This is a genomic window from Pseudomonas sp. GW821-FHT09E04 (genome assembly GCF_059416185.1).
Genome location: NZ_JBWKOR010000007.1, coordinates 169,860 through 226,109 on the forward strand (window position 1 = coordinate 169,860; position 56,250 = coordinate 226,109).

Below are 56,250 nucleotides of genomic sequence, written 5' to 3' on the forward strand. Positions count from 1 at the left end.
CCTCGAGGTACGCGGTGCTCGACCACAACGTCACCGGCGCCTGGATCGAGCCTTCACTGGACAGCCGCAAATAGACGGTCTGTTGCTGGTCCGGCCGGAACGTGAGGTTGAACAGGTAGTTGTTCTGCCGGATCTCGCGACTGGCGAACGGCAGCGCGTCCCCGGTCTGGCGCACCAGGCGATAGTCACCGGCGGCATCGGGCAGATACAGGTCGAGGTGATCGAGCGGCGGGTAGGCCAGCTCCAGCAGCCAGGTACGCTGCGCCGCCGGATTGCTCGGGCGGTAATGCAGGTCGATTTTCAGCCAGAACGCCGAACGCGAGTAACCGGCATTGAGCGTGGCTTTATCGTGGGCCTTGAATTGTCCGGCAGCGGCTTGCGCGCGGACGTCGGCAATGCTCGCCTGACCGCTCGGGTCTTCGAACACTTGCAGGGATCGACCCAGCGGGAGGCTCTGGGTGAACTCGTCGAATTCGACGGCGTTTGCCAGGAGGGGCAAACAGAACAGCAACATCAACAAATAGCGCATTGAAGCCCCAGCGTGGCTTGTCCGGTTGTGTCAGGAAGCCCCCCATTCCCTTTGAGATGACGTAAAACCGGTATTACCTGTTATTGGTTTGGATCCACTCTAGCATAGCCGTTGATGGCCATTGAGCACCATGGAAATTTTTCCGACAAAGGCTCTAGAACGGGCGTTTCAGAGCAAAACACCGAGCTAGAGCTGTTGACTCGGTCAGATTGTGAGAACCCGTGTGGATCCGGATACCGAGGTTATCGGCCGAACGCTGTGCCACAACACCCGAAAAACAGGTTTGGTGGTAAGCTCGCGCACCATGAATATCTACAGCTCCCGCCCCGTTGTCCTCTGTCTCTCCGGCCACGACCCCAGTGGTGGCGCCGGCTTGCAGGCAGATATCGAAGCCCTGCTCGCTCAGGGTTGCCATGCGGCTCCGGCCGTCACCGCCCTGACCGTGCAAGACACCGTCAACGTCACTGACTTTCGCGTCCTCGACCGTGAGTGGGTACTGGCCCAGGCCAATGCCGTGCTCAACGATTCCGAAGTCGCGGCAGTGAAACTGGGCATGCTCGGTTCCCTGGAAATGGTCGACACCGTTGTCGAACTGCTTCAGGCGCACCCGCACTTGCCAGTGGTCTGCGACCCGGTGCTGCGCGCCGGCGGCGGCGGACGCCTGGGCAAGGACGAAGTCGGCTACGCCATGCGCGAACGCCTGCTGCCGCTGTCGATCATCGCCACTCCCAACCTTCCCGAAGCCCGGATCCTCGCCGAACTGCCAGAAGGCACCGCGGACGAGTGCGCTGAAAAACTCCTGCCGTTCATCAAGAACCTGCTGATCACCGGCGGTCACGGCGACGAAACCGAAATCCACAATCGCCTGTACAGCCGCGACGGCCTGCGCGAAACCTTCAAGTGCCAGCGCCTGCCCGGCAGCTACCACGGCTCCGGCTGCACACTGGCCAGTACCCTCGCCGGTCGACTGGCACTGGGCGAAAACCTTGCCAGCGCCGTGCGTACCGCGCTGGATTACACTTGGCGCACCCTGCGCGATGCCGAACAACTGGGCAAAGGCCAGTTCGTGCCGCGTCGTCTGCCGCTGGATTTCTGCTCGTAACGTCGTGAGGTCTGCCTGATGAAACTACGTGGCCTGTACGCCATTACCGACGGTCCGTTGCTGGCCGGCAAGTTCCTGCCGTACGTGGAGGCGGCGCTGGAAGGCGGCGTCACCCTCCTGCAATACCGCGACAAGAGCAGCGACGAAGCCCGGCGCTTGCGTGAGGCCGAAGCCCTGCGCGATCTGTGCGAACGCTACAAGACCCAGTTGATCATCAACGATGACGCCGAACTGGCCGCACGCCTGAACGTCGGCGTGCACCTGGGCCAGACCGACGGTCCGTTGTCACCGACCCGCGCCCTGCTCGGTTCGAAAGCGATCATCGGTTCGACCTGCCACGCGCAGCTTGAACTGGCCGAACAGGCCGCCAAAGAAGGCGCGAGTTACGTCGCCTTCGGTCGCTTCTTCAATTCCAGCACCAAACCCGGTGCACCGAGTTGCAGCCTCGATCTGCTCGACGAGGCCAAACGCACCCTGCACCTGCCGATCTGCGCGATTGGCGGCATCACCCTCGACAACGCCGCGCCGCTGGTGGCCCACGGTGTCGATCTGCTGGCCGTGGTCCATGGCCTGTTCGGCGCTGACAGCACCGCCGAAGTGACCCGCCGCGCCCGTGCATTCAACGAATTGTTCAAATCCTGATTTTTGAGAGCCCGATCATGTCTCGTTCCGAAACCCTGTTTGCCAACGCCCAGAAACACATTCCCGGTGGCGTGAACTCGCCGGTTCGCGCGTTCAAGAGCGTCGGCGGCACGCCGCTGTTCTTCAAGCACGCCGAAGGCGCCTACGTCACCGACGAAGACGACAAGCGTTATGTGGATTACGTCGGCTCCTGGGGCCCGATGATCCTCGGCCACAGCCACCCGGACGTGCTGGACGCCGTGCGTAACCAACTGCAGCACGGCCTGTCCTACGGCGCGCCGACCGCGATGGAAACCGAGATGGCCGACCTGGTCTGCTCGCTGGTGCCGTCGATGGAGATGGTGCGCATGGTCAGCTCCGGCACCGAAGCGACCATGAGCGCGATCCGTCTGGCCCGTGGTTTCACCGGCCGCGACAGCATCATCAAGTTCGAAGGCTGCTATCACGGTCACTCCGACAGCCTGCTGGTCAAGGCCGGTTCCGGCGCACTGACCCAAGGCGTACCAAGCTCGGCCGGCGTACCGGCCGCGTTCGCCAAACACACCCTGACCCTGCCGTTCAACGACATCGACGCCGTTGAAAAAATGCTCGCCGAAGTCGGCCAGGACGTCGCGTGCATCATCGTCGAGCCAGTGGCCGGCAACATGAACTGCGTGCCGCCGGCGCCGGGTTTTCTCGAAGGCCTGCGCAGCCTGTGCGACAAGCACGGCGTGGTGCTGATTTTCGACGAAGTGATGACCGGTTTCCGCGTGGCCCTCGGCGGCGCCCAGGCTTACTACGGTGTGACCCCGGACCTGACCACCTTCGGCAAGATCATCGGTGGCGGCATGCCGGTCGGCTGCTTCGGCGGCAAGCGTTCGATCATGGAGCGCATCGCGCCGCTGGGCCCGGTCTATCAGGCGGGCACCTTGTCGGGTAACCCGCTGGCGATGGCCGCCGGCCTGACCACCCTGCGCCTGATCAGCCGTCCAGGCTTCCACGCCGAACTGACCGATTACACCACTCGCCTGCTCGACGGCCTGCAACAGCGCGCTGACGCGGCGGGCATTCCGTTCGTGACCACTCAGGCTGGCGGCATGTTCGGTCTGTACTTCAGCGGCGCTGACGACATTGTTACTTTCGAAGACGTGATGGCCAGCGATGCAGCGCTGTTCGGTCGATTCTTCCACCTGATGCTGGAAGGTGGCGTGTACCTGGCACCGAGCGCGTTCGAAGCTGGTTTCACCTCGATCGCCCATGGCGAAGCCGAGCTGAAACTGACCCTCGACGCTGCCGAGCGCGCGTTCGCCAAACTGAAGTAATGGCTTGATCGCTGACGTTGGCCATTGCCAGCGTCAGCTTTCACCTACATTCCCGCGCTTTCTCCGACGCTTCTGCCAAAAATATCCCGCAAACCGGGTGATATATTCCCCACACAGCAGAAAATCGAGTAAAGACTTTGTAAGGTTGGCCCTGCTTATTTCATAATGCGCGCTTATTGGATCCCTCGATGGGTCCGCGCGCCCTTCAGAGGTAAGTCGATTCTCATGAACCGCACCGGCCGCACCCTTGCCTTGGGCTGCCTGTTGCTCCTTCAGCCACTGCTCGCACATGCACAAGCAGGCGGCAACTCGTTGTTGATCCCGGCGATGGGTCGTTGCACCCTCAATACTCAGCCGCAAGATGTCACGCAGGCCCTCGCCGCCTGCCAAAAGGCATCGGATGAGGGGGATGCGCAAGCGCAATACGAGTTGGGTGAGTTCTACTACGACGGCAAGAATGCGCCGCGCGACCTCAATCAAGCCCTGAGCTATTTCGAAAAGGCCTCGCTGCAAGGCCACGCCCAGGCGCAATTCAAGCTCGGCACCATGTTCTTCCACGGTGAAGGCGTGCAGGCCAACAACATTCAGGCGTACATCGTGCTGAAGATGGCCGCGGTCAACGGCGCAGAAGATGCCCTGGACACCGCCGACGAAGTCGCCGAGAAAATGCCCCGCGAAGACCTGGAAACCGCCACCCAGGTGCTCGGGCAAATTTTCCGTAAATACCTGATGGAACTGCAGAGCGCTGACGGCCGTACGCCGTTCTCGCCGCTTCCGTAGTCCCTTCTCCCGCCCCGCCTACTTCTCGGGCATCGGCACCGGAAACGGCATCACATTGCCGACCGCACCGCGAGCTTCGCTGATTTTCGGCGTACCGAGACGTTCCACTTCGTCGATGCGCACGATCGAATGCATCGGCACAAAGCTGCGCACCACGCCTTCGAACTGTGCCTTGAGCTTCTCTTCACTCGGATCAACGACGACCTGGGTGCGCTCGCCAAAGACGAACTCTTCCACTTCCAGGAAGCCCCACAGATCACTTTGATAGATCTGCTTGGCGTACATTTCGAACACCTGGCCCTGGTTGAGGAATATCACCTTGTAGATTGGAGCTTCGCGTTTGGTCATGGCGGGCGGACAACACATCGGGGTAAAAATGAGGGCGCGAACTATAGCATAGCCACTGGACGCGCAACGGTAGGAACCTGGGGACATGTTCCCTATAATGCGCGGTTCTTTGAATCACGTGACGACCCTATTCCATGGCCAAGAAGCTTTACATCGAAACCCACGGTTGCCAGATGAACGAGTACGACAGCTCGCGCATGGTCGATCTGCTGGGCGAACACCAGGCCCTGGAAGTCACGGCGCGGGCGGAAGACGCCGACGTGATTCTGCTCAACACCTGCTCGATCCGCGAACGCGCCCAGGACCGGGTGTACTCCCAGCTCGGTCGCTGGCGCGAACTGAAACTGGCCAACCCGGACATGGTGATCGCCGTCGGCGGTTGCGTGGCCAGCCAGGAAGGCGCGGCGATCCGGGATCGCGCCCCGTACGTCGACGTGGTCTTCGGCCCGCAGACCCTGCACCGTCTGCCGGAAATGATCGACGCCGCGCGCATCAGCAAGCTGCCGCAAGTGGACGTCTCGTTCCCGGAAATCGAAAAGTTCGACCACCTGCCCGAGCCGCGCATCGACGGCCCGAGCGCCTACGTGTCGGTGATGGAAGGCTGCAGCAAGTACTGCACGTTCTGCGTGGTGCCTTACACCCGCGGCGAAGAAGTCAGCCGGCCATTCGACGACGTGATCGCCGAAATCATTCACCTGGCCGAAAACGGCGTGCGTGAAGTGACCTTGCTGGGGCAGAACGTCAACGGTTATCGTGGCGCGACCCACGACGGGCGCCTGGCGGATCTGGCGGAACTGATCCGTGTTGTCGCCGCTGTCGACGGCATCGACCGCATCCGCTACACCACCTCGCACCCGCTGGAATTCTCCGACAGCCTGATCCAGGCCCACGCCGACGTGCCGGAACTGGTCAAGCATCTGCACTTGCCGGTGCAGTCCGGTTCGGACCGGATCCTGGCCGCGATGAAGCGCAACCACACGGCGCTGGAGTACAAATCCAAGCTGCGCAAACTGCGCGCTGCCGTACCGGGCATCTGCATCAGCTCGGACTTCATCGTCGGCTTCCCGGGGGAAACCGAGAAAGATTTCGAACAGACCATGAAGCTGATTGCCGACGTCGGTTTCGACTTTTCCTACTCCTTCGTCTACAGCCAGCGCCCGGGCACCCCGGCTGCCGACCTGGCCGACGACACCCCGGAAGAGCTGAAGAAAGAACGCCTGAACGCCTTGCAGCACCGTTTGAACCAGCAAGGTTTCGAGATCAGCCGACAAATGGTCGGTTCGATCCAGCGGATTCTGGTGACCGACTATTCGAAGAAAGACCCGGGCGAGCTGCAAGGGCGCACCGAGAATAATCGTATCGTCAACTTCCGCTGCGATAATCCGACCCTGATCGGCCAGTTCGCCGACGTGCACATCGATGCGGCACAACCGCACTCGCTGCGCGGCTCGCTGATCCAGTAACACCGCAAGGAGACCCCGCCAGACGGCTGAATCGGTGCCAGGCTTTTTAAGAGCTTTCGCACCCAGGCCACTGGCGTTATCCTTGATTTCATCCTAATTGCCCCAGGGCGGCTAAATACGACCTTGAACGCACCCATAGAACCTCATCGTTTTATCCTCGAGCCTTTTGAGGCTCGCCGCTTCGCCAATCTGTGCGGGCAGTTCGACGAGCACCTGCGCCTGATCGAACAGCGCCTGGCCATCGAGATCCGCAACCGCGGCAATCAGTTCGAGCTGATCGGCGAACCCAAGCTCACCACTTCTGCGGAAAACCTGATTCGCCGCCTGTACCGGGAAACCAAGGGTTCAGAGCTGTCGCCGGATACGGTTCACCTGTTCCTCCAGGAATCGTCCGTCGTCGAGCTGGACAACCACGCCCCCGCCGAAGCCTCCGTCGCCCTGCGCACCAAGAAAGGCATGATTCGCCCTCGCGGCTTGAATCAGCTGCGCTATGTGAAGGAAATCCTCGGCAACGACATCAACTTCGGCATCGGCCCGGCCGGTACCGGCAAGACCTACCTGGCCGTGGCCTGCGCCGTGGATGCCCTGGAACGCGAGCAGATCCGCCGCATTCTGCTGGTGCGTCCGGCGGTCGAAGCGGGTGAAAAACTCGGCTTCCTGCCCGGCGACCTGTCGCAAAAGATCGACCCGTACCTGCGCCCGCTCTACGACGCGCTCTACGAGATGCTCGGCTTTGAATACGTGGCCAAGCTGATCGAGCGTCAGGTGATCGAAGTCGCGCCGCTGGCCTACATGCGCGGTCGCACGCTGAATAACAGCTTCATCATTCTCGATGAGAGCCAGAACACCACGGTCGAGCAGATGAAGATGTTCCTGACCCGGATCGGTTTCGGTTCCACGGCGGTGATCACCGGTGACATCACCCAGGTCGACCTGCCGCGCGGCACCAAATCCGGACTTCATCACGTCATCGAAGTCCTGAAAGATGTGCCAGGTATCAGCTTCACCCACTTCCAGCCCAAGGACGTCGTGCGCCATCCGTTGGTGCAACGCATTGTCGAAGCCTACGAGCGCTTCGAAAATCGCGTGGCCGATGAAACACCGAAGGACAATCGCCACGATGCTTGAGCTTGACCTGCAAATCGCGACCGAAGCGTCTGCGCCGACCGAAGCCGAATTCCGCCAATGGTGTGAACTGGCCCTGCGCCAGCGCACCGCCGATTCGGAAATGACCATTCGTCTGGTCGACGAAGAAGAAGGCCGCGAACTGAATCACACCTGGCGCCACAAGGATTACGCGACCAACGTCCTGTCCTTTCCCGCCGAAGTGCCCGACGAGTTTCTCGACATTCCATTGCTGGGCGATCTGGTGATCTGCGTGGCCGTGGTTGAGCGTGAAGCCGCCGAACAGGGCAAGGCACTCAACGCCCACTGGGCACATCTGGTCATTCACGGCTGCTTGCATCTGCTTGGTTACGACCATATAGATGACGAGGAAGCCGAGGAAATGGAAGCACTGGAACGCGAGTTGCTTGCCGAACTGGGTTATCCCGATCCGTACGCGGACGACGAAACCGAAACATCCCCTATCGTTACAACAAAGGATTCAGAGTAATCGCTATGAGCGAAGATCGATCGAGCAACGGGCAGAAGTCCTGGCTGGGTAAACTGACCCAGGCTTTTGCCCACGAGCCGAAGAACCGCCAGGAGCTGCTGGAGCTGCTGCGCGATGCACATCAGAACAAACTGCTGGACAGCGAAGCGCTGGCCATCGTCGAAGGCGCCATTCAGGTGGCTGACCTGCAAGTACGCGACATCATGGTGCCGCGCTCGCAGATGATCAGCATCAAGGCGACCCAGACACCCCGCGAATTCCTCCCTGCCGTGGTCGACTCGGCCCACTCGCGCTACCCGGTCATCGGCGAAAGCCATGACGACGTGATGGGCGTGCTGCTGGCCAAGGATCTGCTGCCGCTGATCCTCAAAGAGAACGGCGACAGCTTCAACATCAAGGATCTGCTGCGCCCGGCCACGTTCGTGCCGGAGTCCAAGCGTCTGAACGTGTTGCTGCGTGAATTCCGCGCCAATCACAACCACATGGCCATCGTGATCGACGAATACGGCGGTGTGGCGGGTCTGGTGACCATCGAAGACGTGCTTGAGCAAATCGTCGGCGACATCGAAGACGAGCACGACGTCGAAGAAGACAGCTACATCAAGCCGCTGCCCAGCGGTGATTTCCTGATCAAGGCCCTGACGCCGATCGAGAACTTCAACGAGTTCTTCGACAGCGAATTCTCCGACGACGAGTTCGACACCGTCGGCGGGCTGGTGATGAGCGCGTTCGGGCACTTGCCAAAACGCAATGAAATCACTGAAATCGGCGCCTATCGTTTCCGCATCCTGAACGCCGACAGCCGTCGGATTCATTTGCTGCGACTCACGCCAATCGCCCGGTAAATTTAAGGACTGAAATGCGCTGGACAACCCGCCCCGGCTGGCCCGGTAACCTGCTGGCCGTGGCGGCCGGTGCAATCACCACCTTCGCTCTGGCACCGTTCGATCTCTGGCCGCTGGCCTTGCTGGCGGTCGGCCTGTTCTACGCAGGCCTGCGCGAGCTGAGCCCGCGCCAGGCACTGGGCCGTGGCTGGTGCTTCGGTTTCGGCCTGTTCGGCGCCGGCACCAGCTGGATCTATTACAGCATCCACCACTTCGGCGGCGCTTCGGTGCTGCTGGCCGGGTTCCTGATGCTGATTTTCACGGCGGCCATTGCCTGGTTCTTCGCCCTGCCTGCCTGGCTCTGGGCGCGCTGGCTGCGTCGCAACGAGGCGCCGCTGGCCGATGCCCTGGCCTTCGCTGCGCTGTGGGTTGGCCAGGAAGCGTTCCGTGGCTGGTTCCTTACCGGTTTCCCGTGGTTGTACTCCGGTTACAGTCAGCTCGACGGCCCGCTGGCCGGGCTCGCGCCAGTGGGTGGCATGTGGCTGGTGTCGTTCGTCTTGGCGCTGACCGCCGCCCTGATCTACAACGCACCACGCCTGCTGCAGACCGGTCGCAAGGGCTTTATCGCCGCGGGCCTGGTATTGCTGGTCGGGCCGTGGGTGGCCGGCATCGCGCTGAAGGGCCATGCCTGGACCAGCCCGGCTGGCGCACCACTGAGTGTTGCTGCGATTCAGGGCAACGTCGCGCAAAGCATGAAATGGGACCCGGCCGAGCTCAACGCACAACTGGCGCTGTACCGCGACCTGAGCTTCCGTTCGAAACCCGTGGACCTGCTGATCTGGCCGGAAACCGCCGTCCCGGTACTCAAGGAGTCCGCCGAGGGCTACCTGAACATGATGGGCAACTTCGCCGCCGAGCGTAAATCGGCGCTGATCACCGGTGTGCCGATCCGCCAGACAGTGCGTCACGAGAAGCGCTTCTTCAACGGCATCACCGTGGTCGGCGAAGGCGACGGCACCTATCTGAAACAAAAACTGGTGCCGTTCGGCGAATACGTACCGCTGCAGGACATCCTGCGCGGGCTGATCGCGTTCTTCGACTTGCCGATGTCCGATTTTGCCCGTGGCCCTGCCGATCAGGCGCTGTTGCAGGCCAAGGGTTATCAGATTGCACCGTTCATCTGCTACGAAGTGGTGTACCCGGAATTCGCCGCCAGTCTGGCGGCACGCAGCGACCTGCTGCTGACCATCAGCAACGACACCTGGTTCGGCACCTCGATCGGCCCGCTGCAACACTTGCAGATGGCGCAGATGCGCGCCCTTGAAGCCGGGCGCTGGATGATTCGTGCCACCAACAATGGCGTGACCGGCTTGATCAACCCGTTCGGGCAGATCACCGAGCGCATTCCGCAGTTCGAACAAGGCGTGCTCTACGGCGAAGTCGTGCCGATGCATAACCTGACGCCTTACCTGCAATGGCGTTCGTGGCCGTTGATCATCCTGTGCGTGGTGCTGTTTGGCTGGGCGCTGATGACCAACCGTATGTCCAAGACCCTCTGAAAACCCGCTCACTCCCGCGTTCTGCGCGGGAGTGATCAGTCGGCGCTGTCTTCCCCTCGGTAAAACAACGAATAGCCGATCTGCCCCACCGCCTCGTTCAACAACTGCCCGCTTTGCCAGATCGACTTGAACTCCGGCATCCAGCCGCCAAACGGCCGGGCATTGTCAGTGCCGAGGAAACCGACCGGCGCCGGCACCACTTCGAATCCGGCCTGTTGATAACTCCATACCGCACGCGGCATGTGCCAGGCCTGGGTCACCAGCACGACACGCTTGACGCCCTCCGGCAACAGCATCTTGGCGCTGAAGGCGGCGTTCTCCCACGTGGTGCGGCTCTCCCCCTCCTGCCAACGCACCGTCACACCGAAATCATCGCGAAGCGAATCGGCCATCAGTCTGGCTTCGCTCGGCGGCGTACCGTAATGCAGGCCACCACTGGTCAGAATCGGCAACCCTGATGCCTTGGCCAACCGCGCCGCATAACGCTGCCGTTCGAGCCCGATACCGGTCGGCTGATCCTCGCCCCAGGCCAGATCACCGCGCTCGCGACCGGAGCCCAGCACCACGATGGCATCGGCGCGTTGTGCAAGGCTTGTCCAGTCTTCCCGGGCCAGCGGCGGCTCGCGCTCCAGGGCCTTGGCCCCCCATTGCACGACCACCGGCAGACTCATCAGCAGGAAACCGCCAAAACCCAGGGCAAAGCACAGCGCGGCCAGTCGCGGCCGCGAGCGACGCAGCCACCAGGCGACGAGCAACAGCAGCAAGAGAAGGCCGGGCGGCAATAGAAGTTGTTTAATGAAATAACGAAAAGGCATCGAGCATCTCCAGAGATGCCCGAAGCCTAAGTGGGTTAGTACAGCGCGACAACCAGTAGGGTCGGATCTGCTGAAAAAGATCCGCTTTTTGACCTGCCATGCGTTTACTTGGCCTGCAGAGTCCGAACCTTGACGGTGTCTCTGCCGGGCGCCTTGTCCTTGAGCCAGATGACTTTGGCCGAACGGGGTGCATCGAGTTGCTTCACTGCCTGTGACAGATATCCGTGGGTTTCACGCTCACTGCGATCCAGATAGGCCTTGACCAGTTCGAACTCGGCGGGGCTCAAGCCACGCAATTCCAGCTCCAGGGGGCGCTCGTCGCGCAGCCGGACAGCGGTTTTTGCAGCGTCCAGGGCCGTCCCCAGGCGATCGATCAACCGCTCGTACAACTCGGGTTTGGTAACGTTTTTTTGCTGTGACTCCACCATCCCTCACCTCATTGAAGATAAGACTCACTCCCCAGTTAGAGCTTAGCTTCGCTGCACAAACCGGCTGCACGCCGCGACCAACGGCCCTCGCCGCGATTTTGCCCGGTCAAACGGCTGCAATCAGGGTTTCCCTAGGCCAAGCGCGGTCATGTATGCTACGGCGCTTCCTGTAACTCCACTTCCAGCCCGTCCGGCCCGCTCCGGATGTCGCATTGAAGAGGATTAGGCCACCCCTATCCAGTACAAAAGTAGCCATGCACGAACAATATCAGCCCCGTGAAATCGAAGCCGCCGCCCAGTCGTTCTGGGACGAGCAAAAGTCCTTTGAAGTCAGTGAACAGCCAGGCAAGGAGACTTACTACTGCCTGTCGATGTTCCCTTACCCCAGCGGCAAGCTACACATGGGGCACGTGCGCAACTACACCATCGGCGACGTGATCTCCCGCTATCAGCGCATGCTCGGCAAGAACGTTCTGCAACCGATGGGTTGGGACGCCTTCGGCATGCCGGCAGAAAACGCCGCGATGAAGAACAACGTGGCCCCGGCCAAGTGGACCTACGAAAACATCGCCTACATGAAATCCCAGCTGCGCAGCCTGGGCCTGGCGGTGGACTGGTCGCGCGAAGTCACCACCTGCAAGCCTGATTACTACCGTTGGGAACAGTGGCTGTTCACTCGCCTGTTCGAAAAAGGCGTGATCTACCGCAAGAACGGTACCGTGAACTGGGACCCGATCGACCAGACCGTTCTGGCCAACGAACAGGTGATCGACGGTCGCGGCTGGCGCTCCGGCGCGCTGATCGAAAAGCGCGAAATCCCGATGTACTACTTCAAGATCACCGCCTACGCGGATGAGCTGCTGGAGAGTCTCGACGAACTGACCGGCTGGCCGGAACAAGTCAAGACCATGCAGCGCAACTGGATCGGCAAGTCGCGCGGGATGGAAGTGCAGTTCCCGTACAACGTCGACTCGATCGGCGAAAGCGGCACCCTGAAAGTCTTCACCACCCGTCCGGACACCCTGATGGGCGCAACCTATGTTGCCGTGGCTGCCGAGCACCACCTGGCGGCCCTTGCCGCGAAGAACAACCCTGAGCTGCAAGCGTTCATCGCTGAATGCAAGGGCGGCAGCGTCGCCGAAGCCGACGTCGCCACTCAAGAGAAGAAAGGCCTGCCGACCGGCCTGTTCGTCGAGCACCCGCTGACCGGTGAAAAACTGCCGGTCTGGGTCGCCAACTACGTGCTGATGCACTACGGCGATGGCGCGGTCATGGCTGTGCCGGCTCACGATGAGCGCGATTTCGAGTTCGCCCACAAGTACAACCTGCCGGTCAAATCCGTGGTTCGTACCAGTTCCGGTGAAACCAACCCGGCGCCGTGGCAGGACGCCTATGGCGAGCACGGCACGCTGATCAACTCCGGCGAGTTCGACGGCCTGGACTTCGCCGGCGCGTTCGACGCCATGGAAGTCGCCCTGATCAAGAAAGAGCTGGGCGCCTCGCGCACCCAGTTCCGCCTGCGCGACTGGGGCATCAGCCGCCAGCGCTACTGGGGTTGCCCGATCCCGATCATCCACTGCGATGCCTGCGGTGACGTGCCGGTGCCGGAAGACCAGTTGCCGGTCGTACTGCCGGAAGACGTGGTGCCGGACGGCGCCGGTTCGCCGCTGGCGCGCATGCCCGAGTTCTACGAGTGCACCTGCCCGAAATGCGGCCAGCCTGCCAAGCGTGAAACCGACACCATGGACACCTTCGTCGAGTCGTCCTGGTACTACGCCCGTTACGCCTCGCCGCACTTCGAAGGCGGCCTGGTGGAAAAATCTGCTGCCGACCACTGGTTGCCGGTGGATCAGTACATCGGCGGTATCGAACACGCCATTCTTCACCTGCTCTACGCGCGCTTCTTCCACAAGCTGATGCGCGACGAAGGCCTGGTGAGCTCCAACGAGCCGTTCAAGAACCTGCTGACCCAGGGCATGGTGGTCGCCGAGACTTACTATCGTCGTGAAGCCAACGGTGCCTACACCTGGTTCAACCCGGCGGACGTGGAACTCGAGCGCGACAGCAAGGCCAAGGTCATCAGCGCCAAGCTGATCGCGGACGGCCTGCCGGTGGAAATCGGCGGCACCGAGAAAATGGCCAAGTCGAAGAACAACGGCGTCGACCCACAGTCGATGATCGATCAGTTCGGCGCAGACACCTGCCGTCTGTTCATGATGTTCGCTTCGCCACCTGACATGAGCGCTGAGTGGTCCGACTCCGGCGTGGAAGGCTCGCACCGCTTCCTCAAGCGCGTCTGGCGTCTGGCTCAGGCCCACGTGACTCAGGGCCTGCCGGGCAAACTGGACGTGACCGGCCTGAATGACGAACAGAAAGTCATCCGCCGTTCGATCCACCAGGCGATCAAGCAGGCCAGCCATGACGTCGGCCAGAACCACAAATTCAACACCGCCATCGCTCAGGTGATGACGCTGATGAACGTGCTGGAAAAAGCCGCCCAGGCCACCGAACAGGATCGCGCACTGGTTCAGGAAGGCCTGGAAGCCGTGACGCTGCTGCTGGCGCCAATCACGCCGCACATCAGCCATGAACTGTGGAACCGACTGGGCCACGCCGAACCGGTAATCGACGCCGGCTGGCCGGTGCTGGACGAAAGCGCACTGGTGCAGGACAGCCTGACGCTGGTCATCCAGGTCAACGGCAAGCTGCGCGGCCAGATCGAAATGCCGGCCGCCGCAACCCGTGAGGAAGTCGAAGCCGCCGCCCGTGCCAACGAAAACGTGCTGCGCTTCGTCGACGGCCTGACTATTCGCAAAGTGATCGTAGTGCCCGGGAAACTGGTCAATATCGTCGCCAGCTAATTGGATCGGGCGCCGGGTTTGCCTGGCGCCCTGTAAAACCTTTCGGGCCGCAAGGTCGGCCCACATGGTTTCAAGGGGAGCAACACAATGATCAAACGCAATCTGCTGGTGATGGGCCTCGCGGTCCTGTTGAGCGCCTGCGGTTTCCAGCTGCGCGGCACCGGCACCACCGAACTGGCGATCAAGGAACTCGACCTGAGCGCCCGCAACGCCTACGGCGAAACCGTGACGCAACTGCGTCAGCTGCTGGAGGCCAGCGGCGTCAAGATCGTCTCCGGTGCGCCGTACAAGCTGTACCTGGCCGACGAGCAGGAGAACCAGCGCATCCTCAGCTACGCTGGCGCCGGCCGTACTGGCGAGTATCAGGTAAACACTGTGCTCAGCTACGACATCCGTGGCGACAAGAACCTGCTGCTCAAAAGCGACAAGCTTGAAGTGCAGAGAGTGTTCATCCACGACGGCAACAACCTGGTGGGTTCCGACCAGGAAGCCAACGATGCCCGTAACGAGACACGCCGCGAGCTGGTACAGCGCATGATGCTGCGCCTGCAACAGCTGACTCCGGCTCAGCTGGAAGCTCTGCAACAAGCCGCCAACGACCGGGCCAAGGCAGAAGCCGACGCCCTGGAAGCGGCGCAGAAGGCTGAAGCGGAAACCCCGCGTCAGTCGCCGCTCGAACTGCCGCAGCAGTAAGACGTACGGGGCGCTCAGGCGCCCCGTTCGCCGTTTCTTATGAAGCTCGCTCCCGCCCAACTCGGCAAACACCTGCAAGGTGCGCTCGCGCCGGTCTACATCATCAGCGGCGATGACCCGCTGCTGTGTCAGGAAGCCGCCGACGCCATTCGCTCCGCTGCCCGTCAGCAAGGGTTCGACGAACGCCAGGTCTTCGCCGCCGACGCCAATTTCGATTGGGGAACGTTGCTGCAGGCCGGCGCCAGCATGTCGCTGTTCGCCGAAAAGCGCCTGCTGGAACTGCGCCTGCCGTCCGGCAAGCCTGGTGACAAAGGCGCTGCTGCACTGATCGAATACTGCTCGCGCCCCGCTGAAGACACGGTGCTGCTGATCAGCTTGCCCAAGCTGGACGGCAGCGCGCAGAAGACCAAGTGGGGCAAGGCGCTGGTCGAAGGTCAGCAGACCCAGTTCATCCAGATCTGGCCGGTGGATGCCAACCAGTTGCCGAGCTGGATTCGCCAACGCCTGTCCCAGGCTGGGCTGTCAGCCAGTCAGGACGCCGTCGAACTGATTGCCGCGCGAGTCGAAGGCAACCTGCTGGCTGCGGCGCAGGAGATCGAAAAGCTCAAGCTGATGGCCGAGGGTGGGCAGATCAGCGTCGAAACCGTGCAGGCGGCCGTGGCCGACAGTGCGCGTTTTGACGTGTTCGGCCTGACCGACGCGGTGCTCAACGGCGAACCGGCTCACGCCCTGCGCATGCTCGAAGGGCTGCGTGGCGAAGGTGTCGAGCCGCCGGTGATTCTCTGGGCCCTGGCGCGGGAGTTGCGCCTGCTGGCCAATATCTCGTTGCAGTACAGTCAGGGCACGCCGCTGGACAAGTGCTTCAGTCAGGCGAAACCGCCGGTCTGGGACAAGCGCAAACCGCTGATGAGCAAAGCCCTGCAACGCTACTCGGCGCAACGCTGGGCGCAATTGTTGCTCGAGGCCCAGCGCATCGACGCGCAGATCAAGGGTCAGGCGGCCGGCTCGCCGTGGATGAGCCTCAGTCGGCTGGCGCTGTTGATGGCCGGTCAGCGTCTGACCTTACCTGCCGAATGAAACCCGGGATCGCACACCGCGATCCGGTTTTTTTGTACAGACCATTTCCTACAGAACATCCCGCCTTCTGTCCTATAGACAGACGCTCGACATCGGCAGATCATTTGCCGCGCAAAACCCACTCACTCGCGAGAACCCTCATGAGCAAAAAGCCATCGAAACATGGCCATAACAAGGCCAAATCCATCGTCGCCCAACCCCTGTTCCGCAGCCGCCAGGAACGCCCCACCAAGGGTAAAGGCAGCTACCGCCGCGAAGCCTTCCAGTCTGACAGCTGGGAGGCTTCTTACTTTCTGGCCGCTTGAAGCGCAGCACCCCTTCCTCATGTTAAGGTCTGCACCTGATTCGTATCCTCTGGACCTGTGCATGCCCCTTAGTCTTTCCCGTCGTTGGCCCTTTCGCCAACTGATCGCTGCCACAAGTTTCGTACTGCTTGTCGCCTGCGCGGAAAAACCCACCGCCGCCGACGCTCAACCGCTTCAGACCGCTCCTGTTGCCACGGCCCCCGCGATCATCCCGCCGGTAGTGCCGTCCGGTGACGACCTCGACCTGCAACCGACCCAGACCTTCGCCGAGTGGCAGGCCGGTTTCCGCAAGGACGCTTTGGCCGCCGGGATTCGCGCCGACGTCTTCGATCGCGCCTTTGCCAACGTCAGTTTCGACGCCAGCGTGATCCGCGCCGACCGCAGCCAGCCGGAGTTCGCTCGTCCGGTGTGGGAATACCTGGATGGCGCCCTGTCGCCGCTGCGAGTGCGCAAAGGCCAGACGTTGATCAACCAGTACGCCGACATCCTGCAACGCATCGAGCAACGCTATGGCGTCGATCGCCAGGCGTTGGTGTCTGTGTGGGGGATGGAAAGCAATTTCGGCCAGTTCCAGGGCACCAAGTCGGTGATCAATTCCCTGGCGACCCTGGCCTATGAAGGCCGCCGCCCTGGCTTTGCCCACGCGCAACTGATCGCGGCGCTGCAAATCCTGCAACAGGGCGACATCACGCCAGAGAAGATGCTCGGCTCCTGGGCCGGCGCCATGGGCCAGACCCAGTTCATCCCGACCACCTACAACACCCACGCCGTGGATTTCGACGGTGACGGTCGCCGTGACATCTGGGGCAGCCCGGCTGACGCCTTGGCCTCCACCGCGCACTACCTGCAAAGCTCCGGCTGGCAGCGTGGCCAGCCGTGGGGCTTCGAGGTGCAGCTGCCGAGCGGTTTCAACTACACCCTGGCCGATGGTGCAATTCGCAAAAGTGTCGCCGAATGGCGGCAACTGGGTGTGATTCTGCCCAACGGCGGCCAGGCACCGGCCGGCTCCGAGCAACTTTCGGCCGCCCTGCTGCTGCCGGCCGGCTATCGTGGCCCGGCGTTCCTGATCCTCGATAACTTCCGGGCGATCCTCAAGTACAACAACTCGTCGTCCTATGCCCTGGCCGTGAGCCTGTTGTCAGAGCGTTTCAACGGCGCAGGCCTGATCAACGGCACCTGGCCAAAAGATGATCTGCCGCTGAGTCGCACCGAGCGCATCGAGCTGCAAAATCTGCTGACTGCACGCAACTACGACGCGGGTACCGCCGACGGCATCATCGGCGCCAATACGCGCAAGGCGATCCGCAGTGCGCAACAGTCCTTTGGCTGGCCCGCAGACGGTTACCCGACGCACAAGCTGCTGGAAAGCTTGCGTAGCCAGTAAAAAAGACCGCCGCCTCTTCAGGCGGCGGTCTTGTTTTGGGGTTCGGCTACCGAATCACCACATCCTGCTCCAGCATCAACTCCTTCTTCCCCGCATCCAGTCGGACCAGCGCCCCCATCGGCAACGTCAGGTTCGGATCACAATGCCCGCTGCGCCAGCCGGACAGCACCGGAATCCGCAACGGTTCAAAGGTCTGCTTGAGCAGGCGGTTCAAGGCCTCGACATCCACGCCCGCCACATCCCCGACCAACACGCCACGCAATCTGGCCAACTTGCCCGCCAGACGCATCTGGGTCAGCAAGCGGTCGATCCGATACAGCGGCTCGTTGATGTCCTCGATGAGCAGAATCACCCCTTCGACGTCGATTTCATAAGGCGTGCCCAAGGTCGCGGCGATCATCGCCAGATTGCCGCCCAGCAAACGCCCGTGGGCAATGCCGGGTTCTACGGTGGTCAATGGGTAGGCCACCGGATGGCTCAATACGCTGCCGGTCTTCAACTGACCGCGCAGCATGGCGAAGAACGACGTCACCGTCGGCGGTTCCTTGTCCCCCAGCAGATCGGCATTCAACAGTGGCCCGTGAAAGGTCACGAACCCGGCGTAGCGACTGATAGCCAGATGCAGCGCGGTGATGTCGCTGTAACCGACGAAGGGCTTGGCATGGCGGCTCAGCAAGTCGTAGTCGATCCGGTCCAGCAACCGTGGCGTGCCGTAACCGCCACGCAGGCAAATGATTGCATCGACCTCTTCGTCAGCGAACGCGGCGTGCAGATCGTTGAGCCGCACCTCGTCGCTACCGGCCAGATAGCCATCCTTTTCGTAGACGCCAGGGAACACCCGCAATCCGTAACCCCGGGCGCGCATCCATTGAACAGCCTTTTCAGTATCCAGCGTGCCGGGGCCGGCTGGAGCGATGACGCCTATCAGCCCTTCCGAAGGCAGTGCGGGGACAGGCTTGTGCGGACAAAGGGTGTGGGTCGGTCGAACGGTCATCCATGGATCTCCCTGTGTGAAGTCATGCTCACACAGTAGTCAGGAACGGCGACAAACAGAAGAGGCTCGGCTGCGCCGCAGATTGCAGGAAAAGTCAGTAACGAGTGTAGGCCGGGCAAAAAAATGCCCGCCGGGCGATAAACCCCGGCGGGCATTTTTTCATTCAGCGCTGAATCAGGAACCGAGCAGCTCGGCCTTGACCAGTTTCGCCTGCTCGTCGGCGTGGTACGAAGAGCGCACCAACGGGCCGGACGCGACGTTCTTGAAGCCCATCTTGTAACCTTCCTCGGCGAACCAGGCGAAGGTGTCCGGGTGCACGAAACGCTGCACCGGCAAGTGGCTGCGGGACGGTTGCAGGTACTGGCCCAGGGTCAGCATGTCGATGTCGTGTTCGCGCATGCGCTTCATGACTTCGATGACTTCGTCGTCGGTCTCGCCCAGACCCAGCATCAGGCCGGACTTGGTCGGAATGTGCGGCATCATCTGCTTGAAGCGTTGCAGCAGGGTCAGCGACCACTGGTAGTCCGAACCCGGACGCGCAGCCTTGTACAGGCGCGGCACGGTTTCCAGGTTGTGGTTGAACACATCCGGCGGCTCGGCCGCGGTGATTTCCAGGGCGATGTCCATGCGGCCACGGTAGTCCGGGACCAGGGTCTCGAGCTGCACGTTCGGCGACAGTTTGCGGATTTCGCGGATGCAGTCGGCAAAGTGCTGGGCACCGCCGTCACGCAGGTCGTCGCGGTCAACCGAGGTGATCACCACGTACTTGAGTTTCAGGTCGGCGATGGCGATGGCCAGGCTTTCCGGCTCGTTGACGTCCAGTGGCTTCGGACGACCGTGGCCAACGTCGCAGAACGGGCAGCGACGGGTGCAGATGTCACCCATGATCATGAAGGTCGCGGTGCCGCCGGAGAAGCACTCGCCCAGGTTCGGGCAGGACGCTTCTTCACAGACGCTGTGCAGCTTGTGCTTGCGCAGCAGGCTCTTGATGCGGTCGACTTCCGGCGAAACCGGGATGCGCACGCGGATCCAGTCGGGTTTCTTCGGCAGTTCGGTGGTCGGAATGATCTTCACCGGGATGCGTGCAACCTTCTCGGCGCCGCGCAGCTTGACGCCCGCTTCAACCTTGGGACGCGGGGCCGGGCGCTCGGTCACGTCGAGCGTCGGGATCATGGTTTGCACTGCATCAGTAGTCATATCAGTCGATTCCGCCCGTCAGGGTCGTCTGCTCAGCATAGTCGAGGTGTTTGACGAGCTGCGCACGCAGCCGGGCACTTACCTCGGCAAATTCAATCGATCCTGCATGGTCGCTCAGCTGGGTCATCGCCAGCCCGGCGTAGCCGCAGGGATTAATCCGTCGAAACGGTTCCAGGTCCATGTCCACGTTCAGGGCCAGGCCATGAAAGGAACAACCGTGGCGAATCCGCAAACCCAGAGAAGCGATTTTCGCTCCGTCGACGTAGACGCCGGGAGCGTCTGGCTTGGCCACTGCAGTGACGTCATAGCTGGCCAGCAGCTCGATCAGGCACCGCTCCATGCGCGTGACCAGGTCTCGTACACCAAAACCCAGTTTGCGCACATCCAGCAGCAGGTACGCCACCAGTTGGCCGGGGCCATGGTAAGTCACCTGCCCGCCGCGGTCGACCTGCACCACCGGGATATCCCCCGGCAGCAGCAGGTGTTCGGCCTTGCCGGCCTGGCCCTGGGTGAACACCGGTGGGTGCTCGACGAGCCAGATTTCGTCGGCGGCATCACTGCCGCGTTCGTTGGTAAAACGTTGCATGGCATGCCAGACCGGCTCGTAAGCCATCTGGCCAAGCTCGCGAAAGCCCAGCGTGCCGGACATCACAACACCATGTGCACGAAACCGGTCGCCCGCAGTTCGCTGTTGATGTTGTACAGCTGATCCTGGTCGGTCGCGACGATGTGCAACTGGATGGTGGTGTACTTGCCGTTGCTGCTTTGACGCTCGTCCACACGCTCATCGTTGATCTTGGCGTGTTTCTTGACGATGTCGATGATCTTGTCTTTGTTGCCGACGCCCGTATCGCTGATCACCTTAACCGGATAATCAACCTGTGGAAATTCGATCTTTGGCGCCTTTACTTCGGTATCGGTCATGGCGTAACGGCCTCGTAAGCGTAAGCCCGGTAACGAACAAGGCCCCGCTCCGGATCGGAACGGGGCCATGCAGGTCAACTCGAATCAGTTGAACAAGCCGTAGAAGAATAGACGGATGCTATCCCACATGCGGCGGAAGATACCACCCTCCTCGACAGCGTCCAGGGCGATCAGGTCGGCGCTGTGCACCACCTTGTCGTCCAGTTTCACTTCGACTTTACCGATCACGTCGCCCTTGGCGATTGGCGCGGTCAGTTGCGGGTTCATGGTCATGCTGGCAGCGAGCTTTTTCAGCTGGCCTTTCGGCAGGGTCATGGTCAGGTCTTCAGCCAGGCCGGCCTTGACTTGATTGGTGGTGCCTTTCCACACCGGGGCCTGAGCCAGTTCGGTGCCCTTCTGGTAGAAGGTCTGGGTTTCGAAGAAACGGAAACCGTAGGTCAGCAGCTTCTGGGTTTCAGCAGCGCGAGCCACTTCGCTGTTGGTGCCGAACACCACGGCGATCAGGCGCATGCCGTCACGTACGGCCGAGGACACCATGCAGTAGCCGGCTTCGTCGGTGTGACCGGTTTTCAGACCGTCAACGGTCTTGTCGCGCCACAGCAGCAGGTTGCGGTTAGGTTGCTTGATGCCGTTCCAGAAGAACTCTTTCTGCGAGTAGATCGCGTAGTGAGCCGGGTCTTCGTGGATGATCGCGCGAGCCAGGATCGCCATGTCGTGAGCCGACGAGTAGTGCTCAGGGTTCGGCAGACCGGTCGGGTTCATGAAGTGGGTGTTGGTCATGCCCAGATCGGCGACGGTCTTGTTCATCAGGTCGGCGAAGGCGTCTTCGCTGCCGGCGATGTGCTCGGAAACCGCGACGCTGGCGTCGTTGCCGGACTGGATGATGATGCCGTGCAGCAGGTCGCTGACAGTCACTTGCGAGCCGACTTTGATGAACATCCGCGAGCCGCCGGTGCGCCAGGCGTTTTCGCTGATGGTCACTGGATCGTTTTCACCGATCTGGCCACGACGGATTTCCAGCGTAGCGATATACGCGGTCATCAGTTTGGTCAGACTGGCCGGTGGCAGACGCTGGTCACCGTTGTTCTCCACCAGCACGTTGCCGCTGCTGGCGTCCATGAGCACGTAGGCTTTTGCGGCCAGTTGAGGTGGCGACGGCATCATCTCGGCCGCGAAGGCGGCTGGCGAGAGGAGCAGCGGGACTAGCAGACACAGGCGTTTGGCAAAGGTGGTGATGTTCATCCGTCTCTCGAAATCGCTAATGGAAACTGCCCTTGCGGGCAAAATTAATCAGATGGCTTTCTAACGGGCCATCGCGTGTTCAGTTGCTCACTCCAGTCACCCTTTGCCGGGCTTTTGTTCTTCGACGAGCCAACAACCTGGTTCACCCCCCAATCGCTGGTGAACCGTCAATCAAGTGCTACGTATTACTTACTCGGTGACCACGCTTGGCGAACCAAGATTGGCCGAGCGCACGCTGTTCTGTACCTGGGCAATTTCACCCGGCGAACCGATCGGTCCCAGGCGTACCCGGTGCAGGGTCTGCTGATTGCGCACGATCGAGCTGATGAACACCGGAGCGCTCACCATCCCGCTGAGCTTCGACCTCAGGAGTTCTGCAGCGTCCGGGTTGGCGAACGCGCCCACCTGCAGATACTGGCCAGACGCTGGTGCAGAAGCGTTTTTTTTTGCGCTGATCTGTACAGGTACAGTGTCAGAGGCATGTTGTTGCGGCGGTGGAGTCCACTGCTCGATGGTACCGGCCGAGGCCGTGATCACCGGCGCAGTATTCTGCGCGACTTGCGGCTCGTTGAGCATCAAAGGCGCCGGACGGCCTTTTGCGGCCCACCACTGTTGCGGGTCGATACCCTCGACCTTGACCCGCGCGGTGCCGATTTCGGCATAGCCGAGTTTTTTGGCCGCGGCGTAGGACAGGTCGATGATCCGGTCCGAATAGAACGGCCCGCGATCGTTGACCCGCAGGATCACGCTCCTGTTGTTGTCCAGGTTGGTCACCCGAACGTAACTCGGCAGCGGTAATGTCTTGTGGGCGGCGCTCATGCCGTACAGGTCATAGACTTCGCCGTTGGCGGTGTTCTGACCGTGGAACTTGGTGCCGTACCAGGATGCAGTGCCCGAGGCCACGTAGGTCTTGGACTCCTGCAACGGGAAGTAGGTCTTACCCAGCACGGTGTACGGGTTGGCCTTGTACGGGCCGGTGTGCAGGGTCGGCGTGGCGTCCGGGATGCGCGACACATCGACGTCCCACCACGGCGCGCCATCCTTGTGGGCCCGGTTGATATCCAGGCCCGGCTGCGCGCGAACAGCAGTGGACGAAGTCTTCTGGCTCGGTGCACGGCTGGTCGAGCAACTGGCGACCAACACTGCCAACGCAGCGAATGCCACCAGCTTCAGGGGTTTGTTGATAGGCAATGCCTGCATTACTTGACGCCCCGTGCTTTTACCAGCTCTTCAGACAGTTGATGTACAGCCATGGCGTACATCACGCTGCGGTTATAACGCGTGATCGCGTAGAAATTCTTCAGGCCCATCCAGTATTCCGGGCCGTTGTCGCCTTCCAGGCGAAATGCAGTAACCGGCATATCATCGCGCAGCGCATCATGACTTGACCAGCCCAGCGCTCGCAACTCCCCGACGGTCTTCGTCGGTTCGATCCCGGTGGTCAAACCCTCATCCACCTGTTCGCCGCGCACATCGGCCCGACTGACCACCGGCTCGCCGGCCACCCAGCCGTGACGCTTGAAGTAGCTGGCGACGCTGCCGATCGCATCATCCGGGTTGTTCCAGATATTGATGTGGCCGTCGCCGTCGAAATCCACCGCGTAGGCGCGAAAGCTGCTCGGCATGAACTGCGGCAAGCCCATCGCCCCGGCGTAGGAACCCTTGAGGGTCAGCGGGTCGACCTGCTCTTCACGCGCCAGCAGCAGGAACTCACGCAGTTCCTTGCGGAAAAATTCGGCACGGGGAGGATAGTCGAATCCCAGCGTGGACAAGGCATCGATCACCCGGTAATTGCCGGTATTACGTCCGAAAAAGGTCTCAACGCCGATGATCGACACGATCACCTGGGCCGGAACGCCGTATTCCTGCTCGGCGCGGGCCAGCACGGCCTCGTGCTGGCGCCAGAAGTCCACACCCCGGGCGATGCGCGCGTCGGTGAGGAACATCGGCCGGTATTCTTTCCACTGTTTGACCCGTTCGGCGGGTTTGGAAATCGCGTCGAGAATCGCCTGCTTGCGCTGCGCCTCGCGGAACACCGCCATCAGCTGTTCGCCGGCGAAACCGTAGTCGCGGGTCATTTCACCGACGAATTCGGCCACTTGGGGCGAGCCTTCGTAATCGCCGGCCAACGCTTCCTGCGCGCTGCCAAGGATGCCTACCAGGCCGAGCCACGGTGCGTATCGTGTCGCCCAGTCACGCATTACTTGCATTGAACTCTTCACCTTATTCAAACCTGTGCGATCCATTTGCGATGCGTATGGATCGACATCAAAACCCCAAACGCTGACAGCAGTGTCACCAGCGAAGTTCCGCCGTAGCTAATGAACGGCAACGGCACCCCCACCACCGGCAACAGGCCACTGACCATACCGATGTTGACGAAAACATAAACAAAAAACGTCATGGTCAAGGCGCCGGCGAGCAGTTTGCCGAACAGCGTCTGCGCCTGGGCGGTAATCACCAGGCCGCGACCGATCAGCAAGAGATAGATCAGCAGTAGAGCGCAAATGCCCACCAGGCCGAACTCTTCGCCGAGTACAGCGATGATGAAGTCGGTGTGGCTTTCCGGCAGGAAGTCCAGGTGCGACTGAGTGCCCAGCAGCCAGCCCTTGCCGAACACGCCGCCGGAACCGATGGCGGCCTTCGATTGAATGATGTTCCAGCCGGTGCCCAACGGATCGCTTTCAGGATCAAGGAAGGTCAGGATCCGTTGCTTCTGGTAGTCGTGCATGATGAAGAACCACATGGCGATCGCCACGGGTACGGCGGCGGCCAGCACGCTGAGGATCCAGCGCCAGCGCAACCCGCCCATGAACAGCACGAACGCACCGCCGGCCAGAATCAGCAGCGAAGTGCCCAGATCCGGTTGACGCACGATCAGAATGAACGGCACGCCAATCAGCATCAGGCTGATCCCGACGTGCTTGAGCTGCGGCGGCAGCGTGCGTTTGGACAGGTACCAGGCGATGGTCGCCGGCATCAGGATCTTCATGAATTCCGACGGCTGGAAGCGGATCACCCCGGGAATGTTGATCCAGCGGGTCGCGCCCATGGCGTTGTGGCCCATGATGTCCACCACCATCAGCAGCACCACCCCGACCACATAGCCGAGCGGCACCCAACGGGCCATGAACCGTGGTTCGAACTGGGCGATGACGATCATCGACACCAGACCGATGCCGAACGATGTGGCCTGTTTGGCCAGCAGGTCCCAGCTCTTGCCGCTCGCCGAATACAGCACGAACAGGCTGCCGGCCGCGAGGATCAACAGCAGAACCAACAACGGGCCATCGATATGCAGGCGTTGCAACAGCGTCGCCCGGCGACGCATCACATCCTCGCTGGAGAGCATGCGATCGAAATTATTCTTCACGGGCCGTAGCCTCCGCACTGATAGGGCTGGCGTATTCGGCCTTCAAGCGTCCGTCCTGATCCAGCAGCCAGGCGTCCATCACCTGACGCACCACCGGCGCGGCGACGCCGGAACCGGACTCACCGTTCTCGACCATCACCGACACCACGATTTTCGGGTTGTCGGCCGGTGCAAAACCGACGAACAAGGCGTGGTCGCGGTGGCGTTCCTGCACTTTGGAACGGTCGTATTTCTCGCCTTGCTTGATCGCGACCACCTGAGCCGTACCCGACTTGCCGGCGATGCGGTATTGCGCGCCGATCGAAGCCTTGCGCGCCGTACCCCGGGCGCCGTGCATGACCTGCTGCATGCCGTGGTTGACCTTGGTCCAGTCCGACGGATCGCGCAGGACGATGTCCGGCATCGGGTTTTCATCCTTGGGCTTCTCGCCCTCGATGGTCTTGGCCAGGTGCGGACGGTTCCACACACCCTTGTTGGCCACCAGCGCGGTGGCCTGGGCCAGCTGCAGCGGCGTCGATTGCATGTAGCCCTGGCCGATCCCGAGAATCAGGGTCTCGCCCGGGAACCATGCCTGCTTGCGGGTGGCACGTTTCCATTCGCGGGACGGCATCAGACCGGGGGATTCTTCGAACATGTCCAGCGAGACCTTCTGGCCGATGCCGAACTTGTTCATGTATGCCGACAACCGATCGATGCCGAGCTTGTGCGCCAGGTCATAGAAGTAGGTGTCGTTGGACCGCATGATCGCCGTGTCGAGGTCGACGAAGCCGTCCCCGGTGCGGTTCCAGTTGCGGTATTTGTGATCGTAGTTGGGCAGCATGTAGTAACCCGGGTCGAACACGCGGCTCGACGCCGTCACCACGCCCGCGTCCAGACCGGCAATCGCTACCGCCGGTTTGATCGTCGAGCCCGGCGGGTACAGACCGCGCAGTACGCGGTTGAACAGCGGCCGGTCGATGGAATCGCGCAGCTCGGCGTACGCCTTGAAGCTGATGCCGGTGACGAACAGGTTCGGGTCGAAGCTCGGCTGGCTGACCATCGCCAGCACCTCGCCGGTGTTCGGGTCCAGCGCTACCACGGCACCGCGTCGCCCGCCCAGCGCGGCTTCGGCGGCTTCCTGCAATTTGATGTCGAGGCTCAGGACGATGTCCTTGCCCGGCACCGGATCGGTACGCTTGAGCACCCGCAACACACGGCCCCGAGCGTTGGTCTCGACCTCTTCGTAACCCACCTGGCCATGCAGTTCGGCTTCATAGAAGCGTTCGATGCCGGTTTTACCGATGTGGTGGGTGCCGCTGTAATTGACCGGATCGAGGGTCTTCAGCTCTTTCTCGTTGATCCGCCCCATGTAACCCACCGAATGCGCAAAATGCGCGCCCTGCGGGTAGTGACGCACCAGTTGCGCAACCACTTCCACGCCCGGCAGGCGGAACTGGTTCACCGCGACGCGGGCAATCTGCTCTTCGGTCAGCTCGAACAGGATCGGCACCGGCTCGAACGGCCGGCGCCCCTGACGCATGCGTTTCTCGAAGATCACCCGGTCTTCCGGCGTCAGCTCCAGCACCTCGACGATCACATCGAGCACTTGCTGCCAGTCGCCGGAGCGCTCGCGGGTCATGCTCAGACTGAAGCTCGGGCGGTTGTCCGCCACCACCACGCCGTTACGGTCGAAGATCAACCCACGGGTTGGCGGAATCGGCTGGACATGCACCCGATTGTTTTCCGACAGGGTCGAGTGGTACTCGTACTGGATGACCTGCAGGAAATACAGCCGGGCAATCAGCACACAGATCAGCAACACCACCGCAATGGCCCCGAACACGACGCGGCTACGCACCAGACGGGCGTCTTTTTCGTGGTCCTTGATGCGGATCGGCTGGGACATGAGGGCAGGATTACTTGTGGTAAGGGTGGCCGGACAACACAGTCCAGGCACGATACAACTGCTCGCCGATGAGGATGCGCACCAGCGGGTGCGGCAGCGTCAACGGCGACAACGACCAGCGCTGATCCGCGCGGGCACAGACTTCCGGCGCCAGCCCTTCCGGGCCGCCGACCATGAAATTGACCGTGCGCGAATCCAGCCGCCAACGGTCGAGTTCGACCGCCAGTTGCTCGGTGCTCCAGGGCTTGCCGTGCACTTCGAGGGTGACAATCCGCTCGTTCTGCCCGACCTTGGCCAGCATGGCTTCGCCTTCCTGACGGATGAAGCGTGCCACGTCGGCATTCTTGCCACGGGTATTGAGCGGTATTTCCACCAGTTCCAGCGCCAGCTCGGACGGAAGACGCTTGGCGTATTCATGCCAGCCTTCTTCCACCCATTTGGGCATGCGTGAACCGACGGCGATCAGTCGCAGTCGCACAGCGCGTCCCTTACAGCTGGTCTTTGTTGAGCTTGGTGAAATGCTCGTGGGTGTTTTCCGGGCTGTGGTGCTTGGCGTCCGCCGCACGGCTTTGCTCGGCACCGGCCCACAGGCGCTCCAGGTCGTAGAACTGACGAGCCGAGGCGGTCATCATGTGCACGATCACCAGATCCAGGTCCAGCAGCACCCAGTCGCTGTCGCCCTTGCCTTCTTCGCCCAGCGGCTTGGCGCCCTGCTTTTTCACTTCTTCGCGAACCTTGTCCAGCATCGCGTTGATCTGGCGGTTGGACGTACCGGTGGCGATGATCATGTAGTCAGTGATGCTTTGCTTGTCGCGCACATCGATGATCTGGATGTCCTGGGCCTTGACGTCTTCCAGGGCGGCCACGGCAATCTTGACCAGTTCGTCGCCTTTCAGCGGCTCGTTGGTGTTGACCGGCTCTGGCAGCGGAGCGCTCTTGAACGTGCCTTTGCGCTTTACTTTGGTTTGGTCTTTGTCAGTCATATAAAACTCGTTTTGCTCATGTATTCGGCGTCTCGTCCCACGATGATCGTGTTACTTGAGCACGCCTTGTTCAGTTCGACGCACGATACAGACCGTGCGCATCGATGTAGGCCAGGACCGCGTCGGGCACCAGGAAACGTACCGACTTACCGCTGGCCAGCAGTTGACGGATCTGGGTGGCGGAGACCGCAAGCGGTGTCTGCCAGACGAATGCAATCTGTCCGCTCGGCCCTTTCAGGGCCAGCGGGTCGCTCACCGAACGCGCTGCCAGCAGGTTGCGCAAGGCATCCGGCGGTTCGCTGTCGGCGTCCGGGCGCTGTAGCACCAGGATGTGGCAATGCTGGAGCAACTCCTCCCAGCGGTGCCAAGTGGGCAGGCCGCAAAATGCGTCCCAGCCCAAAAGCAGAAAAACCTGGGTCTCGGCGGCCATTTCGGCGCGCAGCGACTCCAGGGTATCGATGGTCCAGGACGGTTTGTCCCGCTGCAATTCGCGGGCGTCCACCACCAGCGGCGGCACTCCGGCCACCGCACATTCAACCATTGCCAGCCGATCCTGCGCCGACACCTGCGGGGTATCGCGATGCGGCGGCCGGGCGCTGGGCATCATGCGCAGCTCATCGAGGGCCAGCGCTTCGGCGACTTCCAGCGCGCCACGCAAATGGCCGACATGCACCGGATCGAAGGTTCCGCCCAGAACGCCAATGCGCCGGGGGCGAGACTTTCTGCCGGATTTCGGCGCTTTCAGGTCGAGGTCGGACAAGTCAGACCGTCGCCTGGCCGCGCAACTGGCCATCACCGACCACGATGTACTTCTCGCAGGTCAGTCCTTCGAGGCCCACCGGGCCACGGGCGTGCAGCTTATCAGTAGAAATGCCGATCTCGGCACCCAATCCGTATTCGAATCCATCGGCGAAGCAGGTCGGGGTGTTGATCATCACCGACGCCGAGTCGACCTGAGCCACGAACTGGCGGGTGTCGGCGAGGTTTTCGCTGACGATCGAATCGGTGTGATGGGAGCCGTAATGGTTGATATGTTCGATGGCCTGGTCCAGACCGTCGACCACACGGATCGACAGAATCGGCGCCAGATACTCGGTGCCCCAGTCTTCTTCGCTGGCCGGCACGGCATCGATGATCGCCCGGGTGCGCTCGCAACCACGCAGCTCGACGCCTTTTTCGCGGAACTGGGCAGCCATCGACGGCAGGAAATCCTTCGCAACACTTTGGTCGACCAGCAAGGTCTCCATCGCGCCGCAGATGCCATAACGATAGGTCTTGGCATTGAAGGCGATGCGCTGGGCTTTCGGCAGGTCGGCGTGTTCGCTGACATAGACGTGGCAGATGCCGTCCAGGTGCTTGATCACCGGCACCCGCGCATCACGGCTGATGCGCTCAATCAGGCCACGGCCACCTCGCGGTACGATCACATCGACGTACTCGGGCATGGTGATCAGTGCGCCAACGGCGGCACGGTCGGTGGTTTCCACCACTTGCACCACGGCGGCCGGCAGCTCGGCTTCGGCCAGGCCGCGCTGGATGCAGGCGGCAATCGCACGGTTGGAATGAATCGCTTCGGAACCGCCACGCAGGATCGTCGCGTTACCGGACTTCAGGCACAGGCTCGCGGCATCGATGGTCACGTTCGGACGGGACTCGTAGATGATCCCGATCACGCCCAGCGGCACACGCATCTTGCCGACCTGAATGCCCGACGGACGGAAGCTCATGTCGCGGATCGCACCGACCGGGTCCGGCAAGGCCGCCACCTGACGCAGACCGACGATCATCCCGTCGATACGCGCCGGGGTCAGTTCCAGACGTTCCAGCAGTGCAGGCTCCAGACCGTTGGCGCGACCGGCGGCCAGATCCTGTTCATTGGCTGCCGCAAGCTCGGCGCGGGCGGCGTCCAAGGCATTGGCGGCAGCCAGCAGGGCGCGGTTTTTCTGCGCGGTGCTGGCACGGCCGATGACCCGGGAAGCTTCGCGGGCGGCGCGACCCAATCGGGTCATGTAGTCAAGAACGGACTCAGTCATGGTCTGCTGGGGTCTTGGCAAAGAGGAAAGCGGCAGATTATAGCTGTCGCGTCCCGGGACTAACAGCGGTGACGGGCGGATGGTCGAAATGGACGGCGATTTGCCGATGTTCAGCCGTAATTAAGGCTCGGATTGTTATCATCACGACCTCTTTCGCCTGGATAAACACCGTTTGCCATGTCCAATCTGACCGTTCGTGCCCACGCCGAGCGCCTGCCGATGGGCCTTCCGGACGTTTTTTTCGACCGTGACGCCCAGACGCTTGCCCGGGACCTGCTCGGCAAAGTCATCCGTCACCGGGTCGGCGACCTGTGGCTCAGCGCCCGGATCATCGAAACCGAAGCGTATTACTGCGAAGAAAAAGGCAGCCATGCCTCCCTCGGCTACACGGAAAAGCGTAAGGCTTTGTTTCTGGATGGCGGCCACATCTATATGTACTACGCCCGTGGCGGCGATTCGTTGAACTTCAGTGCACAGGGTCCTGGCAATGCGGTGCTGATCAAATCGGCCTATCCATGGGTCGATGAAATCAGCGGCCCGGCCAGCCTGGCGCAGATGCTGCTGAACAACCCCGATGCACAGGGTCGCCCGCGACCGTCGCAAAAGCTTTGCGCCGGGCAGACCCTGCTGTGCAAGGCCCTGGGGCTAAAAGTGCCGGTGTGGGATGCCAAGCGTTTCGACCACGACATACTGCTGGTGGAAGACACCGGCCCCGCGCCAGGCCACATCATCCAGACCACCCGCCTGGGCATCCCCCACGGGCGTGACGAGCATTTGATGTATCGCTTCGTTGATGCGGCCTACGCCCAGTGGTGCACCCGGAACCCGCTGCGCCGGGGTCAGGTCGAAGGACGCGATTATTTTCTGCTGTGAATTTCCCCTCTGCGGTACGCCGGTCAGGGACATCAATGAAATGGAGTGTGTTGTATGGGCCCATGGCTCGATAGCGTGACCGGGTGGCTGGCCGCCAATCCGCAGTGGCTGGCCGCCGCAGTGTTCGTCGTAGCCTGCGTTGAATGCCTGGCGATTGCCGGGCTGATTGTTCCCGGCACCGTGTTGCTGTTTGCCGTGGCAGTGCTGGCCGGCAGCGGTGCGCTGTCGTTGAGCGAAACCCTGTTGCTGGGTTTCCTCGGCGGGATTCTCGGCGACGTGATTTCGTACTTCCTGGGCCGCCACTTCCACCAGAACATCCGGCGCCTGCCGGGCTTGCGCCATCACCCGGAATGGATGGCCGGCGCAGAGACCTATTTCCAGCGCTACGGTATCGCCAGCCTGCTGGTCGGGCGTTTCATCGGCCCATTGCGACCGATGTTGCCGATGGTCGCCGGGATGTGCGACATGCCCTTCCCGCGCTTCGCGGCCGTGAGTCTGCTGGCGGCGGCGGGCTGGAGCATCGCGTACCTGCTGCCGGGCTGGGCCACCGGGGCGGCGATTCGTCTGCCATTGCCGGAGGGTTTCTGGCTGCAGGCCGGGATCGTCGCCGCCAGCATTGCGGTGATGGTCGGCCTGAGCGCCAACAGCAGCCTGCGCCGCCATCGTCGGGCAACAATCTGGATCAGCAGCATGAGCCTGCTGATCCTGATCGGTCTGTTTGTCGGTTACCCATACCTGACCGCCCTTGATCAGGGCGTCATGACCCTCGTACAGGAACACCGCAACGCGGTGCTCGACGAGGTCGCGGTGGTCTTTACCCTGATCGGCGAGTTCCGCAACATGCTGGTGTTCAGCATTTTGCTGACCGGCCTGTTGCTGCTGTGCCGCCAGTGGCGTCAGGCAATCTTCGCCGGTAGTACCCTGCTCGTCACCGCGCTGGCCAACACCGGGACCAAACTGTTTTTCGCCCGGGTACGCCCGGAAGTGCTGACCGACCCGTTGACCAGTTACAGCATGCCCAGCGGCCACGCGTCCGGATCGTTCGCGCTGTTCCTGACCCTGGCGGTGCTGGCCGGACGTGGACAACCGCCAAGAATGCGCCTGACCTGGCTGTTGGTCGGCTGCATTCCGGCACTGGCGATTGCCTTGTCACGGGTGTACCTGGGGGCACACTGGCCAACCGATGTGCTGGCCGGCGCAATGCTTGCCGCCTGTGTCTGCGCCGCGAGCCTGTGGCTGATTCAGCGCCGCTCCCCCCTTGAAGCGATGCCGCAGAAAGTCTGGTGGCTGGTGTTGCCGGCACTGGTCGCCTTGTTCGGTTTCTTCGTGTTGCGGCATTTGCCGCATACATTGTTGCGATATTCGTACTAGGCGACGGCAGACAGCGCCGAAGGTTGGGTTCTCAAGACGAACGACACTGGCACGGGGTTGTAGGCATTGTGCTCGGTGTCGTTCGGATTCCTGTCGAGGAAGTACTTGAGACCTCCCTTTGTTTCGTGTTGAAACAGCCCCAGCTTCTTCTCGACACTGACTAGCGCCACAGAAGCCGGATTGGAAGGTAAGTCGCCAAAAGACTTCAACTTCCCGGCGTAGGTTTCCAGCTCGAAGTAGCTGCCGATATTCTTGTCCACCAGAAGATGCCGGGAGCTCTGATCCATCCGCAGTCGCCAATTGAAATAGCGCCCGACAGTCTTGACGCCAAGGGTGTAACGCCCCTGATTATCCGGAACAAACTCAAACAGCAGCGGCTCCGCATCGTCATGATCCGCCAGGGTAATAATGCGCGATGCAACTTCGTCATTAAGAGAAATTTCCGCACTCAATCGTTGACCCGTCGTAATTCGCGGATGCTTTAAACGCTGCTCCATCACCTGATAGTTGATGACAAGCGGAAGACCACCCGCAAAAAGATGCCCCGTAAATGTAGTATTTTTTGCATTGGACATATAGCAACTCTCTTGTTATTTAAACCGGACAAATACTCAACCGAGACTTCACTTGTCAGTTGTCGGCACCGCAACGTCAAGCTCGCTCTTCACCCGTTTGCGCTTGCGCCGTTCAAGGACCATCGAGTCAGCGTAGTAACCTGCGCCCTTGATGATGATATCGCTATTCAGATCGACGCCTGCATGTTTGAAAATATACTTCCCGGCGATGTCATCCCAGAAAGCCCACTCATCTTCGTAAATCGTCATATCGTCCTCCTTGATGATGAAGCCCGTTTCATTCGGGTCGACTTCAAACTAGAGGAACAACAACGGACAATCAACCCGCAGAGCACTTCAAACACAATACAAAAAACAACAATACAATCAGAAAAACAATAACTACTGAAACCTTCACCCCTTCATGCCAGATTCAATCGACACATCACTGCAGAGTATTGATTTTGGCCAAGACATTTACTGCAAACACTGAAACTATTCTTACAGCGCCAATTACAATTTCCGACATTAACGTTCCAACCACTTCACCAACAGTAGAAACGGAAGGCACTTCCGAAAAATCCCCTGATCTGCGAGACCTGGACAAGTTGTTCGGTCCCCTTCGATTTGGCGAGCTGACCGTGAGCCGCCAGGAGCTTCAAGCACTTGGAGCCCGGATCAACGGCGAGCCCGTTACAGCGTCCAACACGTACTTTCCCGAGCCCGATCAGGTCTTCACCGACGGACTGGAGCTCGACCCTGTTCAGGTTGAGCAACGGATCAAGTCAATCGATGGACAAGCGCGTCAACGGGTACCGGAATTACTCTACGAAATCGTCACCCTGCGCTCTCCCGATGCAGCGCCATTGCTGCGTGAAATGCCTGCGGGCGATTCTGCTGTCGCGATGAACCAGATCAATCGCTTGCTGGCCTCCACCCAGCGCCTGGATATCCACAGGAGCCCGTTGCCCGAGCATTTGCCGAGCTGGGTGGACAAGACCAAGAGTCGCGGGATGACCAGCATGGGGGCAGGACTGCAGGCTTACGGGCTGTACAGCGCCTACATGGGCGCCATCGACGCCCTCAGGAAAGGCCAGATGGGTGAGGCACTGATCAATATCGGCGGCGGCCTCACGGAGATCACCTCACTGGGCCTGGAGTACGCACTGAGCAAGACTGGTGAACGGATGCTCCGCCAAGGCTCCATGGCCTTCGAGCAATTCGGCAAGACGTCCATGGGCAAATGGCTCTGTCGAAGTGCAGGGTTGATCGCCAGTGTGCTGACGCTGCCCTTCGATATCTACACCGCCATCAAGTCCTTCAATGATGCAGCCAAGGCTCAGGGCAAGGAGGCGCAGGATCTGTATGTCACTGGCGGACTGAGTGTGTTCAGCGGCGCATTGTCCATCGCCCTTGGCTGCGCGGCACTGATGGGATTTCAGGCCGCCGGCCCGGTGGGCATTGCAGCAGCGGCGATCATGATTGTCGGTGCCAGAGTCTATGGCGCCGTGCGCATGGTCGACGACATCGACGATTACATAGAGCTGACCGTGAACGAGCGCTGGCGTGCCGGCTGGTTTGCGTTCACCGGACAGGATCAGGACAAGGCGCTGATGGATCGCTACCTGATTGCCAAAACCACGAGCGACTACGCCAAAGCCCTGAAGACCCGCAGCCTCGGCTGGCTCGACAATGAATTCAAGGACAGTGTCGACGCGATCGTCAATGGCCGGTTCGAAGTCAAGTTGCAGCCAACCCGCATCTATCGCTACCAATGGGATGAATCGAAGGGCGAAACGCCCTACACCCTCGAAAACCTCCCCGTCATCAGTGACACAGATGACACGTATGATGCGAGGGAAGGTTTACCCGCCGCAAACGATTTGATCATCAAGGCCAAGAGTGATCCCGTCAAAGGGATTTTCTGGAGTCTTGGTGGCGGTAATGACCGCGTGCAAGGCGTGCGGGAAAAGCCGAACTTCTTCAGTTATACCGCCGGCAGTAAAAGCCTGAGCGGTGGCAACAAGGACGACTCCTTTCTGTTTCAGTCGGCATCCGAAGCGCTCTCATCCGATCCGATCAAAGTGAGTGATCTGTCGGGAGGTGACGGCACCGACCTGTTGTGGCTGCAAGGCAATCACCGACACGAAAACCATGGCCCCAATCCTCCGCGTCATATCGGTTTTGACATCGACCTGAAAAACGGCAGGCTGGCATTACACCCTGCGGATCCAGCGCTGGAACCTGTGCTGCATTCGACGCTCAAGTCCGTCGAAAAGGTCGAGACCCTCGCCGGTGCGATCAATCGCGTGACCGGTACCGACGAGGCGGAAATCATTGCCGCCAATGGGGATGACGATGTTGATGCCGGGGGTGGGGATGACCTGATTTCCGTTCGCGGTTTCCATAGCACCGTCAAGGGCGGCAGCGGCAGTGACACCTATGTACTCGACCCGAGTTGCCGCAAGGTTTTCATCCACGAAGATGGCCAGGAACCCAGCAAGGTCTATCTGGGCGTAACGCTTGAAGCGATCCAGCGCTGGTACATCCGCGATGACGCTCTGGTGATCGAATCACTGCGCGACGATGACGTCCGGTCGCCGAGACGTGAACTGGCGCTAGAGGCGGTGTACCGGACTGTCGATGGCAAACGTTCCCTGCGCAACGATAAATGGGCGTTCATTACCCAGGACGGCTACCATTTGCAGCCCGTATGGCCGGCTGAAACCCCAGACCTCGCCGACTTGACCGTGAGTGTCAGTGTTCTGACCGTCGGTATGCCCGGACCCGCCCCGGTGCCGGTCAACGATCGCCCTTGTACCCTCGCGAAGAATCCGCACTCGCACTACTTCATTTCCCGTCAGATCTATCACACGATCCTGGTGGCCGCGCAAAGTGACAAACCCACTCGCAGCACTCTGTATGTCGACTACGACAGCACGGAAATCGACGAAGTCCGCGCCCTCTACACCGTTGAAAAAACAACGCCAAACGCCTTCACATTTCTCAGCTACACGAATGTCCACTTCACCCTCACTTTCGGTCATGGCGGCCTGCTTTCATTGCACGGTGCCGTGAGAGAGCGTCCGGGCAGGAAAAGTGACATGGGGGCCGGGATCATGGCCTCCGGCTGGCAAATGAATCATGCCTTGACGCTGGTCATGCGAGACGGTGTTTCCTATCGCCTCGGTTATCCCGACAACGCCTATCTCGATGATGCAAGGAACACCGGCTACCGTCAGATCCAAAGCCGCGCCTCACTGCACAAGCGCGCGGGCCAGTACATTTTCATCCGGCCTTCTGTCGAAAAGCGCACCTTGAAGACAACCCCTCAGCGGATCGATTTCAGCGCTGCACCGCACAGCGCCATCTACGCACTTGAGGGTCGATCGGCGCACTACGAAATCCATCCCGCCAGCCACATGTCCATCCGGCTCTCGACCGCCCCGGCCGACGCAAGCGTCAGCGGTTCTTCGAGCTGGGCTATCTACACCGCGCAGTTGGAAGAAACCATCACCCGGCGCGAGCTCGCCATCAGCAACGACCTGCTGAAGATCGGCAGCCTTCACATTCATCTGCCGGACAGCCGCGACCCTTCGCTGCCACTGGAGAGTGTCGATGTGATTGTTTCGTCAGGACACCGTTACCGGGTCAATGCCCTGTTCGATGTCATCAGTCTTTACGCCCTCGACGCACGAGGCTGCGCCTCGACCCAAGCCATCGTCACGCTGATCGAGGAACACAGGCAGCACGATGAACTGGAGAGCGACCGAGTCCACGTTCAATACATTCGATTGCCGCAGTTCCCGTCAGGAAAGATTTTCTACCTCGCGGATTCCGGTCGCTGGCAGGTCGACAGCGACCCGACGCGTCAGATCGAGGCCGGGCAACTGGTCATCGAACAACCTACGGCCGTAAAGCCGACAGTCTGAGTGTTTTTTTCAACGTCCAGTCGTCAAGGAATGACACATGCGCCCCAAACCACCTGCTGCCTCCAACGCCCCGAAAAGCAATACGCCCGGCCAGTCTGCCCCGGGATCGAGTCGAGTGCGGCCCGACGCTGATCTGCCGTTGCTGCATCAATTGCCGTTGCCCGGGACACATCGGCCTGGGGCTACTACCGATCAAGTTCACGGCAACCGTCCTCAGGGCAACGCTGCCCCAACGAATGTCAAAATCTCCGACCTGTCCACCCTCCCCCCCGAATCGCACAGCGGGATGAACCGCTATCTGTTGAATCCGGCCTTGCTGCGCAACATGCAACCTGCGGACAACGACGGTTTTCGCTTTGTCGTCGGTCGGCGGTTCGTCGACATCAAAGACATCGGCACCGTGCATGTCGAGTTCGACGCGGGTCTTGGCACTTATCGGGCGACGGATCTTTACGGAAAACTGCCAGCGGGACCCGCGCTCTACAGAAATACCGACGATACGACCTGGAGCCCGGCCCGGCAGATGGAATTGCCAAACCCATTGAAACGCCCATTGCCCGAACCCGATCACAGCAGTGAACAAGTGCCGGCCAAACAGCTTCCGGTCTCGCCACTGTCGGCACGGGAAGCGACATCCCGACTGCTTGGCGACTCACTGCTCAAGATGTATCCGCTGCTGACTCATGGCCAACGTGTCGAGCTGCTGCGCACCTACAATCTTTCGCCAGGGCAACACATTCGGTTGCACAACGACCTGATTGCCAGCCCCCAACGGATGCCGGAGTGGGCCGAACAGCACCAATCACTCACCCTGGATGTGAACGATCCGACTCGCTTTGACACGCTGCGCCAGGAAATCGAACCCCTGCTGCTGCCCGTAAGAAACGGCAAGTTGCGCAGCGATCTGGTGGACTTCGACAAAAGTGTCAGCCGCGATTTTCTCGACGCTTTCCTGGCCACTCTCGGCTACCAGCGCAACAGCAGCGACTGCCTGTACCGCACCGACATTCCCGGCCTGTTCCGGGCGGACGAGCGCACGCCTTTCGAGTTCCACAACGACGGACGCATGCTGCCTCGCTTGAAACACCCGCGCGGCGCCACGACCGAGAAACCGATCAGCGCCACGGTCAGCCACAAGCTGGTGAAGATGTATGGCGGCAAGGGCACCGACGCTCCCGATCCGGAATACCTGCGCTACAACAGCCAAAGAAACAAATACCCCGGCAAAAAGCCGGGCGAGCCCGATAACGATTCCGGGAATTCCGATAACGACTGGTCCGATGTTTCAGACATGGAACTGGACGTCGAACGCAATTACGAGACGATCCGCCACAATCAGCAGTTCATTTTCGCCTACGTCATCGATACACGAAGGATGGAAGTGGTCCTCAACGAAGAGAACCACCTGCTCAATCTGGCTGCGCTGGAAAAAAGTGCCTGGTTTCCCGAAGACGAACTCGAAGCGTTGATTTCCACGTCGAAGCGGGGCATTGAATCGGAGCGTCTCTGGCTGCTGGACTCGACCTTCACCCGTGCGGCGAAGGTCGATGATGTCGCCGCTGAAGCCCAAAGCAGCTACATCGGCAGCGACATCGAGGCGCGGACCCACAGCGGCGTGGCCAATCAACGTGAATACGATGCCTTGATCGATGCGGTGGCCAAGGCAGGCAAGCCGATCCTCTCACTGCCGAGCGGCAAGGACTGGTTCGCCAACGACATCGTCTGGCCCGAATAACCTGAACGCGTCTTAAGCGAACAACTCGCCCTGCAATTCATCGAGCAGCGCCTGGATCGCATCCAGTCGCTGCTGTGGGTCGTCGAGTTGCAGCAGGTCGATCTTGTCTTCCTCGGCGAACGGCAGCAGATACGCCAACTGATTGGCCAGTGATTGCTGCCCGGCCGCTTCGATGCCCATGTTCAGCGCCTCGACCATCGGGTGCTCGGCCAGGGCCTTGAGCAGCGCCACCAGATCAGCGTCTTCATCCTGCAAGGGTTGCTCGGGTTCGTCGTCCAGCCACTCGACCTCGGCGACGATCAGTTGATCGCGTTGCACTTCGGTGCGCTGCACGATAAACCGGCGCCCGCCCTGCACCCGGATGCCCAGCAGTCCGTTATCCTGCTGCTGGAAATCGGTGATGCGCGCTTCGCAGCCGACCATGGCGAAACCTTCGGGGGCGACGCCGACTTCGCTGCCTTCAAGGATGCACACCACGCCGAATCCGCCGCCCTGCTTCATGCAGCGGCCGATCATGTCCAGGTAGCGTGCTTCGAAGATCTGCAAATCCAGATTGCAGCCGGGAAACAGCACCGTGTTCAGCGGAAAAAGCGGCAGACTCATAGACATTTCCTTACACCACCATCGACACCGCCAACGGCAGGAACACCGCCGTGGCCACGCCCATCAGACTCATCGCCAGCGCCGCGAAGGCGCCGCACTCATCGCTTTCCTGCAACGCCACCGACGTACCGACCGCATGCGCCGTCATGCCCAGCGCCATGCCGCGCGCCTCCGGGCTATGCACGCCGAGGCGCGTCAGCAGCGCCGGGCCGAAGATCGCGCCGATCACCCCGGTGATCAACACGAACACCGCGGCCAGCGCCGCGACGCCACCGATCTGTTCGGCTACCAGCATGGCGATCGGCGAGGTCACTGACTTGGGCGCCATGGTCATCAGGATCATGTGATCGGCACCGAACCACCAGCCCAGCGCCACGCCCATGCCCGTGGCGACCACCCCGCCTATCACCAGCGTAGTAAAAATCGGCCAGAACAATTGGCGGATGCGCCGCAGATTCAGATACAGCGGCACCGCCAGTGCCACGGTCGCCGGGCCCAGCAGAATGCTGAGGATCTCGGTGCTCTTGCGGTACTCGACATAAGTCAGGCCGCAACCCACCAGCACACCGATCACCAACAGCATGGAGACCAGCACCGGTTGCAGGAAAATCCAGCGGGTTTTCTCGAACGCCGCCAGCACCAGTTGATAAGCCCCCAGGGTGATACCGATGCCGAACAGTGGATGGTGAATCACCGAAGCCCAGGCACCTTGCCAGTCGAACAGCATCAGGATTCCTCCGAATGCGGGGCGTGACGCTTGACCAGCCGTTGCATCAGCACACCGGCGAAGGCCATGGACAGAATCAGCGAGACCACCAGCGCACCGACGATGGCCCAGAAATCGGCGGCAATGGCCGTGGCGTAAACCATCACGCCCACCGCCGGCGGCACCAGCAGCAACGGCAGATAACGCAACAGACTGCCGGCGGCGAGATTCAGCGGCTCGCTGACTTCACCGCGCACGATCAGGAACACCAGCAACAGCAAAAGACCGATGATCGGCCCCGGCAGCACCGGCAACAGCAAATGATTGAGGGCGGTGCCGAGCAATTGAAACAGCACCAGCATGGTCAGGCCGCGTAGCAACATCCGTCATCTCCGTCCGACATCCCGCCAAGCACGGGCCGGGCATTATAAGCACGCCAGCGCTATGGATCGGCATTCGCCAAAAGCATGGTCGGTTGACCTGAGCAAATCGTCATGATGATCTACAGTGGTTCGCAGGGCGGTCAAATCCCCCACCTGAAAAACTATAAAACCGATGAACCCAAGGAGAGTCTCAATGCCCTATGTTCCAGTTGCAGAGCTCAAAGATTATGTCGGCAAGGAACTCGGACGTTCCGAATGGCTCACTATCGATCAGGAGCGCATCAACCTGTTCGCCGAAGCCACCGGGGATTATCAGTTCATCCATGTCGACCCGGTCAAAGCCGCGCAAACGCCATTTGGCAGCACCATTGCACACGGTTTCCTGTCGTTGTCGCTGATCCCCAAACTGATGGAAGACATCCTGATCCTGCCGCAAGGCGTGAAGATGGTGGTCAACTACGGCCTGGACAGCGTGCGTTTCATCCAGCCGGTCAAGGTCAATTCCAAAGTCCGGCTCAAGGTCGATCTCGGTGAAGTGACCGAGAAGAAACCTGGCCAGTGGCTGCTCAAGGCCACCGCCACTCTGGAGATCGAAGGCTCGGACAAACCGGCCTACATCGCCGAACCGCTGTCGCTCTGCTTCGTCTGAGTGCCGGGATGCGAAGCGGCTCACGCTGTTTCGCATCCACTCCCCTCTGCCGGCTGTATAAGGTCACATAGCTGCGGCATACTCGGTCGCCTAATTGCCCGGATCCCGCTATGCGCTCACTTGCTGCTCTTGCACCGCTTGCCTTGACCCTGATGCTCACCGCTTGCGGCGATGGCGAATCGCTGTTGCCCCCGGATGCGCGCCTGCCCGATGGCGGACGCTATCGCGGCGAACTGGTCAACGGTCTGCTGCAAGGCCAGGGTCGGGTCGACTACCCGAACGGCAGCTGGTACGCGGGCGAGTTCGACAAGGGCCAGTGGCACGGTCAGGGCGAATGGCACGGCAGCAACGGCGAGGTTTATCGCGGGAATTTCCAGCAAGGCCTGTTCGACGGCCAGGGCTCACTGACCACCCACGGCGGCAGCTACACCGGCAGTTTCAAGCTCGGCCGACGCGAAGGCGAAGGCACCCTCAAAGAAAACGCGATGACCTATCGCGGCGAATTCAAGGCCGACCAGTATTCCGGGCTCGGCCGTCTGGAGCTGGACGACGGCAGCTCCTATCAAGGCCAGTTCGCAAACGGCAAACCCAACGGTGAGGGCCAGCGCGGCGATGCCAGCGGCAATCAGTTCACCGGCCATTTCGTGAACGGCCAGCTCGAAGGCAACGGCACCTTCAACAGCGCCGACGGCGATATCTATGTCGGCGGCTTCAAGAACAATCAGCTACACGGCAAGGGCCGCTACGAAAACGCTGACGGCGACGTCTGGCTCGGCCAGTTCAAGGAAGGCGCGCTGACCGGCAAGGGCGAACTGATCGGCGCCGACGGCAGCCATTACACCGGCTACTTCAATGACTGGCGCTTCAGCGGTCAGGGCCGACTGAACCTGTCCGACGGCAGTTTCTACATCGGCGGGTTCGACAGCGACAGCTATGCGGGCCGAGGCACGCTGGTGCTGACTGACGGCAGCGTGCTCAGCGGCACCTGGATCAATGGCCAGCGCGTGCGCGATGCCGACGGCAAATTGCTGCCCGACACCCTCGAACTCGGCCTGCTGGCCCAGGGCCGCCTGCTCGAGGAAGCGCTGGCCAATGTGCCAGCCTCGACCCCGGCGGTGGAGTTGTACTCCCTGACCCTCGGCGGCGACGGCAAACAGAGCGTGTTCCTGCGCGAATCCGATTACGTGGCCAACATGCTCGCCAGCCGCTTCGGCGCCTTTGGCCAGATCCGCCTGGTCAACCATCGCGACCACCTCGGTGACCGGCCGATGGCCACCCGCGAAAATCTGCGCCGCGCGGCGTTGACCCTGGCCGAACGCAGCGGCCCGGAAGATCTGGTATTCATCTACCTGACCAGCCACGGCACCGCCGAACACGAACTGGTGCTCGACCAACCGCGCATGGAACTGGCCGACCTGCCCGCCGACGAACTCGCCGCCGTGCTCGCACCGCTGAAGAACCGCGACAAGATCATTGTCATCTCCTCGTGCTATTCCGGTGGTTTCATTCCGGCACTGAAGGACGAACGCACGTTGATCATGACCGCGTCGCGCGCCGACCGGGTCTCGTTCGGCTGCTCCGAAGAAGCCAACTTCACCTACTTCGGCGATGCCCTGTTTGCCCAGGCGCTGAACCAGACCGATGATCTGGAGCAAGCCTTCAAACTGGCCAAGGCCACCGTCGCCGAACGCGAACTGGCGGACAACTTCGAAGCCTCGGAACCGCAGATCTGGGCGCCGAAAACCGTGCTGGCGCATTGGCAGCTGCTGCGCAAGCAGCAAGCAAGAAAAGCGTTGCAAAGTGCTGCGTTGAACGACGGAGCGACAAAGAGCAACTAAGCTGAACAGTATCAAGGGAGAGACACTATGTACTTGACGCCTCAGCATGTCTTGCTTGCCGGAGCCACCGGGCTGACCGGTGAACACCTGCTCGACCGTTTGCTCAACGAACCGACGATCACTCGCGTCCTGGCCCCTTCACGCCGGCCGCTGGCCGAACACCCCCATCTGGAAAACCCGGTCGGCGACCCGCAGACCTTCCTGCCGCAACTGGCCGGTCGCGTCGACATCGCCTATTGCTGCCTCGGCACCACCATCAAACAGGCCGGCTCCGAAGAGGCGTTTCGCGCCGTGGATCTGGACATGGTCGTGGCGTTTGCCAAACGCGCCCGGGAAATGGGCGCACGGCACCTGATCGTGATCAGTGCCCTGGGGGCTGATCGCCGATCCTCGATTTTCTACAACAAGGTCAAAGGCGAGATGGAACACGCCTTGCGCGCGCAGGACTGGCCGCAACTGACCATCTGCCGGCCGTCGTTGCTGCTGGGAGATCGCAGCGAGCCACGGCTGGGCGAACAGCTTGCCGCGCCGTTTTCAAAATTGATTCCCGGCAAATACCGCGGCATCGAAGCCTGCCAACTGGCCCGGGCCATGTGGCGGCTGGCGCTTGAGGAACAGGACGGAGTGCGGATCGTCGAGTCAGATGAGTTGAGAAAGCTCGGCAAGTAAAAACAAAAAATCGCAGCCATCGGCTGCGATTTTTTTAGAGCCCGCCAGTCGCCTGAAAGCCTACGCCGATCACCGTCAGCAACGACAACGGCAACAGCAGCGTATCGAGCAACGCACTGGCCGGCAGGTCCACCCCGGGATAGCTTGGCGCCTCGGCTCCGAACCGATCCATCGCACAACACCCGCCATTCATCGCATACAGATCCAGCCGCGTGCCGGAATACACCACCGGCGCGCCGGGCTTGGCGGCATCGAGCGTGCGTGCCGTGGCGCAGCCGGTCAGTTGCAGCGCCAGCGCAATTGTCAGCAGCTTATTCATCGCTGCTCAAATGGTGCTCGCCCCAACGCGGCAGCATGTCCTGGGGGATGCCCAGCAGATTGAGAATCCGCGCCACCACGAAATCGATCAGGTCATCGATGGTCTGCGGCTGGTGATAGAAACCCGGCGAGGCCGGCAGGATGGTCACGCCCATATTCGACAGCTTGAGCATGTGCTCCAGATGAATGCTCGAATACGGCGCTTCGCGCGGCACCAGAATCAATTGGCGACGCTCCTTCAGCGTTACATCTGCCGCTCGCTCGATCAGGTTGTTGCAGGCGCCGGTGGCGATGGCCGACAAGGTGCCTGTCGAGCACGGCACCACCACCATCGCCGCCGGCGCCCCGGAGCCCGAGGCCACTGGCGACATCCAGTCTTCCTTGCCATACACGCGGATCTGCCCGGCGGCGGCGCCGGTGTATTCGGTGAGGAACGCCTGCATCATTTGCGGCTTGGCCGGCAGCGACACGTCCGTCTCGGTAGCCATCACCAGTTGCGCGGCCTTGGAGATCAGGAAATGTACTTCGCGATCCTCGCGCACCAGGCAATCCAGCAGACGCAAGCCGTACTGGGCGCCGGACGCGCCGGTCATCGCCAGAGTGATGCGTTCCGGGCCGTTGTTGTTCATTTCAGCGCCTCGGCGAGTTTGCCGTGCAGACCGCCGAAGCCGCCGTTGCTCATGATCACCACGTGGGTGCCGGGCTGGGCCTGGCTTTTCACGCGTTCGATGATGCCTTCCAGCGAATCGCTGACGATCGACGGCACGGTGCACAACGCAGCAGTGCCCGCCAGATCCCAACCGAGGTTGGCCGGGGCGTACCAGATCACCTGATCGGCATCGACCACGCTGTCCGGCAAGCCGTCACGGTGTGCGCCGAGCTTCATCGAGTTGGAACGCGGCTCGATGATCGCGATCAGCGGTGCGTCGCCAATGCGTTTGCGCAGGCCGTCGAGGGTGGTCGCAATGGCGGTCGGGTGGTGGGCGAAGTCGTCGTAGATGGTGATGCCGCGCACTTCCGCGACTTTTTCCATCCGACGCTTGACGCTCTTGAACGCGCTCAACCCGGCGATGCCCATCGATGGCACAACACCAACGTGACGCGCTGCCGCCAGAGTAGCCAATGCGTTGGCTACGTTGTGCTGCCCCGTCAATTCCCACTCGACGACGCCTTGGGAGACGCCCTCGAACATCACTTCGAATGCCGAACCGTCGTCCTTCAGCAACTTGACCTGCCACTGCCCGCCAGCACCAGTGGTTTGCACCGGGGTCCAGCAGCCCATCTCGATCACGCGCTGCAAAGCGGGTTCGGTGGTCGGGTGGATCACCAGGCCTTCGCTCGGAATAGTCCGCACCAAGTGGTGGAACTGGCGCTCGATGGCCGGCAGATCCGGGAAAATGTCAGCGTGATCGAACTCAAGGTTGTTGAGGATCGCCGTACGTGGACGGTAGTGGACAAACTTCGAGCGTTTGTCGAAGAACGCGCTGTCGTACTCGTCGGCCTCGATCACGAAGAACGGCGTGCCACCCAGACGCGCCGACACCGAGAAGTTCTGCGGAACGCCGCCGATCAGGAAGCCCGGGCTCATGCCGGCATGTTCCAGCACCCAGGCGAGCATGCTGCTGGTGGTGGTCTTGCCGTGAGTACCGGCAACCGCCAGCACCCAGCGACCTTGCAGCACATGGTCGGCCAGCCACTGCGGGCCGGAGACGTACGGCAGGCCTTTGTTCAGCACATATTCCACCGCCGGATTGCCGCGGGACATGGCGTTGCCGATCACCACCAGATCCGGCGCCGGATCAAGCTGCGCCGGGTCGTAGCCCTGAGTCAGCTGAATGCCCTGGGCTTCGAGCTGAGTGCTCATCGGCGGATAGACGTTGGCATCGGAGCCGGTCACGTGATGGCCCAGCTCTTTGGCCAGAACCGCCATCGAGCCCATGAAAGTCCCGCAGATACCCAGAATATGAATGTGCATAGTCGACCTCGTAAAACATGGCCGCAGGGTAGCCCAGGCAGGGGAAAACCGCATCCTCGTTTTCAGGGGGTCAAGCGCTGCGGGCGATCCCGTGCTTGCGCAGCTTTCTATAGAGCGTATTGCGGCTGACACCCAGTTGCTGCGCCGTGTGGGTCATGTGCCAGCGCGTGTGTTCCAGCGCATTGAGCAACGCCAGCCGTTCGGCATCCTCCAGCGGCTGCCCGGATGACACTTCATCGACTTTGACCAGCAGCGGCTGCACCTGCCGGAACATCGCCGGCAGATCATCCAGCCCGATCCGCCCTTCATCGCACAGCGCCGCCAGCGTGCGCAGCACATTGCGCAACTGCCGCACATTGCCCGGCCAGTTGAACCCCAGCAAGGCCTGGCGCGCCGGCTCTTCGATCAGGACCGTTTCACCGCCCGCCTCTTCGGCCAGCAGGAAATCCAGCAACTGCGACTTGTCACTGCGCTCGCGCAATGGCGGCAGCGCCACTTCCAGCCCGTTGAGCCGGTAATAAAGGTCTTCACGAAAACTGCCATCACCAACCCGTTCCAGCAAGTTGCGGTGCGTGGCGCTGATGATCCGCACGTTGACCGCTTCCGGCTCGCCGCCGATCGGCACCACTTGCCGGTCTTCAAGCACCCGCAACAGACGGGTCTGCAAGGCCAGCGGCATGTCGCCGATTTCATCGAGGAACAGCGTGCCGCCATCGGCCTGCTGCAACTTGCCGCGCATGCCGTCCTTGCGCGCGCCAGTGAAGCTGCCACCGCGATAGCCGAACAGTTCGCTCTCGATCAGGCTTTCGGGAATGGCCGCGCAGTTGAGGGCGACGAACGCTTTGCCGGCGCGTTGACTGGCGCTGTGCACAGCCTTGGCGAACGCTTCCTTGCCGGAGCCGGTTTCGCCATTGATCAGCAGTGGAACGTCACGCTCGAACACCCGCAAGGCCTTGCGGAAATCCGCTTGCAGTCCGGCGTCGCCCAGACAAATGCCAGCCAGGCGTGGCGCCTCGGGAGCCTGAGGTTTCGGCAAGACGATGGATGGCTTGCGCGACTCGCCGCGCAGCACCGCGAACAGATGCCGTCCGTCACGGGTGCGCAACGGCCAACTGGCGCTGGCATTGGCACTCGCACGCCCCAGCAACTCATCCAGCGAACAATCGAAAAACGCCTCCACCGGTTTGCCGAGCAAACCACCGCGAATGTGCCCCAGCAGGTTCAAGGCGCTCTGATTGACCGCACTGATCCGCCCTTCCCCGTCAAACGCCAGCAACCCCTCGCTGAACAGCCCGACAGACTCGGCCTGGAGATGGAATCGCAACAACCATTGGTTATCGAAACAGCGCAGGAAGTAGCAGCTCTCGATCATCTTCGCCGACAGATTGACCAGCGCCATGGTGTGGAACTGGCTCTGGCGCGAGACGTCATGCCGCGCGGAGGAAACATCGAGCACCGCCAACAGTTCGCCGTGCGGGTCGAACACCGGGCTCGCCGAGCAGGTCAGGCCGGTGTGGCGGCCGCGAAAGTGTTCGTCCTGATGGATGGTCAGGGCCTGACGTTCCACCAGGCAGGTGCCGATGCCGTTGGTGCCTTCGCAGGCTTCGCTCCAGTCGGAGCCCAGCCAGAGGCCGGCGCGTTCGAAGATCTTGCGTTCGGCGGGAGCGGTGACGCAGTTGAGGATTACCCCACGGGCGTCGGTCAGCAGCACTGCATGGCCGGCGCCGGAGAGTTGCTGATGCAGGCTGCTCATTTCATTGCCGGCGATCTGCAACACCTGTTGCAGCCGTTCGCGGCTTTCGAGGACACGACCGTGTTCGAGCACGGTCGGCGCCATGGTCAGGGCCGGGTCGAGGTGATAGTCCTCAAGACAACGCAGCCACGAGCGGGCGATCGACGGGTCGGCGCCGGGGCCGTGCAGGTGCGGCTTGCCCTGGGTGACGGTGAGAACCTGTTGGGCATGGCGACTCAAATGGTTGTCGTGCATTTCTTATTATTCTCCCCGAGGCTCATCGGCCCATGCGTGAAGTGGTGCCCAGCATCCTCCAGCCAACCGGTCTTTGCAATGCTGGCAAGACCGCCCGGTCACAGGTTGTGCCAGAAGCGGTACAAACTGTCACCCGAACTGTACCGATACCGTCACAGACGCTTGCCACTTGTCCGACAGAAATCACGCAAGGCCTTGATTTGTCTGACCTGCACGGCGGTGGCCCGACCTTTGCTCTACGCTTATAGCAAGCGCTCATGCGCGTTTCTCTAATAAGTACAAAGCCAAGGAGAACATCATCATGCGTTACGCTCACCCCGGTACTGAAGGCGCCAAAGTCTCGTTCAAGAGCAAGTACGGTAACTACATCGGCGGCGAGTTCGTCGCGCCTGTCAAAGGTCAGTACTTCACCAATACCTCGCCAGTGAATGGCCAGCCGATTGCCGAATTCCCGCGTTCCACTGCCGAAGACATCGACAAGGCACTGGACGCCGCCCACGCTGCCGCCGATGCCTGGGGCTCGACCTCCGCCCAGGCCCGCTCGCTGATCCTGCTGAAAATCGCCGACCGCATCGAACAGAACCTCGAACTGCTGGCGATCACCGAAACCTGGGACAACGGCAAAGCCATCCGCGAAACCCTCAACGCCGACATCCCGCTGGCCGCCGACCACTTCCGCTATTTCGCCGGGTGCCTGCGCGCCCAGGAAGGCAGCGCCGCCGAGATCGATGGCAACACCGTCGCTTATCACATTCATGAACCGCTGGGCGTGGTCGGCCAGATCATCCCGTGGAACTTCCCGATCCTGATGGCCGCGTGGAAACTCGCCCCGGCCCTGGCCGCCGGCAACTGCGTGGTGCTCAAGCCTGCCGAGCAAACCCCGCTGGGCATCAGCGTGCTGCTGGAGCTGATCGGCGACCTGCTGCCACCGGGCGTGCTCAACGTGGTGCAAGGGTTCGGCAAAGAAGCCGGCGAAGCCCTGGCCACCAGCAAGCGCATCGCCAAGATCGCCTTTACCGGCTCGACCCCGGTCGGCTCGCACATCATGAAATGCGCCGCCGAGAACATCATTCCGTCCACCGTGGAACTGGGCGGCAAGTCGCCGAACATCTTCTTTGAAGACATCATGAAGGCCGAGCCGAGCTTCATCGAAAAAGCCGCTGAAGGTCTGGTGCTGGCGTTCTTCAACCAGGGCGAAGTCTGCACCTGCCCGTCCCGTGCGCTGGTACAGGAATCGATCTACGACGAATTCATGGCCGTCGTCATGAAGAAAGTCCTGCAAATCAAACGTGGCGATCCGCTGGACACCGACACCATGGTCGGCGCCCAGGCGTCCGAGCAGCAATTCGACAAGATTCTTTCGTACCTGGAAATCGCCAAGGGCGAAGGTGCCGAACTGCTGACCGGCGGCAAGGTGGAAAAACTCGAAGGCAACCTGGCCTCCGGTTATTACATCCAGCCGACCCTGCTCAAGGGCACCAACAAGATGCGTGTGTTCCAGGAAGAAATCTTCGGCCCGGTGGTGAGCATCACCACCTTCAAGGACGAAGCCGAAGCCCTGGCAATCGCCAATGACACCGAGTTCGGCCTGGGCGCCGGCCTCTGGACCCGCGACATCAACCGCGCCTATCGCATGGGCCGCGCCATCAAGGCCGGTCGTGTGTGGACCAACTGCTACCACCTGTACCCGGCGCACGCCGCGTTCGGCGGGTACAAGAAGTCCGGCGTCGGCCGTGAAACCCACAAGATGATGCTCGACCACTACCAACAGACCAAAAACCTGCTGGTGAGCTACGACATCAATCCCCTGGGCTTCTTCTAAAAAACCGAGGGCGGTGCCGAGATTTCGGCACCGCCCTTTTCATCCCGATGACAACTCCCTGGCCTGGCCGCTCTGGCACGGGCCTTGCGTACCCGTCATTCAGGATTTGCGTGAACACTGCCGCTGCGTGAACAGCATCCACCCACTCAACCGCTGCACCCGAAAGTCCAACAGATCGAACAATAAAAAAGACAGAGAGGACTTATGACTTCCACCACACAGCTCAAACCCACACTCGGCACCCTGCATCTCTGGGGTATTGCCGTCGGCCTGGTGATTTCCGGCGAATACTTCGGCTGGAGTTACGGCTGGGGTACGGCGGGAACCCTGGGTTTCCTGGTCACGGCCCTGATGGTCGCGACCATGTACACCTGCTTCATCTTCAGTTTCACCGAACTGACCACCGCGATTCCCCACGCGGGCGGGCCGTTTGCCTACAGCCGTCGGGCGTTCGGCGAGAAAGGCGGATTGATCGCCGGGATCGCCACGCTGATCGAGTTCGTGTTCGCCCCGCCAGCCATCGCCATGGCCATCGGTGCCTATCTCAATGTGCAATATCCGGAACTTGATCCGAAAGTCGCGGCGGTCGGCGCGTATTTCGTGTTCATGACCCTGAACATCCTCGGCGTCAGCATCGCCGCGACCTTCGAACTGGTGGTCACCGTGCTCGCCGTCGCCGAACTACTGGTGTTCATGGGCGTCGTTGCACCGGGCTTCAGTTTCAGCAACTTCGTGCTGAACGGCTGGTCGGGCGCCAATGAATTCACGATGGGATCGATTCCCGGCATTTTCGCCGCCATTCCCTTCGCGATCTGGTTCTTTCTCGCCATCGAAGGCGCGGCCATGGCGGCCGAGGAAGCCAAGGACCCGAAACGCACGATTCCCAAGGCTTATGTCAGCGGCATCCTGACCCTGGTGTTCCTGGCCATCGGCGTCATGGTGATGGCCGGCGGCGTTGGCGACTGGCGTCAACTGTCGAACATCAACGACCCGTTGCCTCAAGCGATGAAAGCAGTGGTCGGCAACAATTCGACGTGGATGCACATGCTGGTCTGGATCGGCCTGTTCGGGCTGGTGGCGAGTTTCCACGGGATCATCCTCGGTTACTCGCGGCAGTTCTTCGCCCTCGCCCGGGCCGGTTATCTGCCGAAAAGCCTGGCCAAACTCTCGCGTTTCCAGACGCCGCACCGGGCGATTCTGGCCGGCGGCGTGATCGGCATCGCGGCAATCTACAGCGACGGACTGGTCAATCTGCAAGGCATGACCCTGACGGCAGCGATGATCACCATGTCGGTGTTCGGCGCCATCGTGATGTACATCATCAGCATGCTCAGCCTGTTCAAACTGCGCAAAACCGAGCCGAACCTGGAACGCACCTTCCGCGCGCCGGGTTATCCGGTGGTGCCGGCCATTGCGCTGTTTCTGGCGGTGGTGTGCCTGGTGGCGATGGCCTGGTTCAACACGCTGATCGGTTGTGTGTTCCTCGGGTTCATGGCCGCCGGTTACCTGTACTTCCAGCTGACCGCCAAGCAACGCTCCGAAGCACCGGCAGACGCTATGCTCGAAGGTATCTAAACGCTAACTGAGCTGCACCGGCATCGGGCCTCGGGCTCGGTGCCCGCACTAAAAGCATTCATTCAGGAGGAACGCGCCCCATGGCCGCATTTGCCCATACCGTCGGCGCCCAGACCTATCGCTTCGACAGCCTGAAAGACGTGATGGCCAAGGCCAGCCCGGCGCGCTCCGGGGATTTTCTGGCCGGCGTCGCCGCGCTCAACGATGGCGAGCGGGTGGCCGCGCAAATGACGCTGGCCGACATCCCGCTGACACATTTCCTGCAGGAAGCGCTGATTCCCTACGAATCCGATGAAGTCACCCGACTGATCATCGACAGCCATGACCAGCAGGCCTTTGCGGTCGTCAGCCATCTCACCGTTGGCGGCTTTCGCGACTGGCTTCTGAGCGAAGCGGCCGACGAGTCCAGCCTGCGGGCCCTCGCCCCCGGCCTGACGCCGGAAATGGTCGCGGCAGTGTCGAAGATCATGCGCGTGCAGGATCTGGTGCTGGTGGCGCAGAAGATCCGCGTCGTCACGAAATTTCGCGGCACCCTCGGCCTGCGTGGACGGTTATCCACAAGGCTGCAACCCAATCACCCGACCGACGAACCGTCCGGCATCGCCGCGAGCATTCTCGACGGCCTGCTGTACGGCAATGGCGATGCGATGATCGGCATCAACCCGGCCACCGACAGCATCGCCTCGATCTGCGCAATGCTGGAAATGCTCGACGCGATCATCCAGCGCTACGACATTCCGACCCAGGCCTGCGTACTGACCCACGTCACCACCTCTATAGAGGCGATCAACCGTGGGGTGCCGCTGGATCTGGTGTTCCAGTCGATTGCCGGCACCGAGGCGGCCAACGCCAGTTTCGGCATCAACCTGAATATCTTGCAGGAAGGCTATGACGCCGGGCTGAGCCTCAATCGCGGCACGCTGGGGCAAAACCTAATGTATTTCGAGACTGGTCAGGGCAGCGCGCTGTCGGCCAATGCCCACCACGGCGTCGATCAACAGACCTGCGAGACCCGGGCCTACGCTGTGGCGCGACATTTCAAACCGTTTCTGGTGAACACCGTCGTAGGATTCATCGGCCCGGAATACCTCTACAACGGCAAGCAGATCATCCGCGCCGGCCTCGAAGACCACTTCTGCGGCAAGCTGCTCGGCGTGCCGATGGGCTGCGACATCTGCTACACCAACCACGCCGAAGCCGACCAGGACGACATGGACACCCTGCTGACCCTGCTGGGCGTGGCGGGGATCAATTTCATCATGGGCATCCCCGGCTCCGACGACATCATGCTCAACTACCAGACCACTTCGTTCCACGACGCCCTCTACGCGCGTCAGACCCTGGGCCTGAAACCGGCGCCGGAGTTCGAGCAGTGGCTGGCGAACATGGGCATCTTCACCCAGGCGGACGGCAAGGTCCGCTTCGGCAACAACCTGCCGCCGGCCTTCCGCCAGGCGTTGGCGCAACTGGGATGAGTCAGATGGAAAAACCGCCCGTCGATCCACAAAACCCCTGGCTTAAGCTGCGCCGCCTGACCCCGGCGCGGATCGCTCTCGGCCGCACCGGCACCAGCCTGCCGACCCGCGCGCAGCTGGATTTCCAGTTCGCCCACGCTCAGGCCCGTGATGCGGTGCATTTACCCTTCGACCATGCAGGGCTCAGTGCCCAACTGACGGAGCGTCAGCGTGACAGCCTGCTGCTGCACAGCGCGGCTGCGGATCGCAACAGCTACCTGCAACGCCCGGACCTGGGGCGCAAATTGAGCGATCAATCGGCGCAAGCCCTGCGTGAATACGCCCTGGCGCATCCGGGCGGCGTGGACCTGGTGATCGTCGTGGCCGACGGCCTCTCGGCACTGGCGGTGCATCGGCACACCCTGCCCTTTCTCAACCGTCTGGAAGAACAGATGACCGCCGACGAATGGTCGACCGCGCCGGTAGTGCTGGTAGAGCAAGGCCGAGTGGCGGTTGGCGATGAAATCGGCCAATTGCTGGGCGCAAAAATGGTCGTGATGCTGATCGGAGAGCGCCCCGGCCTCAGCTCGCCGGACAGCCTCGGTTTATATTTCACCTACAATCCAAAGGTCGGCCTCACGGATGCCTACCGCAATTGCATCTCCAATGTGCGGCTGGAGGGCCTCAGCTACGGCATGGCGGCCCATCGCTTGCTGTATCTGATGCGTGAAGCCTGTCGGCGACAACTGTCGGGCGTCAATCTGAAGGACGAAGCGCAGGTTCAGACGCTGGAATCGGAAGCAGGTGCAGATATGAAGAGTAATTTCCTACTCGATCCGCCCCCAGCCTGAACCGTTTCCGCATTGCGTTTCTGCGCCGGTTTCAGGCAGGATCGATGCACGGCCGCACGGGTTTCCCATCGCCGTCAGAGCAGTTGAAGACAGCCACTTGAAGACGAGACCTATCATGCGGATTATTCAAGCGACCCTCGAACACCTGGACCTGCTGGCCCCGCTGTTCGTCAAATATCGCGAGTTCTACGGTTCCCTGCCCTATCCGGACTCGTCCCGGGCATTCCTTGAAAAACGCCTGCGGCGCAAGGAATCGGTGATTTACCTGGCCCTGGCCGATGACGACGACAAAAAGCTCATGGGTTTCTGTCAGCTCTACCCGAGCTTTTCCTCGCTGTCGCTCAAGCGTGTATGGATCCTCAACGACATCTACGTCGCCGAAGACGCCCGCCGCCAGCTGGTCGCCGACAACCTGATCCGCACCGCGAAGAGAATGGCCAAGGAAACCCAGGCCGTGCGTATGCGCGTATCCACCAGCAGCAACAACGAAGTGGCGCAGAAAACCTACGAATCCATCGGATTCAAGGAAGACACCGAGTTCAAGAACTACGTGCTGCCGATCAGCGACGAACTCTGATTTTTTCTAACAATGCGCAAGCCGGCCATCGTGGCGAAGGAGCAAACCTCCTCGCCACCAAGGCTGGCGCCTCGTTCCCCCCTCGAAACGCCCCGCTACAAAACCAACGCGCTTTTCACCTATCAGCTCGTATAATCCTGAGCTTTCCGGCTTGTAAGAAAAACTACACCCGCTTGTAGGCTTACACCGAATCATCCGCACAGGCCTGCCGAGTCGGGCCGTCACCACAGGTGCCCACATGGATTTCAACCCGATCGACCTCATCCTGCATCTCGACGTCTATCTCGACATGCTGGTGAACAACTATGGGACCTGGATCTACGCCATCCTGTTTCTGGTGATCTTTTGCGAGACCGGCCTGGTGGTCATGCCATTCCTGCCGGGTGATTCGCTGCTGTTCATCGCCGGCGCCGTTGCCGCAGGTGGCGGCATGGACCCGGTGCTGCTGGGCGGCCTGCTGATGCTGGCGGCGATCCTCGGTGACAGCACCAACTACGTGATCGGACGAACGGCCGGCGAAAAACTGTTCAGCAATCCGAACTCGAAGATCTTCCGCCGTGACTATCTGCAACAGACCCACGATTTCTACGACAAGCACGGCGGCAAGACCGTGACCCTGGCGCGCTTCCTGCCGATCATCCGCACCTTTGCGCCGTTCGTCGCCGGTGTCGCAAAAATGCCTTACGCGCGCTTCTTCGGTTTCAGCGTGTTCGGCACCGTCCTGTGGGTCGGTGGTCTGGTGACATTGGGCTACTTCTTCGGCAACGTACCGTTCATCAAGAAAAACCTGTCGCTGCTGGTCGTCGGCATCATCCTGCTGTCGCTGGTACCGATGATCATTGGCGTGGTTCGCAGTCGTTTCGGCGGCGCCAAAGCCCAATCGAACTAAGTCGATGTGGTCGCTGAGCGCCTGGCGACGCCGGCGCATCCTGGCAAAGCACCCGATTGCCGATGATATGTGGCAGCGGGTGCGCCACCACCTGACCTTTCTCGACGGCATCAGCGCCGAGGAGGATCAGTGGCTGCGCGAAACCAGCGTCCTGTTCCTTGAAGACAAACACCTGACCGCCCTGCCCGGCGTCGAGCTGCATCAGGAACAACGTCTGCTGCTCGCCGTCCAGGCGCAATTGCCGCTTTTACACCTCGACGATCTGAACTGGTATCAGGGTTTTCACGAAATCGTTCTCTATCCCGACGACTTCCTCAGCCCCCAGCGCCATCGCGATGCCAGTGGTGTGGAGCACGAATGGGACGGCGAACACAGCGGTGAAGCCTGGCAGCAAGGGCCGATCATCCTCGCCTGGCCCGGGGTGATGGCCAGTGGTGGCTGGGAAGGCTACAACCTGGTGATCCACGAACTGGCGCACAAACTCGACATGCTCAATGGCGACGCCAACGGCCTGCCGCCGCTGCATGCCGACATGCGGGTCAGCGACTGGGCCCAGGTGATGCAAGCGGCCTACGACGATCTCAACCGCCAGCTCGACCGCCATCCCGACGCCGAAACCGCCATCGACCCGTATGCCGCCGAGAACCCGGCCGAGTTCTTCGCCGTCACCAGCGAGTACTTTTTCAGCGCCCCGGATCTGCTGCACGAGGCTTATCCACAGGTGTATGCGCAGTTGCAGCTTTTCTACCGACAGGATCCGCTGGCACGACTGAAGCAACTTCAGGCCACGGACCCGGTCTATCAGGCACACGAGTAAGGCCTGGACGACCTTCGGTGCATGGCATCGCGGGTGGAATATGCCTATAATCGCCGCCACTTTTTGGTCAATCCGGCCAAGTGTTTTGGTCTACTAACGGGGGCAACGCCCAATGAGCTACAGCAAGATTCCGGCTGGCAAAGACCTGCCGAACGACATCTACGTCGCGATCGAGATCCCGGCCAACCACGCGCCGATCAAATACGAAATCGACAAAGACAGCGATTGCCTGTTCGTTGACCGTTTCATGGCCACCCCGATGTTCTACCCGGCCAACTACGGTTACATCCCGAACACCCTGGCTGACGACGGTGA

At 61.2% G+C, this 56,250-nt stretch carries 55 protein-coding genes (2 of these 55 running past the window's edge); 29 read left to right on the forward strand and 26 right to left on the reverse strand.

Translation table 11 applies throughout. The features are described 5' to 3' along the window. Positions 1–529, reverse strand: partial view of a hybrid sensor histidine kinase/response regulator gene (locus tag AC07N4_RS24755; RefSeq protein ID WP_493066455.1) — the 5' end (the start) only. Its footprint begins 1,820 nt before the window's first position; the window shows 529 of its 2,349 coding nt (coding positions 1–529); the start codon lies at positions 527–529; the stop codon falls past the left edge of the window. Positions 530–833: 304 nt separating this feature from the next. On the opposite strand from AC07N4_RS24755, the gene AC07N4_RS24760 reads away from it, so the two are divergent. The 4 genes from AC07N4_RS24760 (at position 834) to AC07N4_RS24775 (ending at position 4,354) form a co-directional block, all read left to right on the forward strand. Next, on the forward strand, positions 834–1,631 hold the full coding sequence (locus tag AC07N4_RS24760) for a hydroxymethylpyrimidine/phosphomethylpyrimidine kinase (protein WP_039771996.1): 798 nt from the start codon (positions 834–836) through the stop codon (positions 1,629–1,631). Between the two features lie 18 nt (positions 1,632–1,649). Then, positions 1,650–2,273 (forward strand): thiamine phosphate synthase, encoded by a 624-nt coding sequence (gene thiE / locus AC07N4_RS24765; protein ID WP_102620842.1) that lies wholly within the window; start codon positions 1,650–1,652, stop codon positions 2,271–2,273. Positions 2,274–2,290: 17 nt separating this feature from the next. Next, on the forward strand, positions 2,291–3,574 hold the full coding sequence (hemL, locus tag AC07N4_RS24770; RefSeq protein ID WP_064599654.1) for a glutamate-1-semialdehyde 2,1-aminomutase: 1,284 nt from the start codon (positions 2,291–2,293) through the stop codon (positions 3,572–3,574). A gap of 225 nt (positions 3,575–3,799) precedes the next feature. Next, positions 3,800–4,354, forward strand: a complete 555-nt coding sequence (locus AC07N4_RS24775; RefSeq protein ID WP_096820799.1) for a tetratricopeptide repeat protein — start codon at positions 3,800–3,802, stop codon at positions 4,352–4,354. Between the two features lie 18 nt (positions 4,355–4,372). Here the strand turns inward: AC07N4_RS24775 and AC07N4_RS24780 are convergent, their stop codons facing one another. Next, positions 4,373–4,702, reverse strand: a complete 330-nt coding sequence (locus AC07N4_RS24780; protein ID WP_077045543.1) for a DUF1820 family protein — start codon at positions 4,700–4,702, stop codon at positions 4,373–4,375. A gap of 134 nt (positions 4,703–4,836) precedes the next feature. Here AC07N4_RS24780 and miaB point away from each other — a divergent pair, with 134 nt between their 5' ends. From miaB to lnt, 5 genes are all read left to right on the forward strand, one after another. Then, entirely contained in the window at positions 4,837–6,165 is a 1,329-nt protein-coding gene (gene miaB, locus AC07N4_RS24785) for a tRNA (N6-isopentenyl adenosine(37)-C2)-methylthiotransferase MiaB (RefSeq protein WP_493066454.1), read from the forward strand. A 123-nt stretch (positions 6,166–6,288) separates the two neighbouring features. Then, the gene (locus AC07N4_RS24790; protein ID WP_096820798.1) at positions 6,289–7,293 is read left to right on the forward strand and encodes a PhoH family protein; all 1,005 of its coding nucleotides are present in this window, start codon (positions 6,289–6,291) and stop codon (positions 7,291–7,293) included. Beyond that, positions 7,286–7,780, forward strand: a complete 495-nt coding sequence (gene ybeY / locus AC07N4_RS24795) for an rRNA maturation RNase YbeY (protein ID WP_102620844.1) — start codon at positions 7,286–7,288, stop codon at positions 7,778–7,780. Before AC07N4_RS24790 ends, ybeY begins: the two co-directional genes overlap by 8 nt. Positions 7,781–7,785: 5 nt before the next feature. After that, on the forward strand, positions 7,786–8,625 hold the full coding sequence (locus tag AC07N4_RS24800) for a CorC family transporter (RefSeq protein WP_007909641.1): 840 nt from the start codon (positions 7,786–7,788) through the stop codon (positions 8,623–8,625). Positions 8,626–8,639: 14 nt separating this feature from the next. Continuing rightward, positions 8,640–10,163: an apolipoprotein N-acyltransferase gene (lnt, locus tag AC07N4_RS24805; protein ID WP_493066453.1), complete on the forward strand. Its 1,524-nt coding sequence runs from the start codon at positions 8,640–8,642 to the stop codon at positions 10,161–10,163. A gap of 35 nt (positions 10,164–10,198) precedes the next feature. Here the strand turns inward: lnt and AC07N4_RS24810 are convergent, their stop codons facing one another. Together AC07N4_RS24810 and AC07N4_RS24815 are read right to left on the reverse strand one after the other, a co-directional pair. Beyond that, on the reverse strand, positions 10,199–10,978 hold the full coding sequence (locus tag AC07N4_RS24810; protein WP_493066452.1) for a YdcF family protein: 780 nt from the start codon (positions 10,976–10,978) through the stop codon (positions 10,199–10,201). A 104-nt stretch (positions 10,979–11,082) separates the two neighbouring features. Then, entirely contained in the window at positions 11,083–11,406 is a 324-nt protein-coding gene (locus AC07N4_RS24815; RefSeq protein WP_096820794.1) for a hypothetical protein, read from the reverse strand. Between the two features lie 254 nt (positions 11,407–11,660). Here AC07N4_RS24815 and leuS point away from each other — a divergent pair, with 254 nt between their 5' ends. The 5 genes from leuS to AC07N4_RS24840 all read left to right on the forward strand — a co-directional run bounded on the left by leuS (position 11,661) and on the right by AC07N4_RS24840 (position 17,726). Next, positions 11,661–14,267, forward strand: coding sequence for a leucine--tRNA ligase (gene leuS / locus AC07N4_RS24820; protein ID WP_096820793.1), 2,607 nt, complete (start codon positions 11,661–11,663; stop codon positions 14,265–14,267). 87 nt (positions 14,268–14,354) lie between these two features. After that, the gene (locus tag AC07N4_RS24825) at positions 14,355–14,960 is read left to right on the forward strand and encodes an LPS-assembly lipoprotein LptE (protein WP_102620847.1); all 606 of its coding nucleotides are present in this window, start codon (positions 14,355–14,357) and stop codon (positions 14,958–14,960) included. A 39-nt stretch (positions 14,961–14,999) separates the two neighbouring features. Further along, a complete protein-coding gene (holA, locus tag AC07N4_RS24830; protein WP_096820791.1) occupies positions 15,000–16,037 on the forward strand; it encodes a DNA polymerase III subunit delta in 1,038 nt (345 codons plus the stop codon). Positions 16,038–16,177: 140 nt separating this feature from the next. Continuing rightward, complete coding sequence (gene arfA / locus AC07N4_RS24835) at positions 16,178–16,342, forward strand: alternative ribosome rescue factor ArfA (protein WP_007958672.1); 165 nt, start codon at positions 16,178–16,180, stop codon at positions 16,340–16,342. Between the two features lie 61 nt (positions 16,343–16,403). Continuing rightward, positions 16,404–17,726, forward strand: a complete 1,323-nt coding sequence (locus AC07N4_RS24840) for a lytic murein transglycosylase (RefSeq protein ID WP_493066451.1) — start codon at positions 16,404–16,406, stop codon at positions 17,724–17,726. Between the two features lie 46 nt (positions 17,727–17,772). Here the strand turns inward: AC07N4_RS24840 and AC07N4_RS24845 are convergent, their stop codons facing one another. The 13 genes from AC07N4_RS24845 to AC07N4_RS24905 form a co-directional block, all read right to left on the reverse strand. Next, complete coding sequence (locus AC07N4_RS24845; protein ID WP_102620849.1) at positions 17,773–18,720, reverse strand: S66 peptidase family protein; 948 nt, start codon at positions 18,718–18,720, stop codon at positions 17,773–17,775. Between the two features lie 174 nt (positions 18,721–18,894). Further along, positions 18,895–19,893 (reverse strand): lipoyl synthase, encoded by a 999-nt coding sequence (gene lipA, locus AC07N4_RS24850; protein WP_162130488.1) that lies wholly within the window; start codon positions 19,891–19,893, stop codon positions 18,895–18,897. A gap of 25 nt (positions 19,894–19,918) precedes the next feature. After that, positions 19,919–20,566: a lipoyl(octanoyl) transferase LipB gene (gene lipB, locus AC07N4_RS24855; protein ID WP_096820788.1), complete on the reverse strand. Its 648-nt coding sequence runs from the start codon at positions 20,564–20,566 to the stop codon at positions 19,919–19,921. After that, positions 20,566–20,841: a DUF493 domain-containing protein gene (locus tag AC07N4_RS24860; RefSeq protein WP_007958664.1), complete on the reverse strand. Its 276-nt coding sequence runs from the start codon at positions 20,839–20,841 to the stop codon at positions 20,566–20,568. The genes lipB and AC07N4_RS24860 overlap by 1 nt, the downstream gene beginning before the upstream one ends. Before the next feature lie 84 nt (positions 20,842–20,925). Beyond that, complete coding sequence (locus tag AC07N4_RS24865) at positions 20,926–22,083, reverse strand: D-alanyl-D-alanine carboxypeptidase family protein (protein ID WP_096820787.1); 1,158 nt, start codon at positions 22,081–22,083, stop codon at positions 20,926–20,928. Between the two features lie 189 nt (positions 22,084–22,272). Continuing rightward, entirely contained in the window at positions 22,273–23,283 is a 1,011-nt protein-coding gene (locus AC07N4_RS24870) for a septal ring lytic transglycosylase RlpA family protein (protein WP_096820786.1), read from the reverse strand. Then, a complete protein-coding gene (gene mltB, locus AC07N4_RS24875; RefSeq protein ID WP_096820785.1) occupies positions 23,283–24,293 on the reverse strand; it encodes a lytic murein transglycosylase B in 1,011 nt (336 codons plus the stop codon). Before mltB ends, AC07N4_RS24870 begins: the two co-directional genes overlap by 1 nt. 17 nt (positions 24,294–24,310) lie before the next feature. After that, a complete protein-coding gene (rodA, locus tag AC07N4_RS24880; protein WP_085712360.1) occupies positions 24,311–25,414 on the reverse strand; it encodes a rod shape-determining protein RodA in 1,104 nt (367 codons plus the stop codon). A gap of 31 nt (positions 25,415–25,445) precedes the next feature. Then, positions 25,446–27,341, reverse strand: a complete 1,896-nt coding sequence (gene mrdA / locus AC07N4_RS24885; protein ID WP_102620851.1) for a penicillin-binding protein 2 — start codon at positions 27,339–27,341, stop codon at positions 25,446–25,448. 10 nt (positions 27,342–27,351) lie between these two features. Then, a complete protein-coding gene (gene rlmH / locus AC07N4_RS24890) occupies positions 27,352–27,819 on the reverse strand; it encodes a 23S rRNA (pseudouridine(1915)-N(3))-methyltransferase RlmH (protein ID WP_009051038.1) in 468 nt (155 codons plus the stop codon). A 10-nt stretch (positions 27,820–27,829) separates the two neighbouring features. Beyond that, the gene (gene rsfS / locus AC07N4_RS24895) at positions 27,830–28,324 is read right to left on the reverse strand and encodes a ribosome silencing factor (RefSeq protein WP_008087903.1); all 495 of its coding nucleotides are present in this window, start codon (positions 28,322–28,324) and stop codon (positions 27,830–27,832) included. A 70-nt stretch (positions 28,325–28,394) separates the two neighbouring features. Beyond that, positions 28,395–29,117 (reverse strand): nicotinate-nucleotide adenylyltransferase, encoded by a 723-nt coding sequence (gene nadD, locus AC07N4_RS24900; protein ID WP_085732954.1) that lies wholly within the window; start codon positions 29,115–29,117, stop codon positions 28,395–28,397. Then, on the reverse strand, positions 29,086–30,357 hold the full coding sequence (locus tag AC07N4_RS24905) for a glutamate-5-semialdehyde dehydrogenase (RefSeq protein ID WP_102620852.1): 1,272 nt from the start codon (positions 30,355–30,357) through the stop codon (positions 29,086–29,088). Before AC07N4_RS24905 ends, nadD begins: the two co-directional genes overlap by 32 nt. A gap of 177 nt (positions 30,358–30,534) precedes the next feature. On the opposite strand from AC07N4_RS24905, the gene AC07N4_RS24910 reads away from it, so the two are divergent. After that, a complete protein-coding gene (locus tag AC07N4_RS24910; RefSeq protein WP_493066450.1) occupies positions 30,535–31,230 on the forward strand; it encodes a DNA-3-methyladenine glycosylase in 696 nt (231 codons plus the stop codon). Between the two features lie 54 nt (positions 31,231–31,284). Further along, positions 31,285–32,601, forward strand: coding sequence for a bifunctional DedA family/phosphatase PAP2 family protein (locus AC07N4_RS24915; protein WP_102620854.1), 1,317 nt, complete (start codon positions 31,285–31,287; stop codon positions 32,599–32,601). Here AC07N4_RS24915 and AC07N4_RS24920 read toward each other — a convergent pair. After that, positions 32,598–33,176 (reverse strand): hypothetical protein, encoded by a 579-nt coding sequence (locus AC07N4_RS24920; RefSeq protein ID WP_102620855.1) that lies wholly within the window; start codon positions 33,174–33,176, stop codon positions 32,598–32,600. The two genes, AC07N4_RS24915 and AC07N4_RS24920, sit on opposite strands and share 4 nt — an antisense overlap. Before the next feature lie 48 nt (positions 33,177–33,224). Beyond that, complete coding sequence (locus AC07N4_RS24925) at positions 33,225–33,425, reverse strand: hypothetical protein (RefSeq protein WP_102620856.1); 201 nt, start codon at positions 33,423–33,425, stop codon at positions 33,225–33,227. Positions 33,426–33,619: 194 nt separating this feature from the next. On the opposite strand from AC07N4_RS24925, the gene AC07N4_RS24930 reads away from it, so the two are divergent. Then, positions 33,620–37,087 carry a calcium-binding protein gene (locus AC07N4_RS24930; protein WP_493066449.1) on the forward strand — a complete coding sequence of 1,156 codons (3,468 nt, stop codon included), beginning with the start codon at positions 33,620–33,622 and terminating at the stop codon, positions 37,085–37,087. A gap of 286 nt (positions 37,088–37,373) precedes the next feature. Next, the gene (locus AC07N4_RS24935; protein ID WP_178081851.1) at positions 37,374–38,822 is read left to right on the forward strand and encodes a hypothetical protein; all 1,449 of its coding nucleotides are present in this window, start codon (positions 37,374–37,376) and stop codon (positions 38,820–38,822) included. A gap of 12 nt (positions 38,823–38,834) precedes the next feature. Here AC07N4_RS24935 and AC07N4_RS24940 read toward each other — a convergent pair whose 3' ends face one another. The 3 genes from AC07N4_RS24940 to AC07N4_RS24950 are packed head-to-tail and all read right to left on the reverse strand — an operon-like array spanning position 38,835 to position 40,514. Continuing rightward, positions 38,835–39,425: an LON peptidase substrate-binding domain-containing protein gene (locus tag AC07N4_RS24940; protein WP_102620857.1), complete on the reverse strand. Its 591-nt coding sequence runs from the start codon at positions 39,423–39,425 to the stop codon at positions 38,835–38,837. A 10-nt stretch (positions 39,426–39,435) separates the two neighbouring features. Further along, on the reverse strand, positions 39,436–40,152 hold the full coding sequence (locus tag AC07N4_RS24945; protein WP_096820777.1) for an LrgB family protein: 717 nt from the start codon (positions 40,150–40,152) through the stop codon (positions 39,436–39,438). Next, on the reverse strand, positions 40,152–40,514 hold the full coding sequence (locus AC07N4_RS24950; RefSeq protein WP_493066448.1) for a CidA/LrgA family protein: 363 nt from the start codon (positions 40,512–40,514) through the stop codon (positions 40,152–40,154). Before AC07N4_RS24950 ends, AC07N4_RS24945 begins: the two co-directional genes overlap by 1 nt. Positions 40,515–40,707: 193 nt before the next feature. Between AC07N4_RS24950 and AC07N4_RS24955 the strand changes: the two genes are divergently transcribed. From AC07N4_RS24955 to AC07N4_RS24965, 3 genes are all read left to right on the forward strand, one after another. After that, positions 40,708–41,163 carry a MaoC family dehydratase gene (locus tag AC07N4_RS24955; protein WP_007909575.1) on the forward strand — a complete coding sequence of 152 codons (456 nt, stop codon included), beginning with the start codon at positions 40,708–40,710 and terminating at the stop codon, positions 41,161–41,163. Positions 41,164–41,273: 110 nt separating this feature from the next. Next, a complete protein-coding gene (locus AC07N4_RS24960) occupies positions 41,274–43,001 on the forward strand; it encodes a C13 family peptidase (RefSeq protein WP_102620858.1) in 1,728 nt (575 codons plus the stop codon). A gap of 27 nt (positions 43,002–43,028) precedes the next feature. After that, on the forward strand, positions 43,029–43,670 hold the full coding sequence (locus AC07N4_RS24965; protein WP_096820775.1) for an oxidoreductase: 642 nt from the start codon (positions 43,029–43,031) through the stop codon (positions 43,668–43,670). Between the two features lie 34 nt (positions 43,671–43,704). On the opposite strand, the gene AC07N4_RS24970 is transcribed toward AC07N4_RS24965, so the two are convergent. From AC07N4_RS24970 to AC07N4_RS24985, 4 genes are all read right to left on the reverse strand, one after another. Next, on the reverse strand, positions 43,705–43,989 hold the full coding sequence (locus AC07N4_RS24970; protein WP_493066447.1) for a YceK/YidQ family lipoprotein: 285 nt from the start codon (positions 43,987–43,989) through the stop codon (positions 43,705–43,707). Continuing rightward, the gene (gene ubiX / locus AC07N4_RS24975; protein WP_011336112.1) at positions 43,982–44,617 is read right to left on the reverse strand and encodes a flavin prenyltransferase UbiX; all 636 of its coding nucleotides are present in this window, start codon (positions 44,615–44,617) and stop codon (positions 43,982–43,984) included. Before ubiX ends, AC07N4_RS24970 begins: the two co-directional genes overlap by 8 nt. Then, positions 44,614–45,963, reverse strand: a complete 1,350-nt coding sequence (gene mpl / locus AC07N4_RS24980; protein ID WP_007958628.1) for a UDP-N-acetylmuramate:L-alanyl-gamma-D-glutamyl-meso-diaminopimelate ligase — start codon at positions 45,961–45,963, stop codon at positions 44,614–44,616. The genes ubiX and mpl overlap by 4 nt, the downstream gene beginning before the upstream one ends. Before the next feature lie 70 nt (positions 45,964–46,033). Next, positions 46,034–47,950 carry a sigma-54-dependent Fis family transcriptional regulator gene (locus AC07N4_RS24985; RefSeq protein WP_493066446.1) on the reverse strand — a complete coding sequence of 639 codons (1,917 nt, stop codon included), beginning with the start codon at positions 47,948–47,950 and terminating at the stop codon, positions 46,034–46,036. 301 nt (positions 47,951–48,251) lie between these two features. On the opposite strand from AC07N4_RS24985, the gene exaC reads away from it, so the two are divergent. From exaC to ppa, 8 genes are all read left to right on the forward strand, one after another. Beyond that, positions 48,252–49,772, forward strand: coding sequence for an acetaldehyde dehydrogenase ExaC (exaC, locus tag AC07N4_RS24990; RefSeq protein ID WP_096820773.1), 1,521 nt, complete (start codon positions 48,252–48,254; stop codon positions 49,770–49,772). A 204-nt stretch (positions 49,773–49,976) separates the two neighbouring features. After that, the gene (eat, locus tag AC07N4_RS24995) at positions 49,977–51,347 is read left to right on the forward strand and encodes an ethanolamine permease (RefSeq protein WP_096820772.1); all 1,371 of its coding nucleotides are present in this window, start codon (positions 49,977–49,979) and stop codon (positions 51,345–51,347) included. 80 nt (positions 51,348–51,427) lie between these two features. Beyond that, positions 51,428–52,822 carry an ethanolamine ammonia-lyase subunit EutB gene (locus tag AC07N4_RS25000; RefSeq protein WP_493066445.1) on the forward strand — a complete coding sequence of 465 codons (1,395 nt, stop codon included), beginning with the start codon at positions 51,428–51,430 and terminating at the stop codon, positions 52,820–52,822. Further along, positions 52,819–53,652: an ethanolamine ammonia-lyase subunit EutC gene (eutC, locus tag AC07N4_RS25005; protein ID WP_493066444.1), complete on the forward strand. Its 834-nt coding sequence runs from the start codon at positions 52,819–52,821 to the stop codon at positions 53,650–53,652. Before AC07N4_RS25000 ends, eutC begins: the two co-directional genes overlap by 4 nt. Before the next feature lie 115 nt (positions 53,653–53,767). Then, complete coding sequence (locus tag AC07N4_RS25010; protein WP_096820770.1) at positions 53,768–54,229, forward strand: GNAT family N-acetyltransferase; 462 nt, start codon at positions 53,768–53,770, stop codon at positions 54,227–54,229. A gap of 238 nt (positions 54,230–54,467) precedes the next feature. Then, positions 54,468–55,118 (forward strand): DedA family protein, encoded by a 651-nt coding sequence (locus tag AC07N4_RS25015; protein WP_096820769.1) that lies wholly within the window; start codon positions 54,468–54,470, stop codon positions 55,116–55,118. 4 nt (positions 55,119–55,122) lie between these two features. Then, positions 55,123–55,935: a M90 family metallopeptidase gene (locus AC07N4_RS25020; RefSeq protein WP_493066443.1), complete on the forward strand. Its 813-nt coding sequence runs from the start codon at positions 55,123–55,125 to the stop codon at positions 55,933–55,935. A 112-nt stretch (positions 55,936–56,047) separates the two neighbouring features. Then, a protein-coding gene (gene ppa, locus AC07N4_RS25025; protein ID WP_007990564.1) for an inorganic diphosphatase crosses the window boundary here: on the forward strand, positions 56,048–56,250 show its start. The gene runs 325 nt beyond the window's last position; the window shows 203 of its 528 coding nt (coding positions 1–203); the start codon lies at positions 56,048–56,050; its stop codon lies beyond the right edge, outside the window.

What these genes read in the sequence shown, in the direction of transcription:
- AC07N4_RS24760 (WP_039771996.1), top strand. Translation starts at nt 834, where the DNA reads ATGAATATCTACAGCTCCCGCCCCGTTGTCCTCTGTCTCTCCGGCCAC.
- thiE (WP_102620842.1), top strand. Translation starts at nt 1,650, where the DNA reads ATGAAACTACGTGGCCTGTACGCCATTACCGACGGTCCGTTGCTGGCC.
- hemL (WP_064599654.1), top strand. Translation starts at nt 2,291, where the DNA reads ATGTCTCGTTCCGAAACCCTGTTTGCCAACGCCCAGAAACACATTCCC.
- AC07N4_RS24775 (WP_096820799.1), top strand. Translation starts at nt 3,800, where the DNA reads ATGAACCGCACCGGCCGCACCCTTGCCTTGGGCTGCCTGTTGCTCCTT.
- AC07N4_RS24780 (WP_077045543.1), bottom strand. Translation starts at nt 4,702, where the DNA reads ATGACCAAACGCGAAGCTCCAATCTACAAGGTGATATTCCTCAACCAG.
- miaB (WP_493066454.1), top strand. Translation starts at nt 4,837, where the DNA reads ATGGCCAAGAAGCTTTACATCGAAACCCACGGTTGCCAGATGAACGAG.
- ybeY (WP_102620844.1), top strand. Translation starts at nt 7,286, where the DNA reads ATGCTTGAGCTTGACCTGCAAATCGCGACCGAAGCGTCTGCGCCGACC.
- AC07N4_RS24800 (WP_007909641.1), top strand. Translation starts at nt 7,786, where the DNA reads ATGAGCGAAGATCGATCGAGCAACGGGCAGAAGTCCTGGCTGGGTAAA.
- lnt (WP_493066453.1), top strand. Translation starts at nt 8,640, where the DNA reads ATGCGCTGGACAACCCGCCCCGGCTGGCCCGGTAACCTGCTGGCCGTG.
- AC07N4_RS24810 (WP_493066452.1), bottom strand. Translation starts at nt 10,978, where the DNA reads ATGCCTTTTCGTTATTTCATTAAACAACTTCTATTGCCGCCCGGCCTT.
- AC07N4_RS24815 (WP_096820794.1), bottom strand. Translation starts at nt 11,406, where the DNA reads ATGGTGGAGTCACAGCAAAAAAACGTTACCAAACCCGAGTTGTACGAG.
- leuS (WP_096820793.1), top strand. Translation starts at nt 11,661, where the DNA reads ATGCACGAACAATATCAGCCCCGTGAAATCGAAGCCGCCGCCCAGTCG.
- AC07N4_RS24825 (WP_102620847.1), top strand. Translation starts at nt 14,355, where the DNA reads ATGATCAAACGCAATCTGCTGGTGATGGGCCTCGCGGTCCTGTTGAGC.
- holA (WP_096820791.1), top strand. Translation starts at nt 15,000, where the DNA reads ATGAAGCTCGCTCCCGCCCAACTCGGCAAACACCTGCAAGGTGCGCTC.
- arfA (WP_007958672.1), top strand. Translation starts at nt 16,178, where the DNA reads ATGAGCAAAAAGCCATCGAAACATGGCCATAACAAGGCCAAATCCATC.
- AC07N4_RS24840 (WP_493066451.1), top strand. Translation starts at nt 16,404, where the DNA reads ATGCCCCTTAGTCTTTCCCGTCGTTGGCCCTTTCGCCAACTGATCGCT.
- AC07N4_RS24845 (WP_102620849.1), bottom strand. Translation starts at nt 18,720, where the DNA reads ATGACCGTTCGACCGACCCACACCCTTTGTCCGCACAAGCCTGTCCCC.
- lipA (WP_162130488.1), bottom strand. Translation starts at nt 19,893, where the DNA reads ATGATCCCGACGCTCGACGTGACCGAGCGCCCGGCCCCGCGTCCCAAG.
- lipB (WP_096820788.1), bottom strand. Translation starts at nt 20,566, where the DNA reads ATGTCCGGCACGCTGGGCTTTCGCGAGCTTGGCCAGATGGCTTACGAG.
- AC07N4_RS24860 (WP_007958664.1), bottom strand. Translation starts at nt 20,841, where the DNA reads ATGACCGATACCGAAGTAAAGGCGCCAAAGATCGAATTTCCACAGGTT.
- AC07N4_RS24865 (WP_096820787.1), bottom strand. Translation starts at nt 22,083, where the DNA reads ATGAACATCACCACCTTTGCCAAACGCCTGTGTCTGCTAGTCCCGCTG.
- AC07N4_RS24870 (WP_096820786.1), bottom strand. Translation starts at nt 23,283, where the DNA reads ATGCAGGCATTGCCTATCAACAAACCCCTGAAGCTGGTGGCATTCGCT.
- mltB (WP_096820785.1), bottom strand. Translation starts at nt 24,293, where the DNA reads ATGCAAGTAATGCGTGACTGGGCGACACGATACGCACCGTGGCTCGGC.
- rodA (WP_085712360.1), bottom strand. Translation starts at nt 25,414, where the DNA reads ATGCGTCGCCGGGCGACGCTGTTGCAACGCCTGCATATCGATGGCCCG.
- mrdA (WP_102620851.1), bottom strand. Translation starts at nt 27,341, where the DNA reads ATGTCCCAGCCGATCCGCATCAAGGACCACGAAAAAGACGCCCGTCTG.
- rsfS (WP_008087903.1), bottom strand. Translation starts at nt 28,324, where the DNA reads ATGACTGACAAAGACCAAACCAAAGTAAAGCGCAAAGGCACGTTCAAG.
- nadD (WP_085732954.1), bottom strand. Translation starts at nt 29,117, where the DNA reads ATGGCCAGTTGCGCGGCCAGGCGACGGTCTGACTTGTCCGACCTCGAC.
- AC07N4_RS24905 (WP_102620852.1), bottom strand. Translation starts at nt 30,357, where the DNA reads ATGACTGAGTCCGTTCTTGACTACATGACCCGATTGGGTCGCGCCGCC.
- AC07N4_RS24910 (WP_493066450.1), top strand. Translation starts at nt 30,535, where the DNA reads ATGTCCAATCTGACCGTTCGTGCCCACGCCGAGCGCCTGCCGATGGGC.
- AC07N4_RS24915 (WP_102620854.1), top strand. Translation starts at nt 31,285, where the DNA reads ATGGGCCCATGGCTCGATAGCGTGACCGGGTGGCTGGCCGCCAATCCG.
- AC07N4_RS24920 (WP_102620855.1), bottom strand. Translation starts at nt 33,176, where the DNA reads ATGTCCAATGCAAAAAATACTACATTTACGGGGCATCTTTTTGCGGGT.
- AC07N4_RS24925 (WP_102620856.1), bottom strand. Translation starts at nt 33,425, where the DNA reads ATGACGATTTACGAAGATGAGTGGGCTTTCTGGGATGACATCGCCGGG.
- AC07N4_RS24935 (WP_178081851.1), top strand. Translation starts at nt 37,374, where the DNA reads ATGAACCGCTATCTGTTGAATCCGGCCTTGCTGCGCAACATGCAACCT.
- AC07N4_RS24940 (WP_102620857.1), bottom strand. Translation starts at nt 39,425, where the DNA reads ATGAGTCTGCCGCTTTTTCCGCTGAACACGGTGCTGTTTCCCGGCTGC.
- AC07N4_RS24945 (WP_096820777.1), bottom strand. Translation starts at nt 40,152, where the DNA reads ATGCTGTTCGACTGGCAAGGTGCCTGGGCTTCGGTGATTCACCATCCA.
- AC07N4_RS24950 (WP_493066448.1), bottom strand. Translation starts at nt 40,514, where the DNA reads ATGTTGCTACGCGGCCTGACCATGCTGGTGCTGTTTCAATTGCTCGGC.
- AC07N4_RS24955 (WP_007909575.1), top strand. Translation starts at nt 40,708, where the DNA reads ATGCCCTATGTTCCAGTTGCAGAGCTCAAAGATTATGTCGGCAAGGAA.
- AC07N4_RS24960 (WP_102620858.1), top strand. Translation starts at nt 41,274, where the DNA reads ATGCGCTCACTTGCTGCTCTTGCACCGCTTGCCTTGACCCTGATGCTC.
- AC07N4_RS24965 (WP_096820775.1), top strand. Translation starts at nt 43,029, where the DNA reads ATGTACTTGACGCCTCAGCATGTCTTGCTTGCCGGAGCCACCGGGCTG.
- AC07N4_RS24970 (WP_493066447.1), bottom strand. Translation starts at nt 43,989, where the DNA reads ATGAATAAGCTGCTGACAATTGCGCTGGCGCTGCAACTGACCGGCTGC.
- ubiX (WP_011336112.1), bottom strand. Translation starts at nt 44,617, where the DNA reads ATGAACAACAACGGCCCGGAACGCATCACTCTGGCGATGACCGGCGCG.
- mpl (WP_007958628.1), bottom strand. Translation starts at nt 45,963, where the DNA reads ATGCACATTCATATTCTGGGTATCTGCGGGACTTTCATGGGCTCGATG.
- AC07N4_RS24985 (WP_493066446.1), bottom strand. Translation starts at nt 47,950, where the DNA reads ATGCACGACAACCATTTGAGTCGCCATGCCCAACAGGTTCTCACCGTC.
- exaC (WP_096820773.1), top strand. Translation starts at nt 48,252, where the DNA reads ATGCGTTACGCTCACCCCGGTACTGAAGGCGCCAAAGTCTCGTTCAAG.
- eat (WP_096820772.1), top strand. Translation starts at nt 49,977, where the DNA reads ATGACTTCCACCACACAGCTCAAACCCACACTCGGCACCCTGCATCTC.
- AC07N4_RS25000 (WP_493066445.1), top strand. Translation starts at nt 51,428, where the DNA reads ATGGCCGCATTTGCCCATACCGTCGGCGCCCAGACCTATCGCTTCGAC.
- eutC (WP_493066444.1), top strand. Translation starts at nt 52,819, where the DNA reads ATGAGTCAGATGGAAAAACCGCCCGTCGATCCACAAAACCCCTGGCTT.
- AC07N4_RS25010 (WP_096820770.1), top strand. Translation starts at nt 53,768, where the DNA reads ATGCGGATTATTCAAGCGACCCTCGAACACCTGGACCTGCTGGCCCCG.
- AC07N4_RS25015 (WP_096820769.1), top strand. Translation starts at nt 54,468, where the DNA reads ATGGATTTCAACCCGATCGACCTCATCCTGCATCTCGACGTCTATCTC.
- AC07N4_RS25020 (WP_493066443.1), top strand. Translation starts at nt 55,123, where the DNA reads ATGTGGTCGCTGAGCGCCTGGCGACGCCGGCGCATCCTGGCAAAGCAC.